Raw genomic sequence first — 56,896 nt, forward strand, 5'->3', positions numbered from 1 at the left:
TGGTCGACACCTGGGCGACGGTCGGAAGCTGCGCGCAGATCGGCAAGAATGTGCATCTGTCCGGCGGCGTCGGCATCGGCGGCGTGCTGGAGCCGCTCCAGGCCGATCCTGTCATCATCGGTGATGGCGCCTTTATCGGTGCCCGCTCGGAAGTTGCCGAAGGCGTGCGGGTCGGCGAGGGCGCCGTGCTTTCGATGGGCGTGTATCTGGGCGCATCGACAAAGATCATCGACCGCGCCACCGGTGAGACGTTCATGGGCGAGGTGCCACCCTATGCCGTGGTCGTGCCCGGCTCCACTGGCGGCGGCAATCTTGGCCTGTACTGCGCGGTGATCGTGAAGCGGGTGGACGAGCGCACCCGCTCAAAGACCAGCATCAACGAGCTGCTTCGCGACTGATCCGGCGTGCGATCGAAGCCGGACCTCCGTGTCCGGCTCGTTCGCTTACCTCCCGCAATTCCTTGCATCGGGCCATCGCGCTGCGACCGGCCGCGCGGATCCGATCCGGTTCTTTTCGCAACGGCGCCCTGGCAACCCTTTCCCTCGATGAACACGATGTTGTGTCAGGTTCATGCAACCCGCGTCAGTAGCGCACGTTACGGTCGCGTACCTGTTTCATGACGTCCGTAAGTTCAGAGGGAGTGTAAAATGCGTAAGATGATGCTGGCGCTCGGCGCCACCGCCATGGTTCTGCCCAGCGTGGTTGTCACCACGACCGACGCCGATGCGCAGCGCCGCTACAGCTATCGCGAATGGAAGGGCAAGGACGGCCGCTGGCGTTGCCGCAAGCCCGATGGCACCACTGGCCTGATCGTCGGCGGCGTTGCCGGCGCCCTGCTGGGCCGCACCATCGATACCCGGGGCGATCGTACGCTCGGCACCCTGGGCGGCGCCGCGGTGGGTGCGCTTGCCGGCCGCGAAGTGGAACGCAGCACGAGCAACCGCCGCTGCCGTTGATCGCCCCAATCACCATCTTTGATGACGAGGCGCGACCCTAAGCAGTCGCGCCTCGCGCGCGTGAGGAGAATAGGCATGCCGACACGCAGTGGCTCGGCCCGGTACGAAGGGCTCGGCAAAGAGGGCAAGGGCTGGATCTCGACCCAATCGGGCGTCCTGGCCGATCAACGCTATGGCTTTGGCACCCGGTTCGAAAATGAGCCTGGCACCAATCCGGAGGAGTTGATCGCCGCCGCTCATGCCAGCTGCTTCACCATGGCGCTCAGCTTCGCACTCGCAGGCGCCGGCTATAACGACGGAACGCTAGAAACCAGCGCGAAAGTCACGGTTGAAAAGGATGGTGAAGGATTCACCATCACCAAATCGGCGTTGGACCTGCGCGCCAAAGTTCCGGGTATCTCGGACAGCGAGTTCGAGAGGATTGCGGCAGACGCCAAGAAGAACTGCCCGGTTTCCAAAGTATTAAATGCAGAAATCACGCTTTCGCATACCTTGGAACAGTGACTTTCACGAATATGAACGAGATGTAGTTTTTCGTTCACGCAACTTACCAGGTGTTTTGCAGGTTGTTGCGGCATAATCAGCGAGGAGTTGTTCCATGCGTATCATTATTGCCGCTGCGATTGCCGCAACCACGGTCACCGCGCTCCCGGTGCAGGCGCAGGCCGGCCGCGAGTATCGCGAAGACATCCGTGACGCCCGCCGTGAGTATCGCGAGGACTTGCGCCGCGCCGATTCCCGCCGTGACGTGCGTCAGGCGCAGCGGGAATATCGCCGCGACGTGCGCGATGCCCGGAACGACTGGCGTCGTGATCGCCAGCAGTGGAGCAGGTTCGATTACAACCGCATGCCCCCGGGCCAGCGTGCTTACTACGCCGACAATTTCTATCGCGACGGCCGCTACTATCAGCAGCGCCGCCTCAGCCGGAACGACCGCATCTACCGCGGCTATAACGGCCGCTACTATTGCCGGCGCTCGGACGGCACCACCGGCCTGATTATCGGTGGCATCGGCGGCGGCGTCCTGGGCAGCCTGCTGGCCAATGGCGGCTCCAACACGCTGGGTGCCCTGATCGGTGCGGGTGCCGGTGCGCTGCTCGGTAACTCGGTCGATCGTGGCCAGGTGGTTTGCCGCTAAGTCTTTCTGCCGGATGTAACGGCGCGTACCATGGGCCCGGTGAGCGATCACCGGGCCCTTCGGCCGTTGGGAAGTTCGATCCGGAGTTTGATGTGGCAAAGGTTGCAGGCGTGGTCGGCGCCATCCTCGCTGGCGGCGCGGCCAGTCGCTTCGGGTCAGACAAGGCCCTGGCCTTGTTCGAAGGGGCGCCGCTGATCGACCATGTCGCCGCGGCGCTGGGGAGCGAAAGCGAGGCGCTGATTGTGGTCGGCCGGCAGCACGGCTCGCTGATCAGCGTCGCGGATCATCCCGCGCCGGGGCTTGGCCCCCTCGGCGCGATCGCCGGCGCGCTGCGATGGGCGCAGGCCAACGGTTATGCCTCGGTCCTCAGCGCGCCTTGCGACGCGCCGCTGCTGCCGGCCAATCTGGTGGAATCGCTCGCGGGTGAAGGGCCGGCCTATGTCGCTGGCCTCCCGGTGCTGGGGTGGTGGCCGGTGGCCTTGGCCGACCATATCGATGCATGGCTTGCATCCGGACAGCCACGGGCCGTGCGCCGCTGGGCGGCTGCGGCGGGCGCACGCAGTGTCGCACTCGGGGTCGTGCCCGCCAATGTGAACACGCAAGAGGATCTGGCGGCGCTCCGCCGCTGACTTGCGCGATCCCTCGGCTTGGAAGGTCAGACGATCCAGCGCCAGATGCCCGCCGGCCAACCCGCCAGCGGCATATGCGCCCAGGTCGCGGCGAGCCATACGACAAACCCGCCCGCCAGCGCATGCATGCCGATCTTGCCGACCCGCGCCCGCCCGGCGGCGATCGCGGCGAACGGCCAATAGCTGGTGCGCCGCTCCCATTCGTGCCAGAATTCAGGCTGCAGCACTTCCTTCTTTCGGTCCTGCAGATGGGCACCGAGCAGCGCGAGCACCATGATCGAGAGCGCCAGCACGATGTTGGACGGATCGGGAAAGACCAGGATGTGGACGAAGCCCCAGATGGCAAAGCTCCACATCATCGGATGGCGCGTAATCGCGAAGACGCCCTTCGCCTCCGGCACGCTTCCCGCCGCGGCTTGCGGCAGGGCAGGGTTGCGGACCAGCGATCCCATGAACAGGATCGCACCCGCCAGCATCAGCACCGTCCCGATGGCCCATAGCACGTCACCCACCGGCCAGAGGGGCGGGGCGGGCGGGGCGGCGCGATAGGCAAGCGCCAGCCAGCCGAGCGTAACTGCGGCGACGAGACTGTAGAGCCCCAGGAAGCCCTTCTCGCCAATGGCCTGCACCAGCGGCCTTCGGAGCGGATGAGACAATAGGAAGTGGGTGCCTACGAACGCCAACGCTGCCGCCACGACATTGCCCATCCTGCCTCTCCCGCCCCTATGAAATTACGTCACGATCTCCTTGCCGTCGCCCCGGCCGGAACAGGGGCGACGGATTGATTGGCTCGCGGGCGCGGTGTCAGCGCCGCGTTTCCCCGCTGGTGTTCATGCCGGCCGCCTTCGGCTCCGCCAGCTCCGCTTCGCCGGCCATGGCATGGTCGACGTCCCGCAACGTATCGAGATGCATCCAGCGGCGCACCAGCGGGCTCAGGGCCAGGACCACCGCGGCGATGCCGATCGTCCACCAGCCGATGGTCGAATAGATCGCGAGCGTGCCTTCCTTGGTCATCTCGCCGCTCTCGCCGCCGGTCGCCTCACCGATCTTGCCTGCGACGAAGTTGCCGACTGCCGTCATGTAGAACCACGCGCCCATGATCAGGCTGGCGAGGTGCTTCGGCGCCAGTCGGTTCATCGCGCTGAGGCCTACCGGGGAGAGGCAGAGCTCACCCGTGGTCTGCAGGAAATAGATGGCGAACACGAAGAACACCGGCGTTGCCAGTGCCAGGCCGACGCTTTGCGCACCCCACACGAACACAAGGAAGGAAAGGCCGACCTGCGCCAGGGCGAGGCCGAACTTTGCCGGTGCCGACGGTTCCAGGCCGCGCTTGCCCAGAAACACCCACAAAGCGGCGAAGATCGGGCCGAGCAACACGATGTAGATCGGGTTGATCGACTGGAACAGCGATGCCGGAACGCCGCCGCGATCCACGAAGCGATCGGTGTACAGGTTCAGGCTGCCGCCGGCCTGTTCGAACAGACCCCAGAATACCGGATTCAGCGCGATCAGGAACAGCACCGCGAACATCCGGTCGCGCGCGTGCGGCTCCAGCTTGAAGCTTTCAAACAGGACATAGCCGAGCATCGCCACGCCAGAGATGATCAGCAGCGTCTGGATAACGTCCTGATACTGCACCAGCGCCCAGATCACCGCGACCGAGGCGAGGCCGATGCCGTACAGCGACCACTCCGTGCGTGCCGTCAGCGGACGAGGCGCCTCGCCCTTGCCCAGCAGCAGCGGCTTGCCCAGGATGAACACCACCAGGCCCAGCAGCATGCCGACGCCGGCCGCGCCGAAGCCATAGGCCCAGCCATAAGTCTCGCCCAGCCAGCCGGCCATGATCGTGCCGATCGCCGCGCCGGTGTTAATGCCGATATAGAAGATGGTGTAAGCGCCATCGCGCCGAGTGTCGGTGAGCGGGTAGAGCTGGCCCACGATCACCGAGATATTGGCCTTCAGGAAGCCGGTGCCGACGATGATGAACGCGAGCGCCAGCCAGAAGATGTTGATCGCCGCAGAACCTTGTCCACCGTCGCCTTCCACCGCCATCAGCAGGTGGCCCAGCGTCAGCATCACCGCGCCGAACGTCACTGCCTTGCGCTGGCCCAGATAGCGGTCGGCCAAATAGCCGCCCAGCACCGGGGTGATGTACACCAGGCTCGTATAGGCGCCGTAGATCAGGTTCGACTTGCCGTCATCGAACAGCCAGTGCTTGGTCAGGTAGAAGATCAGTAGCGCGCGCATGCCGTAGTAGGAGAAACGTTCCCACATTTCGGCAAAGAACAGGACGTAAAGTCCCTTGGGATGGCCAAGAAATTCCGGGCCTTTCTTGACGACGCCGGCGACACCGCCGGCCAACAGGATCGCAAGGAAGCCGAATGCGATCGACGGAATGATGGGCAAGAATACGCTCCCCGATGATACGATGTTGGGGGAACGGGGCCCCCTTGACGGGCGAGCCTAGCGCGCAAATTCCCAAGACCAAAGCAGTTGTTGCGATTGCAACGAGATGCTCGGGCCGCAGCGCAGCGCGCTTCTTGCCTTATCGGCCGCGGAACAGCCCGCCCAGAACGCCGCGAACGATCGATCCCATCAGCCCGCCGCTCGCCTTTCCCCGGCCGGAGCCGAACACCTGCTTGCCGAGCTCATTCGCCACCTGCCGCCCGATCGAGGAGCCCGCAGCGCGCGTGGCCGAGGCGATCGCCTGGTTCCAGGGGGAGTTCGCCTGCTCCCGCTCGGCAGTGCGGGCGGCCTTGGCGCTTGCTTTGTCGCGCGCGTCCGCGGCCTTGTCGCTGGCTCCTTGCGCTCTTTCTTCGACCGCCGCTGCGGCCCGGGCAGCCAGTCGTTCCTCGGCAGATTCCCGATCCGCCACCGCGTCGTATTTGGTGCCGACCGCGTCGGTCATGACGAGGACGCGCCGCTCGTCCGCCGAAAGCGGTCCAACCCGGCTTGCGGGTGGGCGGACCAGGCACCGCGCCACCGGCGACGGTGCTCCGTCGGGCTGCAGCAGCGACACCAGCGCCTCACCGATCTTCAATTCGGTGATGGCGGCGGCAACATCCAGGCCGGGGCTGGCGCGGAACGTGGTGGCTGCGCTTCGCACCGCCGCCTGATCACGTGGCGTGAAGGCGTTGAGCTTGTGCTGGATGCGGTTGTTGAGCTGGCCGGCGACTTCGTCAGGGATGTCGATCGGGTTCTGCGTGATGAAGTAGACGCCGACGCCCTTGGACCGGATCAGGCGCACGACCTGCTCGATCTTGTCGACCAATGCCTTTGGCGCATCATCGAACAGCAAATGTGCCTCGTCGAAGAAGAAGCACAGCGTCGGGCGCTCGGGATCGCCGATTTCCGGCAAGGTTTCGAACAGCTCCGAAAGCAGCCACAGCAGGAAGGTGGCATACAGCTTCGGCGCCGCCATCAGCCGATCCGCGGCCAGGATGTTCACGACCCCGCGCCCGCGATCGTCGGTGCGCAGGAAATCGGCGAGGTCCAGCGCTGGCTCCCCGAAGAAGCGCTCGCCGCCCTGGCTACGCAATTGCATCAGCGCGCGCTGAATGGCGCCGATCGACTGCTTGGACACGTTGCCATAGGTGCTGGTGAGTTCGCTCGCCCGCTCCGCGCAATGCGCCAGCATCGCCTGCAGATCGTCCAGATCCAGCAGGAGCAGCCCGTCCTGGTCGGCGACATGGAAGGCGATCGTCAGAACGCCTTCCTGCACTTCGTTCAGGCCGAGCAGCCGGGCGAGCATCAGCGGGCCCATCTCCGATATCGTCGTGCGGATCGGGTGGCCCTGCTCTGCGTACAGGTCCCAGAACTGAACCGGCGCCTCGGCATAATGCCAGTCTGACAAGCCGACGATGCTCGCGCGGTCGGAGAAAGCGGCATGAGTCTTGGCGAGGGGAGAGCCAGGCATGGCAAGGCCGGCGAGATCACCCTTCACATCCGCGACGAAGCAGGGAACGCCGGCGGCGGAGAAATTCTCGATGATGCCCTGAACCGTCACGGTCTTGCCGGTGCCGGTTGCCCCGGCAATCAGCCCGTGGCGGTTGGCCAGCCGAAGGTTCAGGTGCTGCGGATTGGCCCCGTTTTCGTCCGCGCCGATGAAGATGGTATCGCTCACGTCACCCTCCGCTTCTGCGGCTTGTTCCTAATCTTCGAACCGCGGCGAAGTCGAGCGGCGTGCGGCTTGCCGTGCGCCCTAAAAGGAAAGGGCCCCGCACCGCCGTGCGAGGCCCCTGATCCCTCGGGTTCGCTGTCGCGCTTACTTGAGCTTGACCGCAATGAAGACGGCCGGGTTGCGACCGCGCACCACTGACAGAAGCACCTGCGGGCGCCCTGCGGCCTTGGCAGCCTGCACCCCGCGGGCCACGTCCGCTGCCGTACGGGTCGGTACCGAGTTCACGGAAACGATCACGTCGCCGCGGCGCAGCTTCTGGCCAGCGTCGCTTGCCGCATCGACGCCGCTGACAACAACGCCCTGAACCGTGGAGTCGACACCCACCTGGCGTGCGATCGCCGGGGTGAGCGGCTGAACGGTCAGGCCGATCCCGTTGGCGCCGCCCGATGCCGGCGCATCCGCGCCGTTTTCGTCGGAGAAGCTGTCGTCGGTGCCAAGCTGCTGGGCAAGCTGCTCTTCGGCCGGACGAACGGTGGTGGTGACGGTAACCGTCGTCGGCCGCCCGTCGCGGATCACGTCCAGTCGCGCCTGCTGGCCCGGCGGCACGTTGGCCACCAGATAGGACAGCGTGGTGTCCGGCGTAACGGCAGTGCCGTTAACGCGAGTCACGACGTCGCCCGCCCGCAGGCCAGCCTTGGCCGCCGGCCCGCCGGGCTCGGCACGGGCGATGATCTCGCCCGAATCCTTCGGCAGGTTCAGCGCAGCGGCGATGTCATCGGTCAGCCGCTGGATGCTAACACCGATATAGCCACGCTGGACCGGCTTGCCCTTCATCAGCGTGTCGATGATCGGCTTGGCGTCCTCCGCCGGAATGGCGAAGCCGATGCCGATGTTGCCGCCCGACTGCGAGAAGATCTGGCTGTTGATGCCAATCACTTCGCCATTCAGGTTGAACATCGGGCCGCCCGAATTGCCCTGGTTGATCGACGCATCGGTCTGGATGAACCGGTCGTTGGCGCCGCCCTGGCCTGTCACGCGGTGAACCGCGGACACGATGCCGGCCGTCACGGTACCGCCAAGGCCGAAGGGATTGCCGATGGCGACCACCCAGTCACCAACGCGCGCCCGCGCCGAATCGCCGAAACGCACATAGGGCAGCGGCCCCGGCGCATCGATCTTCAGCACCGCGAGGTCGGAAGCAGCATCGCGGCCGACCAGCTTCGCGACATATTCCTTGCGATCCGGCAGGGTGACGCGGATTGCCTCAACCGTTGCGCGGTTCGTGCCCGGTGCCACCACGTGATTGTTGGTGACGACATAGCCGTCGGGCGAAATGATGAAGCCGGAACCCAGCGACTGCGCCTCGCGGGTAATCGGAGCGCCATTCTGGCCACGACCGCCACCGAACTGCCCGAACAGGTCGGCGAAGGGTGTGCCAGCGAAGGGGTTGGCCGGCTGTGCCACCGTAACCTTCTGGTCGGTGGAGATGTTGACCACGGCCGGCTGCAGCTTCGCGACCATGTCGGCGAAGCTCATCGGGGCGCCGACGCGCGGCGCACTGGCCTGGATCGATCCCGGCTCGTTCTGCGCGCTCTGCGCGGTTGCCGGATTCTGCATCGCGAGCGAGGCGGCGGTGCCGCCGAGGAGTAAGGCACCAGTGAGGGCGTAAGCGTAACGCACGATCGTCATGTTCCTCTCGTTTGGCCGATTCCGGCCTAACCGTTGGATTTTGCCGTCCAGTCGATGAACGGCATTTGAATGTTCAACGAACCCGCCGCTTTCCCGTTGCGGTCCTATCGACCATTGAATTCCTTCAGATAGGCATTGTCACGGCTCATGATAATGCTGGTCGATCCTTCCGGACGCGGGCCGCCATCAACGCCGAACGTATGCCGGTACGACTGCATGGCGCGATAGAAATCGTAGAAGCTCGCATCCTTGCTGAACGATTCGGCATAGATGCGCGCGGCCGTCGCGTCGGCGTCCGCGCGAACGATCTGCGCCTGCTTCTGGCCTTGGGCGCGGATGGTGTTCGCTTCCTGCTGCCGCGCCGTGCGCATGCGCTGAAGCGCGCTGTCCAACGGGCTGCCATCGGGCAGGTCCGCGTGCTTGATGCGCACGTCGACGATGGTAGCGCCATATTGCTTGGCATCACGCTGCAGCGAGGCCTGGATCGCGTCCATCACCTTGCCGCGTTCCGGGCTCAGCAGCACGGAGAACGGCACCTTGCCCAGTTCGTTGCGGAGCGCAGTGCCAAGCAGCGGGCGAAGCTGATCGGCCACCCGCTCCTCGGTGTTCGAGGTGCTGCCAGTGGAGGTCACGGCGCGCAGCGGATCCACGATGCGGAAACGTGCAAAGGCATCGACGTTCAGGCGCAGCTGATCGGTCGACAGCACCAGCGTGTTGTCGAGGTCGGCGTCCAGCACGCGCTTGTCGACCCAGACGATCTTGTCGATGAACGGGATGCGCGCGATCAGGCCGGCGCCGGTTGCGCCGATCTGCTGACCAGGCTGATACTGGTTCACCGGCTGGCCCACCGGGTTGTTCAGCCGCAGGACGACCGCCTGCTTGGTTTCCGGCACGATCGCGAAGGTCGCGGCCGCCAGGATCACGGCGCCCAGCGCCGCAAAGCCAATCGCGACGGGATTGCGGGTGACAGCGCTCATCGTGCGCCTCCCTGCGGCTGGGCAACCTCGACCTGCGGCTCCTGCAGCTTGCGCGCACGGTCCAGCGGCAGCAGCGGGGCAACGCCCGGCGTTTCAACGATGGTCTTGTCGGTCTTGGCCAGCACGGCCTCCATGGTCTCGTAGTACATGCGGCGACGCGTCACTTCAGGCGCCAGGCGATACTGTTCATATACCTTGTCGAAGGACGCGGCCTCACCCTGTGCCCGGGCGATCACCTGCTGCGAATAGCTGCGCGCGTTGTTGAGGTTGGCCACTGCCTCCTGCTGGGCGGCGGTGACGGCATTGAAATCGTCGATCAGACTGGCCGGGGCCGCGGCCTGGCGGATCGAGACGCCCTGAACGCGGACGCCAGCGCGGTAATCGTTCAGGATCTGCTGCATCATCTGAGCGACGCGCGCCTCGATGTCGGTCCGGCCGGCGCCGATCGCCTGGTTCAGCGTGGTCGTCGCCAGCACGGCGCGCATCGCGCTCTCGGCCGTCGCGCGCACCGTCTCCACCGGGTCCTTGATCTCGAACACGAAGTCGCTCGGATTGTCGACGCGCCAGCGCACCGTGTAGGCGAGGTCGATGATGTTCTGATCCCCGGTCAGCACGTTTTCGCTGCCGTCGCGCGGGAATTCATCCACTCGCACAGCCTCGACGTCCACCTTCTGCACGGCAACGAGCGGCGCCGGCAGCGTCAGGCGGATGCCAGGTTCCAGCATGCCGGAGTAACGGCCAAGGAACGTCACGACCCCGCGCTGCTGCGGCCCGATCTGGTGCAGCGATGTGAAGATCAGCCACACGGCCACGATCAGCGCAAGGCCGATCAGCCACAGGCTGCGCGGGTTCGCGCCCAGCGGCAATTGTGGCCCGCCGCCACCGCCGGAGCCACCGCCCCGCGCCTTCTTCAGGAACTCGTCGAGGGCGGTCGGCTTGGGCGTTCCCTTGCGGCCGCCGGGTGGCACTGCCCACGGGTTTCGCGGCGTACCGCCATTGTCGTCACCACCGCCGCCCCAGGGCCCGTTGGAGGAGTCGTTCGTCAGGATCGAAGGTCGGCGCAGCCATTGTGGCAGGATGGTCATGTCAGTCTTTATAGGTGTCCTTCCTCCGAAAAACAGTGCCCAGCGGCGGCGAAGGGCGTAACGACTTGTTGCCATGGACGAGAATGACGTGAAGCAGGCGGTTGCCGCCGTTGCGGGCGCGCGCGCCACCGTAAGGATCGAAGGCGAGCGTGTCGGGGTGGTGCTTGATGCCACGGGATTGGACGCCAAGGCGCGCGACGCGATGGAAGCGGCCGTCCGCATGGCCGCGGGCCCCAACGCGCGCGTGGTCGTCACCGCGGAGCGCGCCAACCGGAAGCTCATTGCCGTGGCGAGCGGAAAGGGCGGGGTCGGAAAATCCACGCTCGCGGCGAACCTCGCCATCGCGCTTCGCCAGCAGGGACGAAGGGTCGGGTTGGTGGATGCCGACATCTACGGTCCGTCTCAGCCGCGCCTGATGGCGGCGGAAGGCCAGCGGCCGGAGGCGAAGGACAAGGTGCTGCTGCCCGTCTCCACCCCTTATGGCGTACCGATGCTGTCGATGGGGCAGCTGATCGAGCCGGGCAAGGCGATCGCCTGGCGCGGGCCAATGGCGGCTGGCGCCCTGGGTCAGCTTGTCGAGGCGGACTGGGGCGCGGCCGACACGCTGGTGCTGGATCTGCCGCCGGGCACCGGCGACGTGCAGTTGACCATGATCCAGAAATATCGGCCTGCCGGGGCAGTGATCGTTTCCACGCCGCAGGATCTCGCGCTGATCGACGCGACCCGAGCGATCGACCTGTTCAACAAGGCTGGCGTGCCGATCATCGGACTGGTCGAAAACATGGCTGGCTATGTCTGTCCGCATTGCGGCGAAACATCCGACCCGTTCGGGCAAGGCGGCGCTGAAGCAGCGGCGCGGGAACTGGGCGTGCCGTTTCTCGGGCGCGTGCCGCTCACCATTGCCATCCGCACCGCGTCCGACGCTGGGCGTCCGCCCGCCGCTGAACCGGGCGATACCGTGTTCGCCCCACTCGCCGGTGCGGTCGCGTCCTGGCTGGAAACCGGCGGAGGCGGCGCGCGTTAGCAATGGACCGGTCGTGCCGCATGCATTGGGGCTGCGGCACGAGCGGACCATAGTCGAAAGGCCGATCATGCCGCTGACCGCCGATGCCGATATCAAGGCTCTGCTAGAGGAAACCCGTACGATCGCACTGGTGGGCGCATCCGATCGCCCCGATCGGCCCAGCTATGGCGTGATGCGGCAACTGCAGGCGCACGGTTATCGCGTGATTCCGGTCAATCCGCAGATCACCGGCGAACATGTGCACGGCGAATATGTCTTTCGCGAGCTGTCGCAGATTGGCGAGCCGATCGACATGGTGGACATCTTCCGCCGCTCGGAGGCTGCCGCCGAGGCTGTTGATCAAGCGATCGCGGCCGGGGCGAAATCGGTCTGGATGCAATTGGGTGTCGTCAACCAGCAGGCGGCAGCACGCGCCGAAACGGCCGGGCTGAAGGTCGTGATGGATCGCTGCCCCGCCATCGACATTCCTCGCTTGGGTGTTGCGCGGATCGAGGAGTAGCCGGTCGCGGCCCGCTAGCGCCGCGTCGTTCCGTTTTGCCGCTGTGCTGCGTGCCCGCCAGATCGCGGGCCAGGGGGCCAGATGCGCCGCCCCGCTGTCCTACGTCAGCCGTTCATGGCACTGCGGCAACCGCAGCGGCGAGGGGCGTGAATGTCGAAAGATCCTTCGCGAGTGTCTCAACTTTCTCAACATTGGCGCCAACAACCGGCTTGGCGGCGGCAAGTGAATCCTCCTTGTCGGCCGGTTGGGCGTGCCGCATGGACGGTTGAGGATCGGTATCAAGCCGGCGCAAGAAACTAGGAGGGGGCAACATGGACGAAGCGGTTTCCCATGTTCACGGCCGTCCCGGGCAGCGGGATCTCACCACGGGTCCGATCGGCTCCGCGCTGTTGCTGTTCGCGCTCCCGACGCTTGCTTCCAACGTCCTTCAATCCCTGAACGGCTCGATCAACACGATCTGGGTGGGCCGCTTCCTGGGGGAGGGGGCGCTTGCCGCGACGTCCAACGCCAACATCATCATGTTCCTGATGTTCGGTGCCGTGTTCGGCTTCGGCATGGCGGCAACGATCATCGTCGGCCAGAGCTGGGGCCGCCGCGATGTGGAGGCTGCGCGTCGGGCGTTCGGCTCCGCCATCGGCCTCGTGCTCGCCGGATCGGTCGTGGTGGGAACGCTGGGCTGGATATTCGCGCCGGAGATCCTGGTCGCCCTCGCCACCCCGCCGGACGCCTTTGAGCCAGCGCTCGATTACCTGCGCGTCATTTTCCTGGCGCTGCCACCCTCCATGCTGCTCGTGCTGATGTTCATGGGGCTGAGGGGCACCGGAGACTCGGTCACCCCTTTGTGGTTCATGGGGCTTGCCGTTCTGGTGGACGCGGTGATGAACCCGCTGCTCATCGCCGGCATGGGTCCGTTCCCACGCATGGGCATCGCGGGCTCTGCCACCGCCACGCTGATTGCGAATATCGTCGCGCTCGGCGCGCTGGTCGCCTGGATCAGGTGGCGCGATCTGCCGCTGCGCCTGAAGGGCGCCGAGATCCGCTACATCCTTCCCGAACGCGAGCTGGTTCGAACCATCGTCAGCAAGGGGGTGCCAATCGGTGCGCAGATGCTGGTGCTGTCGGTATCCGCGTTGGCGATGGTCGGCCTCGTCAACCGCAGCGGTATCGATACGGTGGCCGCCTATGGCATCGTTCAGCAGCTGTGGGGCTATGTCCAGATGCCGGCCATGGCCATCGGCGCGGCGGTGTCGGCGATGGCCGCGCAAAACATTGGCGCCGGGCGATGGGACCGGGTGGCGCGCATCACCCGCGCGGGCATCGTCTACAATGTCCTCATTACCGGCGCGACGGTTGCGCTGGTGCTGTTGTTCGACTTCGCCATCATCGGCCTGTTCATCCCCGGCGCCAGCCCCGTGGTGCCGATCGCGCAGCACATCAACCTGCTGGCGACCTGGGGCTTCATCATGTTCGGTGCGACCATGGTGCTGTTCGGGGTGATCCGCGCCAACGGCGCCGTCTGGGGCCCGTTGCTGATCATGACCATCGCCATGTTCCCGGTCCGGCTGGGCGTGGCCTATGCGTTGCTTCCCGTGATCGGAGCGGACGCCCTGTGGTGGAGCTTCCCAGTGGGCTCGGGTGCCAACGCGCTGTTGGCAGCGCTCTATTACCGCTTCGGGCGCTGGCGGGAGGGCGGGCTACTCGTGCCGGAGGAGCATTGCGAAGAGCGCAGCCACGCCGATATCGAACCTGCCGGCACGCTAAAGCCGGCAGCCTGATCGCTGACTCTCAGCCAGATTCTTCGTCGGAGTCTCGCGGCACCATCACCTGAATGGCGCCAGGCGCGATTTTGGCGTGAACGGGCGTGTGTGCCAGCACCTCGCCGTCGATTGAAATCGGCAGGTTGGGGCGCGTGTCGATCTTCAGATTGCGGCCCGAAAAGGTGATCGTATCGTGGTGCCTCGCCGAAAGGCCCAGGATGTTGGCGAACCAGTTTTTCAGCAGCGTGCGCCGGTAACGCCCGGTAACGGCCTGAACGACGATCTGCCCCGAATCGATCTTCGCCTCATCCACCAGCCAGGTGCCGCCGTGATATGGCCCGTTGGAGATCCGCACTTCCACCACCCGCATCCGCTTCTCTTCCGTTCCGTCATCAACGGTCAGGATGAAGGGGCGGAAGCGCAGATATTGCAGCCCGGCCCAGCCGAGATAGCCGATCCGCCCCAATAGCTTCTTCAAATTATGCGGCACCGTCTCCGCGATTTGCGGCGACAGGCCCATGGCCGCGCAATTCGCGAAATAGTCTCCATCGATCATGCCCAGGTCGATCCGCTTGGGCACGCCTGTTGCCAGCACATCGATCGCCCCATCCACGTCAAGCGGCAGACCCAGGGTGCGCGCGAAACTGTTGGCCGTGCCAAGCGGGAGGACGCCCAGGATCACGTCCTTTCCGACAAGCAGGTCGACCAGGCCGCTCACCGTCCCGTCGCCGCCGCCCAGGATCACCAGATCGGGGTTCTTTGCCAGCGCGCGCTTCACCGTGCGCTCCAGATGCTCCGGCTTTTGCACCGCGTGCGCGTCGACCGAGAACGGCAGTTCATGCAGCCGCTCGCACGCGCGCTGGAATAGCTTTTGCCCTTTGCGTGACTTGGCGTTGACGATCAACGCGGCTGACCGGATCTCGCTCATGCCGCCCTAACGCACGGCAGGCCGATTCGCCCCCGTAACGCTTGCGCAGGCGTCGGGAGCGGCGCAAGGCAGGGCCATGCACGCTTCCTTTCCCGCCCTTCGCCTGCGTCGAACCCGTGCCGCTGACTGGAGCCGGCGCCTGCATCGGGAGACGACGCTCACCCCCGCCGATCTGATCTGGCCGCTGTTCATCGCCGAGGGCGAGAGCGTCGAGGAACCGATCGCCAGCCTTCCCGGCGTTTCGCGCTGGTCGGTCGACCTCATCGTCGCGCGGGCCAAGGAGGCGCATGCGCTCGGGATCCCGTGTCTTGCGCTTTTTCCGAACACGCCGGCGCATCTGCGCAGCGAAGATGGCCGTGAAGCGCTGAATCCCGACAATCTGATGTGCCGTGCCATTCGCGCCATCAAGGATTCGGTTCCCGACATTGGCATTCTGACCGACGTCGCGCTCGATCCTTATACTGCGCATGGCCATGACGGCCTCGTGGATGAGGCCGGCTATGTGCTGAACGATGCAACCGTGGAATTACTGGTTGGCCAATCGCTGAACCAGGCCGCCGCCGGCGCTGATATCGTCGCGCCATCCGACATGATGGACGGCCGTATCGGCACGATCCGCGCCGCTCTGGAGGCGGATGGCCGTCACAATGTGCAGATCATGGCTTATGCGGCCAAATACGCGAGTGCCTTCTACGGCCCGTTCCGCGACGCCGTGGGCAGCCGCGGGCTGCTGAAGGGCGACAAGAAGACGTACCAGATGGACTATGGGAATGGGGAGGAGGCTCTTCGCGAGGTTGCGCTCGATCTCGCCGAAGGCGCCGACAGCGTGATGGTGAAGCCCGGCCTGCCATACCTTGATATCGCCCGACGCGTGAAGGAGCGGTTCGAGGTGCCGGTGTTCGCATATCAGGTGTCCGGCGAATATGCGATGATCGAGACCGCGGTCGCTGCGGGCGCAGCCGATCGCGACGCCATGGTCCTCGAAACTCTCACCGCCTTTAAGCGCGCTGGCTGTTCGGGCGTCCTCACTTATCACGCGGTGCACGCAGCCCGCCTGCTTGGCCAATGACGGGCATGACGGCGCCCCCGTTGCCGATCGAGACGGAGCGGCTGGTGCTGCGCACGCCTCAGCCGCAGGACCGTGCGCCGCTTCATGCCATGTGGGCGGATCCCATCGTCATGGCCGATCTGGGACCGGTGAAGAACGCAGCGGAAAGCGACATGGCTCTCGCTCGCCACGCCTCCTACGCACCGCTCGGCTTCCGCGCCGTGGTGCTGCGGGCCGAGCAAGCGACGATCGGCTTTTGCGGGCTGAAGCCCGGCGCCCCCGATACGCCGATCGAGGGAATGCTGGAGATCGGCTGGATGCTGGCCGTCCCCTATTGGGGCGCCGGTTATGCGCGAGAGGCCGCTGCCGCCGCGATTGCATGGGGTTGGGAGAACCGAGACGACAACGCTATCGTCGCGATCACCGCGACCGACAATGCCAAGAGCCGGCTGCTGATGGAGCGCCTTGGCATGAGCTACGAGCCCGCCATGGACTTCGATCATCCCCTTTTTGCGGCTGACGATCCGCGTCGGCACACGGTGACCTATCGGATTGCGCGGCCGGCAGGGTTGTAAAGGCAATCGACAGCTGGGCGGCGTCACCGCCGCCCTCCTGGCATGGACGCGGCGATTACTCGCCGTTGCGCTCTACCGATTCAAGGATCCGCCCGCCGGCCATGAAAACCGCGATGGGGCAGACGGAGAAGAGCAGCCAGCCGCCGAGGCCGGGATAGTCCCGCAAGTAATGCACCCCGCGCTCGGTCGCGCCCAGTCCGAGGCCATAGATGACCATGAACGCCTCGAACTTCGTCTTGATCGTGAAGAGCCGGGCTATCTTGGTAAACATGGCGTTAACCAAGCAAGCTCCACGCCAGTGGCGGATTTCCGCCGCTTAGCCGCTCTACCTTCCTCTCAACTGTCAATAAGTTCGACAAGGTCGAGCGCTGCGTAGAGCGCTCGGCGTGCCCGGATGACCTGCGCCACTAGGTCGGCATCCCCGATTGCGTCGAACGCGATCGCCTCGGGCCAGTGTGTCGCAATCACGTCCGCAATCCGGTCCAGCTTCGCCGCATCGACGAGGAAACGGGGGTCAACCAGCGTCGGATCACATGCGACACGCAGCCGCAGGCACGCCGGACCGCCGCCATTCGCCATCGACTCGCGCACGTCTACCACGTCTACCGCGCGGATCGGCCCATTGCCTGCCAGATGGTCCTGCAGCCAGGACCAGACCGCCTGGTTCTCCCGCGCTTCCGCCGGCACGATGAGCGTCTGGGCGCCCGTACTCGCGGTCACGAGCTGCGCATTGAAGAGATAGGACCGAATGGCGTCGTCAAGGCTCACGCGCTCCGCCGGGACCTCCACGATCTCGACGTCCGGCATGATGCGGCGCAGATCGGCGAAGAAGTCGTGCCGATCCGCAAACGCCTGTTCGTGCGCGAACAGGATACGCTCATTGGCGACGGCAACCACGTCATTATGAAAAGCGCCCGCGGCGATCGCCTCGGGCGATTGCTTCACGAACAAGGTGTGGGCGGGGTCGAGGCGGTGCGCCCGCGCGATCGCCTCGGAGGCTTCGCGGTGTTGCCGCGCGGGGAATGGCCCACCCGTCTCGCCGTAGACGAACACCTCGACCCCGGGCGCGTCATGAGCGGCGCACAGCCGCATATGATTTGCCGCGCCCTCGTCGCCGAACGGGGCGGGGATGGGCGCGTGAACAGCAAAATGCTCATGCGCGAACGCAAGCCGAAGCTGCGCCAGCGTGGCCGGCCATTCGTGGCTGCGATGCGGCATCGTGACGAGGTTTGCGACGGTCAGGTGGCAACGCTCGTCGCCAGCATCGGGCGCCGGTGAAACGGTGGCGGCGTTGGCGGCCCACATCGGCGAGGCCGAGAACGCCCGAGCCTTCAGATGGGCAGGAGCGGCCAGGTAATGGGTGTGGAGCGAGGCAAGCCATGCGTCATCAGGCCGCGGGTGCGGCAGGAGGATGCCCTGGGTCAGCCCCAGCGCTAGATTGGCGCGCATTTTGGCCAGTCCCTGCAAGGCGGCGGCACGGGGATGCGCTGTCGCGCCGGCATTGCGAGTGGCGGCCAGGTTGCCGGGGCTGAGGCCAGCATAATTATGGCTGGGCCCGACGATGCCGTCGAAATTGATTTCCTGGATCATAAAGGCTCCCCGGCGCAGGCCATCGGTCAGCGTTGCAGTCAGATCCGCGCCACGTGCAGCACGCGGGAATCCTCGCGCGCCTGGATCGCCGCGGCGCAATCGGGGTCGATCACCACCTCGCTACCGACCTCGCGCACATTGCCGAAGGCGCAGCGGAAATCGGACAAGCGTCCCTGAGCGACCAGCGCCTCGGTGCCGCCGTCACGATCAATGGCGACGATCCGTGCCTCGCGCGCTTCGCGGATGGAGCGTACCGAGTCGATCCGCGCCGTCATCGTCGGCCCGCCATCGAAGATGTCGATATACTTCTCGAATGCGAAGCCCTCGTTCTCGAGCATCCGCATCGCCGCCCGGCCGGACGGGTGGGGCAGGCCGATGGCTGCACGGGCTGTCTCGGACAGCATCGCGGTATAGATCGGATGCTTGGGCATCAGGTCAGCGATAAACTGATGGCCGTTGATGGCGTTGAAGGCGTCGGCATCCTGGAAGTTCATGCCGAAGAAGCGTCCGGCCAGCCCGTCCCAGAACGGCGAGCCGCCCGCTTCGTCGATCACGCCGCGCAACTCGGCGAGGATCCGGTCGCCGAACCGCTGGCGATGCGCCTTGATGAACAGATAGCGGCTTCGCGCCAACAACAGGCCCAGGCCGCCCGCCCGTTCTCCGGGATGAAGGAATAGGCCGCCCACCTCGCTCGATCCTTCCAGGTCGGTGGTCAGCGACAGCATCTCGGCGCGAAAGGTGCGGTCCAGTTCGCGGCTGTGCTGGGTCAGCATGCTGATGCGGTAGCTGTAGAACGGGTGCCGTTGGCCGACCTGGGTGAAGATCTGGCACGTGCCACGTACTTCGCCGGTTGCGGTATTTTCCAGGATCAGCACGAACAGCTCGTCAGCGACGCTTTCCTCGTCGCGCGTGAAGGCGGCGTGGCTGCGATCCAGCTTGGCTTTCAGCGCGCGGCGATCGGGCGGCAGGTTGGTAAAGCCGCCACCGGTCAGCTTCGCCATCTCGTACAGATGCGCCAGATCCTCGTCGCGCGCCGCGCGAACCACGAAAGTCACAAGCCGTTCTCCGCCAGTCGCAGGATGGTCACCGCCGAAAGCGCCGCTCGTTCGGCTAGGCTTTCGACGATCAGAAATTCGTCCGCAGAATGAATTGCGCCGCCCCGCACACCCATGGTGTCGATCACCGGGGTGCCGGCGGCGGCTATATTATTGCCGTCGCACACGCCGCCGGTGTCCCGCCATGCGATGGGCAGGTCCAGATCGCCGCCCACCTGACGAACCAGATCGAACAGACGCGCCGCGCCCGCGTCGATCGGCTTGGGCGGCCGATTGAAAGTGCCATGCACGTCGATGCGAACGTCATGTGCTGCGGCGACCGCGGCGACGGTGGTATCGATCGTCGTCCGCGCCCGTGCGATCTCATCGGCATCGGCAGGACGGAAGTTGACCCGTAACACCGCCAGGTCCGGAACGACATTGTTCGGCCCGCCGCCATCGATCCGCGCCGGGTTGACGGACAAGCGTGGTCCCTTGGCGGCATCCAGGGCCAGGGCAAGCGCGGCGGCAGCGACGATGGCGTTGCGGCCGTCCTGTGGATTGCGCCCGGCGTGGGCCGCGCGTCCGCGCACGACGATGGAGAAATTGCCCGTGCCCCCACGTGCGCCGGCCAGGGTTCCATCGGGCAGGGCCGGTTCATAGGTGAGCGCCGCGAGCTTGCCGCGCGCCGCCTCTGCGATCAACGCGGCGGACGAAAAGGATCCGGTTTCCTCGTCGGAGTTGATGATCACGTCATAGCCGATCGGGCACCGCGCCGCCTCCACCGCTTCGAGCGCGGCGAGCATGACGGCAAGGCCGCCTTTCATGTCGGCAACACCGGGGCCGTTGATCGTCCCGTCCGCCCGGTCCGTGAGGGTCTGGAATGGATGATCCGCGGGGTAGACGGTATCCATATGCCCCGTCAGGAGCAGCCGGCGCGCGGCGTCGGGCCTGACCGACACGTGCAGGTGTTGGCCGTGCGCCACCGCGGCGACCGTGCCATCTGCCGCCACTCGCTCTGCGGCAGCCGGTTCGATCAGCCGCACGGTGCCGGGCAGCGCGGCGAACGCGTCCGCCAGCATGCCGGCCATCGCGTCCAGCCCGGCGATATTGCCGGTGCCGCTGTTCACCGCCGCCCACGCCCTTGTCCGCGCGAGCATTGGCGAGGCGCTTGTGCGCGCAACTGCCTGCTCTTCGATCCGGCTCAATGCTGTCATGCCGCCGGTTGCTAGCCGAAGCCCGAAATCCCGGCCACCCCAGGAAGTTGCGAGTGATTCTCACCGGCCCGATGCCTTGCCCCGTCCGTCCGGCGGGCCTAAAGCGCCCCCGTTCCGTTCGCCCGTGCGAGAAAAGCCCCGAAAGAGCGCCGATGGTTGACCTGTCGCAATATCTGCCGATCCTGATGTTCCTCGGCGTGGCACTCGTGCTGTCGTCGGCGTTCGTGTTTCTGCCCATGGCAGTTTCGCGGCTGACGGGTTCGTACAAGCCGTCCGTCGAAAAACTCAGCGAATATGAATGCGGCTTCCCCGCTTTCGAGGACAGCCGCGCGCAATTTGACGTGCGATTTTATCTAGTTGCGATCCTGTTCATCATCTTCGATCTCGAGGCCGCGTTCCTATATCCCTGGGCGGTCAGCGTGTTCGATCTCGGCTGGACCGCCTGGATCAGCATGATGATCTTTATCGGCGAGCTCGCGCTTGGCCTTGTATACGCCTGGAAAAAGGGCGCACTGGATTGGGAATGACCATGCACTCCGGCCCCGTCGAACTTCCGCGCGACGCGCGCGCGATCTCCAGTGGAACGGGCCTCGTTCAGCCCGATCCCGGCTTCTTCAACGACCTGAACGGTGAGCTGACCGACAAGGGCTTCCTCGTCACCTCGACGGAGGAGCTGTTCCAGTGGGCCCGCACGGGTTCGCTGTGGTGGATGACGTTCGGTCTCGCCTGCTGCGCGGTGGAGATGATCCACGTCAACATGCCGCGTTACGATCTGGAGCGGTTCGGCGCCGCGCCGCGCGCGTCACCGCGCCAGTCGGACGTGATGATCGTTGCCGGCACGCTCTGCAACAAGATGGCCCCGGCGCTGCGCCGCGTGTACGACCAGATGTCGGAGCCGAAATACGTCATCTCGATGGGCTCGTGCGCCAATGGCGGCGGCTATTATCACTATAGCTACAGCGTCGTGCGCGGCTGCGATCGCGTGGTGCCGGTCGACATCTATGTCCCGGGCTGCCCGCCGACCGCCGAGGCGCTGCTGTACGGCATCATGCAGCTGCAGCGGAAGATCCGCCGCTCGGGGAGCATCGAACGGTGAGGGCGCCTGCACCCCGCTGGGCCGCAGAGCTAAACGACGCGACGCTCGATGCGGCGCGCGCCGCCATCCCGAACGGGCTGGTCGATGCCTTCGCGCATGTTGGCGAGATCCAGCTGCACGTTCACCGCGATCACCTGATCGCGGCGTTGACCGCGCTGCGTGATACGCCGGGGCTGGAATACCAGCAGCTGATGGATATCGCCGGGGTGGACTATCCCGATCGTGGCGAGGAGCGGTTCGAGGTGGTCTATTGCCTCCTCTCGCTGACCCGTAACCATCGTCTGCACGTCCATGTTGCCGCGTCCGAAGACACCCCGGTGCCGACGGTGACTGAGCTGTGGCCGGTGGCTGGCTGGTATGAGCGTGAAGTGTACGACATGTATGGCGTGCTGTTCGCCGGCAATCGCGACCTGCGCCGCATCCTGACCGACTATGGCTTCCGCGGCCATCCACAGCGCAAGGACTTCCCGCTCAGCGGCTATGTCGAGATGCGCTACTCGGAAGAAGTAAAGCGCGTCGTGTACGAACCGGTAAAGCTCGCGCAGGATTTCCGTACCTTTGATTTCACCAGCCCGTGGGAAGGGGCGGAATACGTCCTGCCGGGCGATGAGAAGGGTTCGTTGCCAGAGGCCAAGGGTGCGCCGACACCGCTCAGCGCGGATCAGGTGCAGAAGGCCGGTGCGACTCAGTCGCCCGCCAAGCCCGCCGCGGCACCCAGCGAGTCCTATGCGAAAAAGGATGCGGACAGCACGGCCGAAACCGGCGCTGGCAAGCCCCATCCGCATATCGGCGAAAAGCCAGCCGACCGCGACGTCATTCCCGGCAAGGGAGGGCAGAACCAATGACCGATACCGTCCTTAACGATCGCATCGATCCCGCTACGGAGCGGCTGGCTGATGTGGCGGAAGGGGATCGCACCCATGATGAGGTGGCGATCCAGAATTACACGATCAACTTCGGCCCGCAGCATCCCGCGGCGCACGGCGTGCTTCGCCTCGTCATGGAGCTCGACGGCGAAATCGTCGAGCGCATCGATCCGCACGTCGGCCTGCTTCACCGCGGCACCGAGAAGCTGATCGAGTACAAGACCTATCAGCAGGCGATCCCCTATTTCGATCGCCTCGATTATTGCTCGCCGATGTGCATGGAGCACACCTTCGTGCTCGCGATCGAGAAGCTGCTTGATCTCGAAGTGCCGCTGCGTGCGCAATACCTGCGTGTGTTCTTCGCTGAACTGACGCGCATCAAGAACCACATGCTGAACCTCGGCAGCCATGTCATGGACGTTGGCGCGATGACGCCGAACTTGTGGCTGTTCGAGCTGCGCGAAGACTGCATGAACTTTTACGAGCGCGCGTCGGGCGCTCGTATGCATGCGAATTATTTCCGTGTCGGCGGCGTGCACGAGGATGTGCCGCTGAAGCTGCTGACGGATATCGCCGACTGGCTCGACAATCGCCTGCCGGTCCTGTTCGAGGACGCGATCAGCCTTGTCGCTGACAATCGCATCTTCAAACAGCGCAACGTCGATATTGGCATTGTCAGCCGCGACGACGCGATCCGCTGGGGCTTCTCGGGTCCGATGATCCGCGCGGCGGGCGTGCCCTGGGATCTGCGCAAGCAGCAGCCCTATGACGTCTACGCCAAGATGGACTTTGAAATCCCCGTTGGCACCCGTGGCGATTGCTATGATCGCTTCATGGTGCGCGTGGAGGAGGTCCGCCAGTCTGCGCGGATCATGAAGCAGTGCCTGGCCGAAATGCCGGAGGGGCCGATCGCCAGCCTCGATCGCAAGGTCGTTCCGCCCAAGCGCGGCGAGATGAAGCAGTCGATGGAAGCGCTCATCCACCACTTCAAGCTCTATACCGAGGGCTTCCACGTGCCCGCTGGCGAGGTTTACGTCGCCACGGAGAGCCCGAAGGGTGAGTTTGGCGTGTATCTGGTGTCCGACGGCACCAACAAGCCGTACCGCTGCAAGATCAGGCCGACGGCCTTCTCGCACCTGCAGGCAATGGACTTCATGAGCCGCGGCCACATGCTCGCGGACACCACCGCCATTCTCGGCGCGATGGATATCGTTTTTGGTGAATGTGACCGCTGATGGCTGACGCTCCCCAGATCCCCGACGAGGCCGAAGTCCGCGCGCGCTGGAGCGGTTTCCAGTGGTCCGACGAAAATATTGCCAAGCGCAACGCGATTCTCGCGCGTTACCCTGCTGGCCGCGAACAGTCCGCGTCGATTCCGCTGCTCGATCTGGCACAGCGCCAGGTGGGGGCGGAAACGAACACGCAGGGTTGGTTGCCGGTGCCGGTGATCGAGTTCGTCGCGCGCGAGATCGGCGTGCCGTACATCCGCGTGTTCGAGGTCGCGACCTTCTACACGATGTTCAATCTGGCGCCGGTCGGCCGTTTTCACGTGCAGGTCTGTGGCACCACCCCGTGCATGCTGCGTGGCTCTGACGACGTGCTGGCGGCGTGCAAGAACCGTGGCCTTACCAAGGGCAAGACGACGCCGGACGGCCTGTTCACGCTGACCGAGGTCGAGTGCATGGGCAATTGCGCCTCGGCACCGATGGTCCAGATCAACGACGACAATTTTGAGGATCTCGACTACGATCGCACGCTGGCGATCCTCGATGCGCTGGCGCGCGGCGAGCAGCCCAAGGCGGGCACGCAGGAGCCCGGCCGCCACACGGTCGAGCCGCTCGGCGGCCCGACCACGCTGACCGCGATGGTGAACGAGAACCACGATTACCGTTCCGAATGGAACAATCCTGCCGTGGGAGCGAGCGCATGAGCGTCATCACGTCCCTGACGGACAAGGACCGCATCTTCACGAACCTCTACGGCTATCAGCCGTGGACGTTGCAGGCCGCACGCCAGCGCGGTGATTGGGACAATACCAAGGCGCTGCTGGAGCTTGGCCAGGACAAGATCATCGACGTGATCAAGGCCTCGGGCCTGCGCGGTCGCGGCGGTGCGGGCTTCCCGACCGGCACGAAATGGTCGTTCATGCCCAAGACGCCGAGCCCCGAGCGGCCGAGCTTCCTGGTCATCAATGCCGACGAATCCGAGCCCGGTTCGTGCAAGGACCGCGAGATCATCCGCCACGATCCGCACAAGCTGATCGAGGGCGCGCTGGTCGCCGGCTTCGCGATGCGGGCGCGGGCGGCGTACATCTACATCCGCGGCGAATATATCCGCGAGGCCGAGACGCTCTTCGCGGCCGTGCAGGAGGCGTATGACGCCGGCCTTGTGGGCAAGAACGCCTGCGGCTCGGGCTATGACTTCGACGTCTTCGTCCACCGCGGCGCTGGCGCGTACATCTGCGGCGAAGAGACCGCGATGATCGAAAGCCTGGAAGGCAAAAAGGGCCAGCCGCGCCTCAAGCCGCCATTCCCGGCCGGCGCCGGCCTCTACGGCTGCCCCACGACGGTGAACAACGTCGAGAGCATCGCGGTTGCGCCGACGATCCTGCGGCGCGGTGCCGAGTGGTTCTCGAGCTTCGGCGCGGAGAACAACAAGGGCACCAAGCTCTTCCAGATCAGCGGCCATGTCGAAAAGCCCTGCGTGGTCGAGGAAGCGATGAGCATCCCGTTCCGCGAGCTGATCGAAAAGCATTGCGGCGGCATCCGCGGCGGCTGGGACAATCTCCTCGCGGTGATCCCGGGCGGCTCGTCCGTGCCGCTCGTCCCGGCGAAGGAGATCATGGACGCGCCGATGGACTTTGACGGCCTGAAGGCGGTCGGCTCGGGCCTCGGCACCGCGGCGATCATCGTCATGGACAAGTCCACGGACGTGGTCCGCGCGATCAGCCGCATCTCGTATTTCTACAAGCACGAGAGCTGCGGCCAGTGCACGCCGTGCCGTGAAGGCACCGGCTGGATGTGGCGCGTGATGGAGCGGCTGCGCACTGGCGACGCCGAAATCGGCGAGATCGACATGCTTCAGCAAGTGACGAAGCAGGTCGAGGGCCATTCGATCTGCGCACTGGGCGACGCGGCGGCCTGGCCGATCCAGGGCCTGATCAAGCATTTCCGCCCCGAGCTGGAACGCCGCATCACCGAACGTAAGGGTGGCGGTCTCGCCCCCATGCAGGAAGCTGCAGAATAATGCCCAAGCTGAAGGTAGACGGGATCGAGGTTGAGGTGCCGCAGGGAGCCACCGTGCTCCAGGCGTGCGAAGCGGCCGGCAAGGAAATCCCGCGTTTCTGTTATCACGAGCGGCTGAGCATCGCCGGCAACTGCCGCATGTGCCTGGTCGAGGTGAAGCCCGGACCGCCCAAGCCGCAGGCGTCGTGCGCGCTGCCCGCGGCGGACAATCAGGAAGTGTTCACTACTTCGCCGATGGTGAAGCATGCCCGCGAGGGCATCATGGAATTCCTGTTGATCAACCACCCGCTGGATTGCCCGATCTGCGATCAGGGTGGCGAGTGCGATCTTCAGGATCAGGCGGTTGCCTATGGCCGCGGCCACAGCCGCTTCCAGGAAAACAAGCGCGCGGTCACCGAGAAGTACATGGGCCCGATCGTCAAGACGATCATGACCCGCTGCATCCAGTGCACGCGCTGCGTCCGCTTCGCGGAAGAAGTGTCGGGCGTGGAGGAAATCGGCGCGATCTATCGCGGCGAGAACATGCAGATCACCTCCTACCTCGAAAAGGCGGTGACCAGCGAACTGTCCGGTAACGTCGTTGATCTGTGTCCGGTAGGCGCGCTCACCTCGAAGCCATATTCGTTCGAGGCGCGCCCGTGGGAGCTCAAGAAGACGCTGACAATCGACGTGATGGACGCGGTGGGCACGAACATCCGCCTCGACAGCCGCGGTCGTCAGGTGCTGCGTTCGCTGCCGCGCGTGAACGAGGACGTGAACGAGGAGTGGGCGACCGATAAGACGCGCCACGCCGTCGACGGTCTCGTTCGCCGCCGTCTCGACCGCCCCTATGTGCGTCGCGACGGCAAGCTGGTTCCGGCAAGCTGGGACGAGGCGTTCGCCGTGATCGCAGAGGTGGCGAAGGGGGCCGGTGACAGCGTTGCTGCCGTGGCTGGCGATCTCGTCGATTGCGAAACGATGTTCGCGGCCAAGGCGCTGCTGAAGGACATGGGCTCGTCGCTGCTCGAAGGGCGGCAGACCGGCATGGACTATGATACGTCCAGCCTGGCCGCGGTGAACTTCAACACCACCATCGCCGGTATCGAACGGGCGGACGCGATCCTGCTGGTCGGCACCAATCTTCGTTGGGAAGCCAGCCTCGTCAACACGCGCATTCGCAAAGCGATCAAGCGCGGTGCCAAGGTCTGGGCGATCGGCCCGGAGACGGAGTTGACCTACAAGGTCGAGTGGCTCGGCAACGACCTGGCAGTGCTCGGCAATCTGCCGGAAGCGCTCACCGAGGCGTTCGGAAAGGCGGAGCGTCCGGCGGTCATCGTCGGCGGTGGCGCACTGAAGGGCGCCCACGGCGCAGCGCTCGGGCTGGTCGAGAAGCTTGGCCTCATCAAGGATGGCTGGAACGGGTTCAACGTCCTGCACATGGCGGCCAGCCGCATGGGCGGGCTGATGCTCGGCTTTGCGCAGAAGGCCGGCGTTTCCGCGCTGTACGACGCAAAGCTCACCTTCTTCCTGGGCGCGGACGAGTGCGATTTCACCCGTTTCGCCGGCTTCAAGGTTTATGTCGGCCACCATGGCGACAAGGGTGCGGCGGCCGCGGACGTGGTGCTGCCTGGCGCCAGCTATGCGGAAAAGTCGGGCACCTATGTGAACCTCGAAGGCCGGGTACAGCGCGGCAATCGTGCCGTTTTCGCGCCTGGCGATGCGCGTGAGGACTGGACCATTTTCCGCGCGCTGTCGGAAACGCTCGGTCGGCCGCTCCCCTTCGACACCATGGACGAATTGCGCGCTGCCATGGCGCTCGATTGCCCGGAACTGGCGAACGAAGGCCTGCTGACCTTTGCCTGGAACCCGCCGTCGCTCGACACGAAGGCTGAGGGCGTGATGGAAGGCTATCCGATCAAGGACTTCTATCTCACCAATGCGATCTGCCGCGCCTCGCCGACGATGCAGCGTTGCTCGGCTGAACTGGTGCACGGCGAAATCGTCGCGGAGGCCGCGGAATGACCGCCTTTTTCAACGAAACTCTTGGCCTGCCTTATGGCTGGGCGTGGTTCCTGGCCACACTCGTCGGCATTCTCGTCATTGCGCTGCCGCTGATGCTGGCGGTGGCGATGATCATTTATGCCGATCGCAAGATCTGGGCGGCGATGGCGCTGCGTCGCGGCCCGAACGTCGTTGGCCCGTTCGGCCTCATGCAGTCCTTCGCGGACGGCCTGAAGGTGTTCCTGCAGGAAACGATCGTTCCCGCGGCGGCGAACCGCGGCCTCTTCCTGCTGGCACCGATCATCACCTTCACCGTGGCGCTGATCGTCTGGGCGGTGGTGCCGTTCGACATTGGCGTCGTGCTCGCCGACATCAACGTCGGTCTGCTCTACATCCTCGCGGCCTCGTCGCTGGGCGTGTACGGCATCATCCTCGCCGGCTGGTCGTCGAACTCAAAATATCCGTTCTTCTCGGCCATTCGTGCCGCGGCGCAGATGGTCAGCTATGAAGTGGCAATTGGCTTCATCCTGATCTCGATCGTGATGTGGGCCGGCTCGTTCAATCTCACCTCGATCGTCGAAGCGCAGCGCAGCGTGCTGAACACGCCCGTCAACGGGTTCTTCCTGAACCCGCTGTTGTTCCCGATGGCGGTGATGTTCTTCATCTCGTCGCTGGCCGAAACCCAGCGCGCGCCCTTCGATCTGACCGAGGCAGAGTCGGAGCTCGTTGCCGGCTATCAGACCGAATATTCGTCGATGAGCTTCGCGCTCTACTGGCTTGGCGAATATGCCAACGTCATCCTGATGTGCACGCTGAACGCGACGCTGTTCTGGGGTGGCTATCTGCCGCCGTTCGACTGGGCGCCGCTGTACTACGTGCCCGGGATTGTCTGGCTGTTCGCCAAGATCCTGTTCTTCTTCTTCTGCTTCAGCTGGGTGAAGGCAACGGTGCCGAGGTACCGTTACGATCAGCTGATGCGTCTCGGCTGGAAGGTGTTCCTGCCGGTGTCGCTATTCTGGGTATTCCTCGTGTCCGGCGTGCTGATGCTCGACCGAGTTGGGATCTGACGCATGGGTATCGCTTCGACGATCAAGGCCTTCACCCTCTGGGAGTTCGTGAAGGCCCACGCTTTGACCTTGAAGTATTTCTTCAAGCCCAAGGCGACGATCAACTATCCGTTCGAGCGTAACCCGGTGTCGCCGCGGTTCCGTGGCGAGCATGCGCTGCGTCGTTACCCCAATGGCGAGGAACGCTGCATCGCATGCAAGCTGTGCGAAGCGGTGTGCCCGGCGCTGGCGATCACGATCGAGGCCGAGCCGCGCGAGGACGGCAGCCGCCGCACCACGCGCTACGACATCGACATGACGAAGTGCATCTATTGCGGCCTGTGCCAGGAAGCCTGCCCGGTGGATGCGATTGTCGAGGGGCCGAACCTCGAATTCTCGACCGAGACCCGCGAGGAGCTGATCTACGACAAGGCCAAGCTGCTCGATAACGGTGATCGCTGGGAAAGCGCGATCGCGGCAAACATTGCCGCAGACGCGGCATATCGATAGGCGGCGCGCGATGATTCAACGGTTAGCAGGGGTGGCGGCATGATCCAGGCCATCGCCTTTTATCTCTTCGCCATCGTTGTGCTCGTATCGGGCGCGATGACGATTGCCTCGCGCAATCCGGTGCACAGCGTCCTGTGGCTGATCCTGGCGTTCTTCAACGCCGCTGGCCTGATGGTGCTGGCGGGTGCCGAGTTCATCGCGATGCTGCTCGTCATCGTCTATGTCGGGGCGGTCGCGGTGCTGTTCCTGTTCGTCGTGATGATGCTGGATATCGACTTTGCCGAGCTTCGCGCTGGTTTCGTTCGGTATTTCGGGATCGGTCTGGTTCTGGCGGTGGCGCTGGTGGCCGAGATCGTGATCGCGGTTGGTGCGTGGAGCGCCGGCGGCGTCGATCTGGCACGCCGCGGCGCACCGGTTGATCCCACCATCCCCAACATTCAGGCGATCGGCAACCTGCTCTACACCCGCTACCTCTTCGTCTTCGAAGGTGCAGGGCTGGTGCTGCTGGTCGCCATGATCGGGGCGATCGTGCTGACCCATCGTCAGCGCCAGGGCGTGCGCCCGCAAAATATCGCGCAGCAGATCGCGCGCCGTCCGCAGGATGCGACGCGCAACATGCGGCCGGAGATCGGACAGGGGGTGCAGCTGTGAGCGCCATGAATGCGGCCGGGGGGATTGGCCTGATCCATTATCTCGTCGTGGCAGCGTTGCTGTTCACGATGGGTGTGCTTGGTATCTTCCTCAACCGGAAGAACATCATCGTCATCTTGATGGCGATCGAGTTGATCCTGCTCGCGGTGAACATCAACCTCGTCGCTTTCTCTTCGGCGCTGGGCGATCTCGTGGGCCAGGTGTTCGCGATGTTCGTGCTCACCGTGGCGGCGGGCGAGGCGGCGATCGGCCTTGCGATCCTCGTTATCTTCTTCCGTGGCCGGGGCTCGATCTCGGTTGACGATCCCAGCCGGATGAAGGGCTGAACGACCCGTGACCTCGATCCTCTTCATCGTGTTCCTGCCGCTGCTCGCGGCGATCGTCGCTGGCTTCGGCAACAAGTCGGTTCCCGGCGTCGTCGCCAAGGGCGTGACTACCGGTGCGCTGTTCGTGTCGTGCGCGTTGTCGTGGCCGATCTTCCTCGGCTTCATGTCGGGAAGCCTCTCTGCGACCGTCACGCCGGTGCTGCACTTCATTACCTCGGGCACGTTTGACGCGTCCTGGTCGCTGCGGGTTGATGCCCTGACCAGCGTGATGCTGGTCGTGATCACCAGCGTCTCGGCGCTCGTCCATCTCTATAGCTGGGGCTATATGAGCGAGGACCCGGATCAGCCGCGGTTCTTCGCATACCTGTCGCTGTTCACCTTTGCGATGCTGATGCTGGTGACGGCCGACAACCTCATCCAGATGTTCTTCGGCTGGGAAGGCGTTGGTCTCGCCAGCTATCTGCTGATCGGTTTCTGGTTCAAGAAACCGAGCGCGCAGGCTGCCGCAATCAAGGCGTTTGTCGTCAACCGCGTCGGTGACCTGGGCTTCATGCTCGGCATCTTCGGCACCTATCTGGTGTTCGATACCGTCTCGATCCCCGCGATCCTTGAGGCCGCGCCTGGCATGGCCGGCTCGACCATCGGCTTCCTTGGCTATCGCTTCGATACGATGACGGTGCTCTGCCTGCTGCTGTTCGTGGGGGCGATGGGCAAGTCGGCGCAGCTTGGTCTTCACACCTGGCTGCCGGACGCGATGGAAGGCCCAACCCCGGTGTCGGCGCTGATCCATGCGGCGACGATGGTCACCGCGGGCGTCTTCATGGTCTGCCGCCTGTCGCCGATGTTCGAAGCGTCGCCCACCGCGCTGATGGTGGTGACCGGCATTGGGGCCGCAACCTGCATCTTCGCCGCGACGATCGGCACGACACAGACCGACATCAAGCGTGTGATCGCCTATTCGACCTGTTCGCAGCTCGGCTACATGTTCTTCGCCGCGGGCGTCGGCGCTTATGGCGCGGCGATGTTCCACCTGTTCACGCACGCCTTCTTCAAGGCGCTGCTGTTCCTGGGCGCAGGCTCGGTGATCCACGCGATGCACCATGAGCAGGACATGCGCTTCTATGGCGGCTTGCGTAAGCACATCCCGATCACCTTCTGGGCGATGATGCTGGGTACGCTGGCGATCACCGGCGTCGGTATCTACGGCTTCGGCGGTTTCGCCGGCTATCACTCGAAGGACGCGATCCTCGAGGTGGCATGGGCCTCGGGCCGCGGGCAGGGTGCCTTCTGGGTCGGCACGTTCGCCGCATTGCTGACGAGCTTCTACTCGTGGCGCCTCATGTTCCTCACCTTCTGGGGCAAGCCGCGCTGGGCCGGGTCGGAGCATATCCAGCACGCCGTGCACGACGCCCATGGCCATGGCCATGATGCGCACGGCCATGATGCACACGCCCATGACGATCCCGCCGCGGAGGATGCCGGTCACTCGCCGCACGCCCATGGTCATGATGCTCATGAGCTTCCGACGGGAACCGCTGGCTATCATCCGCATGAGAGCCCGCTCGTCATGCTGATCCCGCTGATCGTGCTGTCACTAGGCGCGGTGTTCGCTGGCTTCGTGTTCCATCACTGGTTCATCGAACCGGAGGCGGGCGAGACGTTCTGGCGCGGCAGCCTGTTCTTCAACGAACACCTCATGCACGAAATGCATCAGGTGCCGCTGCTGGTGAAGCTTGCCGCCACGATCGTGATGATCATCGGCCTGGTCGTTGCCTGGATGGCGTACATCTGGCGCACCGACATTCCGAAGCGGTTCACCGCGACGTTCGACGTGCTGTACGATTTCATCGCGCATAAATGGTATTTCGACGAGCTCTATCACCTGCTCTTCGTTCGCCCGTCCTTCGCCATTGGCCGCTTCTTCTGGCACAAGGGCGACGAGGGCACGATCGACCGCTTCGGCCCGAACGGTTCGGCATGGGTGGTCGCCCTGTCCAGCCGCGTGGCCGGACGGATCCAGACGGGTTACGTCTATACCTATGCATTCGTGATGCTGCTCGGGCTGACAGCCGCGGCCACCTGGGTGATCGCGGGATGATGGCCAGCACTTCACCATTGTTCGGGCGTCGCTCCGGGGCGCCCGTCCTTCCTTCGCGGGCGCCACGCCCTTCGACTAGCTCAGGGCGAACGGACGTTAAGTCGTGACATCCTTCCCGATCCTTTCCGTGATGCTCGCGATCCCGGCCATTGCCGCGGTCGCCTGCCTCTTCCTGTCCGCGCAAAGCGCGCGCTGGCTCGCGCTGGCTGCGACGCTTGTCGATCTCGCGCTCGGCGTGATCCTGTGGCTCAGCTTCGACATCGGCGGGGCGCAGTGGCAGTTCGTCGAATATGCGCCGGTGTTCGGCCGCTTTGCCTGGGCACTCGGCATCGACGGTTATGCGCTGCTGCTGATCGCGCTCAGCGTGTTCCTGATGCCGATCTGCATCGGCGCGTCGTGGCAGGCGATCGAGAAGCGCGTGCCGGAATATATGGCGGCGTTCCTGCTGACCGAAGTGCTAATGATCGGCACCTTCGCGGCGCAGGATATCTTCCTGTTCTACATCTTCTTCGAAGCCGGCCTGATCCCGATGTTCCTGATCATCGGCATTTGGGGTGGCGCGAACCGCATCTACGCGTCGTACAAGTTCTTCCTGTACACGCTGCTCGGCTCGCTGCTGATGTTCATCGCGATGCTCTACATGAGCATCACGGCCGACACGACGTCCATCCCGGCGCTGATGAACTATGACTTCCCGCCGGAAGTGCAAACCTGGCTGTGGCTGGCGTTCTTCGCCTCGTTCGCGGTGAAGATGCCGATGTGGCCGGTCCACACCTGGCTGCCCGACGCGCACGTTCAGGCGCCGACCGCCGGTTCGGTGATCCTGGCTGGCGTGCTCCTGAAGCTCGGCGGCTACGGCTTCCTGCGCTTCAGCATCCCGATGTTCCCGGAGGCTTCCTCGCAGCTCGTGTGGCTCGTGTTCGGTCTCAGCGCGGTGGCGGTGATCTACACCAGCCTCGTTGCGCTGGTGCAGTCCGACATGAAGAAGCTGATCGCTTATTCGTCGGTCGCGCACATGGCGATCGTCACCATCGGCCTGTTCGCGTTCAACGCGCAGGGCATCGAGGGTGCGATGCTGGTGATGCTCGGCCACGGGCTGGTGTCGGGCGCGCTGTTCCTGTGCGTCGGCGTCATCTATGATCGCCTGCACACCCGTGAGATCGCGCGCTACGGTGGCCTTGCCAACAACATGCCGCGCTACGCGATCCTGTTCCTGTTGTTCACCATGGCCTCGATCGGCCTGCCGGGCACCAGCAACTTCCCGGGCGAGCTGCTCTCGCTCATGGGAACGTACAAGGTCTCGACGACCGTCGCGCTGCTCTGCACGACCGGCATCATCCTTGGCGCGGCCTACATGCTGTACCTGTATCGCCGTGTGGTCTGGGGTGAGATCAAGTCGGACGAGGTCCGCGCCATGCCCGACCTGTCCAGCCGCGAAATGTGGCTGCTGGCGCCGATCGCCGCGGTGGTGCTGTGGATGGGTGTCTATCCCGAAAGCTTCATCGCGCCGATGCGTGCCGATACCGAGCGCCTGCTGGCCCGGATCGAGCGTGCGCAGCCCGCGGGTGACTCGCGGCCGACGCCGGGCACGGGAGTTATCCCGGCCGCCCACGCCGAAGGACATTCCGCGCCCAAATCTGACGCCCATGGGGAGGCGCACTGATGGATTACGCATCGCAGGTCGCGATGACCCTTCCCGAAATCGTGCTGGCGCTCGGCGCGCTGGCATTGATGATGGTTTCCGCCTGGGCGCAGCCTTCCGCGACGCGCGCCATTTCCTGGGCCGCGGTTGCCGTCCTCCTCGGCGCATGTCTCGCGCTGATCGGTCCGGCCACCGCTGGCGGCAGCGCGTTCGACGGCATGTACCGGGCGGACGCCTTTGCCGGTTTCAGCAAGGTGCTGATCTATATCGCGGCGGCCGTCGCGATCCTGCTCGCCCCGACCTTCTTTGAGCGCACGGCGGGCGATGATCTGCGGCCGGAATATCCGGTGCTGATCCTGCTTTCGGCGATCGGCATGGGCATCATGGTGTCCGCCGGCGACCTGCTGACCCTCTATATTGGCCTCGAGCTGCAGAGCCTTGCGGCGTATGTGCTGGCCAGCTTCATGCGCCAGGATCAGCGTTCGGCAGAGGCGGGCCTGAAGTATTTCGTGCTCGGCGCGCTGGCCAGCGGCATCCTGCTGTACGGCATCAGCCTGGTGTACGGCTTCACTGGCTCCACCATGTTCTACGAGGTTGCGGGCGCCTATGCCGCGTCGCCGCTCACTGGTGAGGCAAAGTCGATCGGCCTGATGTTCGGCCTGGTCTTCGTCTTCGCCGGCATCGCCTTCAAGATCAGCGCCGTGCCGTTCCACATGTGGACGCCGGACGTGTACGAAGGCGCGCCGACGCCGGTCACTGCCTTCTTCGCCTCCGCCCCGAAGGTCGCGGCAATGGGGCTCGCCGCCCGCGTCGCCATCGAGGCGATGGGCCCGGCCGATGTGCAGTGGCGTCAGATCGTGATCTTTGCCGCCCTGGCGTCGATCATCTTCGGTGCAGTGGCCGCGATCGGCCAGAGCAACATCAAGCGCCTGCTCGCTTACTCCTCGATCAACAACGTCGGCTTCGCGCTGATCGGTCTCGCCGCCGGTACACCCGAAGGCGTCGCTGCGGTGCTGACCTATATGGCGATCTATGTCGCCATGACGCTCGGCTCTTTCCTGGTCGTGCTGCAGATGCGCGACGTGACGGGACGGTCGATCGAAACGATCGCGTCGCTGTCCGGCCTGTCGCGCACGCGCCCTGGCCTCGCCGCCGCACTGGCGATCTTCATGTTCAGCCTCGCCGGCATTCCGCCGCTGTTCGGTTTCTGGGCGAAGTTCGCGGTATTCGATGCGGCGGTTCGTGCTGGCCTGTTCCCGCTGGCGGTCGTCGGCATCGCGGCCAGCGTGATCGGTGCGTATTATTACCTGCGCGTCGTCAAGACCATGTACTTCGACGAGCCGGCGGAATCCTTCGGTGAGGGCGACAAGCTCGAAGGCGGGCTGATCGCCGTGGCGGCGGTTGCCGTCTCGCCGCTCGGCTATCTCGCCATTCCGCTGCTGGGCAGCTGGACGATGGCGGCCGCGCAAGCCCTGTTCTGAGTGCAGCCGTTCTGACCCGTATTCTGACGGTCGCCGAAACGGGCTCTACCAACGCCGACCTCCTCGCCCTGGCCGCCCGGGGCGAGGCGGAAGGCGTTTGGCTCCGTGCGGAGCGGCAGACGGCTGGACGTGGTCGTCAGGGGCGTGACTGGTCCTCGCCGACCGGCAATCTTTACGCCAGCACGCTGGTGCAGGCCCGACCGGACGATCCGCCCGCACCCTCGCTCGCGCTGGTCAGCGCCGTGGCGCTTGCCGAAACGATTTCGGTGCTCGGCTGTCCCGCCGTCACCATCAAATGGCCGAATGACCTGCTGCTGGATGGCGCAAAGCTTGCCGGCATTCTGCTGGAACGCAGCGGTAATGCGATCGTGATCGGCTTCGGGGTGAACCTCGCCTCGCATCCCTCCATCGACGGTCGTCGCACCGCGAGCCTCGCCGGCCGATTGTGGATCCACTCCGTCGCTGAGCTCTATGATCATCTGACGGTCGAATTCGCCCGCTGGCTCGGCATCTGGCGTGCTCAGGGGCTGGCTCCCGTCGTCGCTCGATGGCAGGCGCAGGCACATGCGCCCGGAACGCCGCTCAACGCCAATCTGGCGGATGGGACGACCATCACCGGCACATATGATGGTCTTGCGCCTGACGGGGCGCTACGGCTGCGCTTGGCGGATGGCAGCGTGCATGTCATCCATGCCGGCGACGTGTTCCTGGTATAGGGGGAGGGGTTTATGCTGCTCGCGATCGATGCGGGGAACACCAACATCGTCTTTGCGCTGGTCGACGGGCGCGAGATCAAGACGCGCTGGCGCATCGCCACCGACCCGCGCCGCACGGCGGACGAATATGCGGTCTGGCTCAGCCAGCTGCTGACCCTGGAGGGTTACCAGCGCTCCGATGTGGAAGGTGTGATCATTTCCACGGTGGTGCCGCGCGCGCTCCACAATCTGGAAGTGCTCTCCACCAAATACTTCGATCACCAGCCGCTGATCGCCGGTCGCCCGCCGGTCGAATGGGGCGTGGCGCTGGACGTTGACGAGCCGCAGAATTTGGGCGCCGACCGCGCGGTGAACACCATCGCCGCGCACGCGCTTCATCACGGCGATCTCATCGTCATCGACTTTGGCACCGCCACCACCCTCGACGTGTCGGACTTCAACGGTGCGTACAAGGGCGGGATCATCGCGCCGGGCATCAACCTGTCGCTCGACGCGCTGGTCAATGCCGCGGCCAAGCTGCCGCGCATCGCGATCGAGGCGCCCAAGGGCAATGTCGGCGTGATTGGCCGTAACACCGTGGATCAGATGAACATCGGGATCTACTGGGGCTATATCGCCATGATCGAGGGGCTGGTCGCACGGATGAAGGCGGAGATCGGCCGCCCGGCAAAGGTGGTGGCGACCGGCGGGCTCGCCACGCTGTTCGAGCAGCATACCGACGTGTTCGATGCGATCGAGCCAGACCTGACGATCCAGGGACTGGCGATCATGTGGGAACGTGCCCATATCAGCAGGTGAGTTTCATGGCCTTTGCGCTCGGCAGCGCGCGGGTCGGCGGTTTCGCCGATCGGTGCCTCGGGTGTTTGGCCTGGCCCGGATCGCACCGGGCAATGACGGAATTGGGGAACGCCTCGCCCAGCAATCATGAGGCCGGCAATGCACGGGCGCCCGAAGTGGCGCCTGCACCTTCGGTATGCGCCAAAGGTGTGGATTAAGGACAAAGACAATTTCCAAGAACGACGAACTGCTCTTCTGCGCCCTTGGTGGCTCCGGCGAGATCGGAATGAACGTAAACCTGTACGGCTGCCGCGGCCGCTGGGTGATGGTGGACTGCGGCGTGACCTTTGCCGATCACAGCTATCCCGGCATCGATCTGGTGCTGCCGGATCTTTCGTTCATCGAGGATCGGCTGGAGGAGCTTGGCGGCATCGTCCTCACCCACGGGCATGAGGATCATATCGGGGCGCTGCCCTACCTCGCCGATGATCTTGGCGTGCCTCTTTATGCTACGCCGTTCACGGCAGGCCTCATCCGCCACAAGCTGGAAGAGGAACGCATCGCCGATCGCATCGACCTGCGCGTCATCACGCCGGGCGAACGCTTCAAGGTCGGCCCGTTCGACTTCCAGTTCGTGCCGATGTCGCATTCCATTCCGGAAGCGAATGCGCTGATTATCGACACGCCGGCCGGCCGGGTCTTCCACACCGGCGATTGGAAGCTGGATGCGGCGCCGGTGATCGGCACCCCTGCCACCGCGGCCGAACTGACCGCGATCGGCGACCAGGGCATCGACGTGCTGGTCTGCGATTCGACCAACGTGTTCAATGCCGAGGCGTCCGGATCGGAAAGCGAGGTTCGTGTCGGGCTCTCCGAAACGATCGCCAAGGCGCGCGGCCGCGTGCTGGTGACGACCTTTGCCTCCAACGCTGCGCGCCTTCAGACGCTCGGCGAGGTGGCGAAGGAAAGCGGCCGTGCGCTTTGCGTCGCTGGTCGCTCGCTGGATCGGATCATCAAGGTTGCCCGTTCCTGCGGCTATCTCCGGAACTTCCCGGACACGATCACGCCTGATGAAGCGATGCGCATGCCGCGCGATCAGGTGCTGATCGTCGCGACCGGCGGCCAGGGGGAGGCGCGCGCTGCCCTCTCGCGGATCGCCGAGGGGTCGCACCCGATCAAGCTGGACGCCGGCGATACGGTGATCTTCTCGTCCAAGCAGATCCCCGGCAACGAGGTGGCGATCGGCCGTATTCAGAACATCCTGGCCGGTCGCGGCGTGGCGATGGTCACCGAAAAGCAGGCTCACGTCCATGTGTCGGGCCATCCGGGACGTCCGGAGCTGGCGCAGATCTACGGATGGTTGCGCCCGCGCGTGCTGGTGCCGGTCCATGGTGAAATGCGCCACCTGATGGAACAGGCGCGGTTCGGCCTTGCGCAGGGAATCCCGCAGACGATCGTTCAGACGGACGGTGATCTCGTCCGGCTGGCGCCGGGCGCTCCGGAGAAGATCGGCCACGCGCCGGTCGGGCGTCTGGTGCTGGACGGGGACGTGATCCTGCCGGCGGACGGCGCGACCATCAACGAGCGGCGCCGGATCGGTCTTCATGGCCAGGTTTCCGTTGCCGTGGCGGTAACGGATCGTGGCCGCCTGGCCGGATCTCCGCAGGTTCGGCTTCAGGGCATCCCGGTCGAGGAGGAACGCGCGGCCTTCATCGCGGAGGCGGAGGACGCCGCGGCGGAAGCGGTGCAGGGCGGTTCGCGCGATCGTGACCGGCTGCGCGAGGAGGTCCGTCTGGCGGTACGCCGCTGTGCCACGCGCTGGACCGGCAAGAAGCCGATCGTCGATGTTCTGTTGCTGGAGGTGTGACGCACCATGAAGTGGACGTCGGCGCTCGCGATCTACATTCTCTTCTGGACCTTTTCCGTCTTTCTGGTGCTGCCCTTCGGGGTTCGCACCAGCGAGGAGGCCGGCGTTGAGCGGGTGGCGGGGCAGGCGGACAGCGCGCCCCATGAATTCGCGCCGGGCAAGATCGCGCTGCGGGTGACGATCGTCGCCACCGTACTGTTCGCGCTGTTCTACGCCAATTACATCTACGGCTGGATCACGCCCGACATGGTGGACATGACCAAATATTGATCCTGCAAGCGACGTGTGGCAGCCTGCGGCCTGCTCCTATGCGGACCGGGCCGGGGTGGCAGCCTGCGGCCTGCTCCTATGCGGACCGGGCCGGGGGAGCGCGGCGTGACCGCCGCGCTTTCCTGATCCACGCTGCGCCGGCTGCAGCAGCGCCGGGAAAGTGGAGTCTGCCGCGCACGGCCTGCCGCAGCAAAATCGGCCAGCCGCACCGCCGCCGATCGATCCTCCAGTGTCGATTTCGCCCTTGCCCCGACGTCGCCGTGCGGCACGCGGGCACCGGCGACCGCGCCCGGCGGCGCGCCACCGGCTCAGTAACCCCGGTAACGCGCCTGAACCCGGTTCGCTCAGCGCAGTCGTTCGATCGCCTGCGCCAGTGCCACGTACAGCTTGCCCATGTCCGACGACAGCAACGTCACGCCCAGCGGCGATCCGTCGCGCTGGGTCAGGATCACGCGAAGCATCGCTTCGAAATCGTGGATGTAGCGGTTTACCTGGTCCCGGAACTCGGCATCGTCGTCGTAGAAAGACGCGATCTGCCGCTGGTCCACGTCCTCCAGCAGGCGGACGGCGCGGCGGGTAAACACGCCCCGGTCGCCCTTCAGATACGCTGCCCAGGCGCTGTCCGCGACATCGGACGAGAAGCTGCGCGTGATATCGATTGACGCGGAGTTCAGCGCCTCGATCAGCTGCGAGGCACGCCGCGCGAAGCTTTCCAGCTCCTGCTCCTCGCGCTCCGTACGGGCACGCTCGATCTGCGAATCGACGGTGGCCGACAGCGATTCGATCTCCTTCAGCCGCTCGTCGAGGCGATCCGCTGCCTGCGACGCTGCCTTGACGGCGACTTCGGCGGTGGCGGCGATCTGGTGGATCTGCGTGTCGAGGCCGGCATTCACCGCCCGGCGCAGCGCGTCCGCGCCCGATTTGCCGAGCGCATCGGCCGCTTCGGGAATGACGCGGGCCAGCACTTCGCGGGCATGTTCCGCCGCCTGGCTGGCCGTGTCGCGCACCCGCAGCAGCATCTCGATGAGCCGGGGCGCGGCTTCCTCGGCGAAACGATTGGCGCGATCGGCGGCTTCGTCCACCATCTGGCCCATCGCATCGGCCTTCGCCCGGCCGGTCGCCAGCGTCTCGAGCAGGTTGCCGGTCAGCATGTCGACGTTGCCGCGCTGATCCGCGATGACCTGCGCAATCGCTTCGATGGCCGAGTGGGTGCTTTCCGCCGCCGTCACCAGCGCGAGCAGTTCCGGCTTGGCCGCAGCCACCGCCGCCTTGGCGGCGACCACGCGCGAATCGAGCCGGTCGACTGCCGCCGGCAGCGTCTCGTCGATTTCCCGAGCTGCTGCATCGAGGGCGATCAGCAGCGCTTCGGTGGTGGAGATCGCCTTGTTCGCCATAGCGTCGCCGGCCGCGAGTGCCTCCGTCATCGCATCCGCCGATCCGCCCAGCGCGCTGATCGAAGCGGCCAATAGCTGGGAACGCTCCACGCCCTGATGATGCAGCCGCTGCAGCCGGTCCTCGACCCGCGCGATGCCGCCTTCGAGATCGCCGACCAGCCCGTCGCCGGCCGCACGCTGGCTGTCGAGCCGCTCGGCGATGCGCTCGATCACCGCTTCGATCCGGCCGACCCGTTCGGCCAGCGCCTCGGCGCTCTCGCGCGCCGCCGTGTCAAGCGCGGCCTGGTTGGTGCTGACCATCGCCAGCATCGCATCAGCCTGCGCAGCGATGCCCTTGCGCGATTCCTCGACCGCGTCGGCAGTCCGGTTCAGCAACGCGTCGACCGCCGCCGACATCTCGCCGGTCACTGCCTCCAGACGGGCGCCGGCGCTCTCGCTGGTGCTCTCCATCCGGCTCAGGTGAGCGGCAAGCTTCTGCGCGGCGCTGTCTGCCGCCGCCTCTGCCTCGCGGCTACGCTCCGTCAAAGCGACGATCTTCGCCTCGAGCGCTGCTGCCTGTTCGCCGGCCGTGGCGGCAGCGCCTTCGATCCGGCCGATCAGCGACTCGGCATCCGCCTGCGCCTTGGGCATGGTCTCCAGCAGCGCGGCCAGGCTGTTCTGAGCGTTGCCGGCCGCCTCGGCCAGCGATCGGGCATGAACGTCCGCCTGGTCGATCTCTTCCGATAGGCCGCGGCCGATCGTGGCGAGGCGAGCCGTCGCTTCGTTGCCGATCGTCCCGATCTCCCGGGCCTGTTCGGCCAGCCGGTGGCGGTTGTCCTGCAAGGTGTCGGAGAGCGACGAAACCAGCCATTCCAGCGCCGCGGCTTCTTCGCGCATCGCGTGGGCAGTGGCCGCGAAACGCCGCGCCTCCGCCCAGCTTGTGCGCAGCAGGATCAGCCAGACGATGCCGGCGAGCGCTGGCCCGACGACCAGGGCCGCGGCAAACTGCGCCCGGTCGAGCGCATCCATCTTGGCGAACTGATCGCTGGCCAGCCACAGCAGCACACCGATCCAGATCAAGGAAATGGCGACGAGCGCGATCGGCACGGCCATCTCGCCGCGCGACGACGGCGCCGTCACCTCGGGCGGAGCGTGATAGTCCTGCTCCGCCGGGCTGGGATGCTCAACCGCTTCTGCCGGCACGTCCGGTGCGCTGGTTTCGTTCATCTCGCTTGCGTCGCGCGTACGGATGTCGATTATCGTCTGCCCCCCAGTCATGGGGCGAGATGTACCATGAAATCCCTCTGCTGAAAGCGAATAGCGGAAACTTGCGATTAAGCGTTTCGTGGTAGCGTCGTGCGAATGGCGATCGATCCGGGGGCAATCGATGCCGCATTGGCGGCGGCAGTGGGGGATGATCCCGCTCTGATCGCCGAACTGCGCGCCGCGTTCGTGGACAGCGCGCATCGCGGCCTCGCCGCGATCGAAAATGCCGCTGACGAGGAATCATGGCGCGCTGCCGCCTGGCGATTGAAAGGGCTCGCGGCCAGTTTCGGTGCGGTGCGGCTCGTTGCGCTCGCGACGGAGGCGACACGGCGGCCGGTCGGCGATCGCGCCATGATCAAGCGCTTGCGTCAGGCGATTGCGCGGCTGTAGCGCCGCCGTCGCATGGGGGCGAATTTCCGCTGCCGATGCATCCGCTTGATGATTGCTCAGCGTACGGACAGACCGTAACAGCGCGCGATGCTCGCAGGGCTGATCTTTGCCGTTCAGGATGCGGACGACCAAATGGGGGCGCTCGCCGCCACGCTGCCGTTCGCCGGAATGACGGTGATCGAATATCAGGCGCGCCTGCTCATTTCCGCGGGCGTGTCGCAGATCGTGGTGGTTGTCTCGCGCTTGCCACCGGAATTGCTTGGCGCGGTTGCGCGCATCGGGCGGCGCGGGGTGACGGTGGATACCGTGCGCAGCGCCGGCGAGGCAGCGGCCCGGTTGCACCCGCTGTCACGGCTCCTGGTCCTCGCCGATGGCCTGATTACCACCGAAAGCGTGCTGGTCCCGCTGGCGCGCGAGCAGGGCGACGCATTGCTGGTGGTGCCGGAAGGGGAGGCTGACGCCGGTTATGAGCTGATCGGTGGCGGTGATGCCTGGGCGGGGATCGCGCGCCTCGACAGCAAGCGTCTGGCGGAAGTCGCCGCCATGCCGCGCGATTATGATGTTCAGTCCTCGCTGCTCCATGTTGCGGCACAGGCGGGCGCGCTCCGGCTGGTGCTTCCGGAGGGGGAGCCCAGGATCGGCCACGGCATCGAAACTCGCCGCGAAACACTGGAAATGCGTAGCCGCGCCGTTGTTGGCGCCACCCTCGCGGCTCGGCCGGGCTGGTTCAACCGTTGGCTGGTTCGCCCGCTCGCTCGCGTCGCCATGCCGTGGCTGATGCGCCGGCATGTGCCGACGACCGTGTTGGCCGGCGCCACCGCGGCCATCGGGCTCACCAGCCTTGTCGCGCTGTGGGGCGGGCAACTCACCCTGGGCTTGCTGTTGGGCGTTTTCGGGGTGGCCGTGGGCGCGCTTGCGGCGAGCTTCGCCTGGCTGCGCGACGAAGATGTCCTTGCACGCGCCATGGCGGCGGCCGTGCTGGGCGTGCCGGCGCTGGCGGCATTGCTGCTCGGCCATGCCCTTGATGCCGAAACGGGGGAGCTTACCGGCCGTGTGCTCGCGCTGGCGCTCGTCGCAGCAGGGGCGCTGGGCTATCGTGCGATCCGGGCTCAGCGGCCGGATTGGTGGGGCGATGCACCCGCCTATCTCGTCACACTGGCGGTCAGCACGATGCTCGGCATGCCGTTCCTGGGCCTTGTCTGCGCCGCGCTTTACGCCACCGTCACGTTGGCGCTCGCAATCGAGGCGCTTCGCGCGCCAGTTTAGCAGCCCTTTAACGTGACCGGCGCTAGGTGCGCTCTCATGTCGGTCGATCAAAGCGACGCCTCACAGGCCTGCAAGCCGCAAACAGCACCGCTATTGGCGCGTGCCGCGGCTGCCGCCGTGCGGTCTGACGTCCATCTGGCCTCTGCCATTCAGGACTTTTTTCTGGCTGAGGGCGATCGGCTGGATGATCGAACCCGCGCCGCGACGGCGGCAACGCTGCGTGCCATCCTTAACTCCATTGCGCATGATCTGACCGGTCATGCGGCGGAGCAATTGGCCGGCCATGCCGTTGAACCCTGCACGGCGGCGCTGCCGCGCCATGCCGCGGCGGGCGCGCTGGTGCACCGCCTGTATGCATCGGGATTGTTGCGGGACCACGGCTTGATGGAGGAACTGTTTGCGCAGGCCCGACAGGATATTCTGAGTGATGCGCTCCTCGTCAATCGCGCGCCGGGTGCGACGCCGTCATTCTTGCCGGCGCTGTCCGCCGGCAGCGATGAGGGGCTGGCGGATGCGGCCATCGCCTATCTGCACGCGGAGAACGCCCGGCGAGCCGGCGGCCGATCGGATGTGCCCGGCCCGCTTCGGGAACGCCTGACCTGGTGGGCCGCGGCTGTGCTTCGTGAGAAATGGTCTGGGGGCTCGTCGGGCCGAATCGCCATCGACCGTGCGATCGCTGGTGCGGCACAGCACAGCATCTCGGCGTACCGCGATGATGATCGTCTTGAGGCGATTGCAGATCGGCTCGCCGCCTTGCTTCGTCCCGGCGCCGCCGAACTGTCGGAGCGATTGGCCCAGTCGCTCGAGGAGGGGCATCTCGCGCTCTTTGTTGCGCTTCTGGCGCAGGTGCTAGCGGTCGATGCCCGCGAGATCCGGGCTTTGCTGCTCGATCCCGCCGGGGAGCAGCTGTCGCTTGCCCTTCGGGCGGCGGGCCTTGATCGTGCGGCCATTGCCCGCGTCGGATTTCTGCTCACCGAAGCCGATCCCCGCCGCGATATCGAGGCGTTCGCAGACACGCTGGACGTCGTCGCCATGATTGCGCCGGAGGAAGCCCTGGAAGGGCTGGCCCTGCTCACCTTGCCGACGGATTTTCGCGCGGCGGTGCGTGCGCTGGATCGTGCGGTGGCGCGGTGATCGACGTTCCCGCCTTTACCGCGCGTCTGGATGGCAGTGACCGGCTGATCGAGGCCGATGCCCGCTTTGCCGCGCTCAACGAGCGTGCTGGCGGCGCTGTTGGCCGGCCGCTCGCCGCGCCGCCGCTTGCCGCGCTGGGCCGGCTGGCGCGCCGGCTCGGCATTCCGGTCGCGCGGGCAGTGACGATCGCGGATGCCGATCAGGATCTCGACTGTTGGGTTCACGCGTCACCGGCCGCGGAAGACGTCGTCCTCGCCATCTCGCTGATTCGTGAGCGCCCGGCCTGGCAGCCGTCCCCCTTCAGTGGCGCAGTGCCGCCGCCCCCTGACGGCGACTGGACGTGGGAGGTCGATGCCCACTTGCGTATCCAGCAGCTGCTGATCGCGGCCGGGGTCTGCCACGGTGTCGATCCGGTTACCGCCCTGGGCCAGCCGCTGACCAAGCTGCTGTCGCTGCAAAGCAACCCGGATGGGGTCGTGCCCTTGCTGGAAGCGGTGGCGTCGCTTGATGACTTTTCGGACCAGCCTGCGGTTCTGAACGGCAGCGGCGTTCAGGTGATGCTCGCCGGCCATGTCCGGCTGGATCGTGGCGGCGGCTTCGGCGGGTTCGTCGGCGCCGCCTATCACCAGAAGCTGTCCTCCTTGCCGGATCCCCGCATCGGCGGTCTGTTCAATCACCGGCTCGACACCATCTTGCGGCGCCCGCTGGGGCAGATCGTTGCGAATGCCGACAGCATCAATGCGGGCGTGGATGGCGACATCGACCTGCAATATGCCGACTATGCTGCCGATATCGCCAGCGCCGGCCGGCACCTCATGGGCTTGATCGACGATCTTTCGGACATTGAGGCGATTGAACGCGAGGATTTCACCGTCGAGGATGAGGGCATCGATCTGGCGGACGTGACCCGCCGTGCCGCCGGCCTGTTGTCGGTACGGGCGGCCAATGCCGGCGTGACGATCGACCGCGGCGATCTGGACAGCGCCATGCCGGCGCACGGGGAGTTTCGCCGCACCCTGCAGATCCTGGTCAATCTGATCGGCAATGCGGTGCGCTATTCGCCCCGCGACGCCATCGTCTGGCTGCGGCTCCAGCGCGACAGCGACCGCGTCTACGCGATCGTCGCCGATCAGGGGAAAGGCATCGCGCTCGACGATCAGGAACGCATCTTTGCCAAATTCGAGCGGGTCGATCCCGGCGAGCCCGGCGGAAGCGGACTCGGCCTTTACATCGCCCGCCGTCTCGCCCGCGCGATGGGCGGCGATCTGACGGTCGATAGCGCGCCCGGCGAAGGCGCCCGATTCGTGCTGAGCTTGCCCGCCGCCTGACCGCTCTACGCGAATGCTTGAACCTTGTGGCCGCGATCCGAAAGAATGCGGCCGAATGGACGCCGCAGGGCGGCCGCCAGCGGGCTGGAACAGGCCAAACTTCTCCGGATCACGCCCGCCCCTGAGGAGCTTGGCGCTATTTCGAGGCTTGCTCGATCCGGAACAACCGCAATGGCGAACGCTTGGGCAGCGGCACCGGCGTCAACCAGTCGAACGTCTCGCCATGCGCCAGCCGGTCGTAGAAGCCGCCAGGCGAGCGATCCCGGTAAACCGTTGATTCCGCCATGTTCGGGCAAACCAGCATCAGCGTCGCGCCATGTTTCGTCATGATGGCGCGCGCCTGCTCTGGCGATCCCTTGAAGGCATGGTGGACATCAAGAATGGCGTCCCCGTTGCGGTGATACGGTCCCGCGACCGCATCATGATGGGTCAGCGTGATCAGCCGCGGCCCCAGATCGACAAAGGTGAAGACCGTCGTGCGGGGCAGCTGGTTCAGCGGCTCCATGGCAGGCACCGTCACGCACAGCCCCGTGGCACGATTGACCCTCTGAACATAGGGTTTGGGCCGGTCGATCGGCAGCGTGCGCAGCATAACCGTCGAAAAAGAGCCGGAAATCACCAAGAACACCGCGGCGCCGGCAAAGACCCGGACGAAGATCGACCGTTGCGCCAACAGCCAGGGCAAAAGGATGAAGGCGAGAGCCGTCACGCCCGGCACCGCCATGAGCTGCGCCGCGGCGCCGGCCCTGACCTGCCACAGCAGCATGGCCGCAGAGAATAGCGCAAACAGGCTGACACAGGCCCATCCCGCAAAGCTGTCGCCGCGTCGCGCGCGCCACGTCGCTACTCCCGCCCCGATCAGCCCCATCACCGGCAACGCGGCGAGCGGAAAAGCGGTGCGGAACGGATGCCGGTAAATCGGCTTCGCCTCGCGCACGTTGCTCAGCCAGCTGGTGTAAAGCTCGTCCGAAACCTGCTCCGGTCGTGCGAGGCACTGCGGAAACATCCCCGCGAATGCGCCGGCGATGGCGCCGCCGACAATCACGGCGAGCAACAGCCGGACCCTGCGATCAGCAGGCGACAGCATTGCGAGCAGCGCGAGGCCCGCCCCCGCCGCGACAAAGACGCTCAGCCAGATCGGCGTGAGCGCATCGCACCGCATCACCCGGTTAGCTTCCGAGGCGAAGGCCAAGTACCCCGCCGCACATCCGCCGCCCAGCGCCAGCGCATAGCTCATCAGGCGCGGCCGCTGCGCTGCATCTCCAATCCAGCGCAGGGCAATGATCGCGCCCGCCATCGCGCAATAAGGCAACATCTCAAGCCCGATCGCTAGCGACACCGCGCTCGCCAACCCGACGATCGCACCGCCGCGCGCGCCTTTGGGATCGCACAGCCCGGCTACCGTCAGGCTAAGCATCGCCAGCTGCCAGCCATGATGGTCGATACGGTCGGGCATGAACATCGTCAGGGCGACCGTGGAGCTCATCATGAAGATGATCGCGAGCGGCCATGCGAGGGGCGCCACCAATCTGCGTACGGTGGCACCCAGCGAAACCAGCACGATGCCGAGCGGCAGGAGCGGCGCGATGCCGCAAGCGAGCTTCTCTGCCTCCGCAACGCCGACGAACGGGCGCAGGAGCAGGATCAGTCCGGCGATGGGAAGATCGACGATGCGCGACCAGTGAATGTCGAAACCGTGTGGCGGATTGAGCCGGTAGTTGCGCAGGTCATACCAGCCCTGACCGTCGAGCAGCGCACGCACCTGCATCAAGCGCATGTTATCGTCGGTATCCCCCAGCGAGAGCCAGTGGATCGCCGCCCAGCGCTTCCAGACGTAGAAGATCGCGATCACCACCCAGGCTATGGTGGTCAATTTGATCCAGTGCCGGTCCAGCTCGTTGGCAAGCGGTTTTAGTCGGTTGTTCACGGGGCTTCCCTCGCCGGCGTCGGGGCACTAGACGCCCGCCACATTCAATTGCTCGCTCTGGCTAGTTGAAAGGCACCACTTCTCTTCGGCCACGGAAAAGGGCAGGGCTTTGACAGGCTCAGCCTGAGCGGGCTGTTCGTGGCGCTCGCCTCTAGCTGAGGCGGCACAAAGGGCAAGGCGTGGACGCAATCCGCAAAAGACATGCATCCGGAATGCAGGATACCTTCTGGCAGCTGGTCCGCTTCGGCATAGCGGGGGGGCTCGCCACGGTGTGCTATGCCGCCGTCTACTCGCCGCTCGCTGCGCTCGAGATCACGTCCGAGCAAGTGGCGAATATTTGCGGCTATCTGGTCGCGATGTCGTCCGGCTACGTGCTCCACAGCAGGTGGAGCTTCCGCGGCCATGGCGCATCCGCCACCAGTTCGATGCCCAAGTTTTTTGCCGTGTCGCTGGTCAGCTATGCCGTGAACACCTTCTGGGTGTGGCTACTGACTGATGATGCGATGTTCGCCGGCGCCTGGTGGTGGCCGCTCATCCCGATCGTTCTGGTGACGCCCCTTGTCACCTTTGCACTCAATCGTTTGTGGGTATTCGCCTGATGGATCGTCGCGTCTATGACCGCATGGCTGAGCACGATTCCACCCACTGGTGGTACCGTGCGCGCCGTGACATTCTGTCCGACTATCTGAGCCGCGAAGCACGCCTCCCGGCCCAAGCGCGCATCCTCGAGATTGGCTGCGGTACTGGCCATAATTTGCCGATGCTTGCGCAGTTCGGCACCGTGGACGCCATTGAAATCGATCCCGCCGCCCGGGATGTGGCCGGAAAGCGCCTGGGGAAGCCGGTCGGCGACGCCCCGTTGCCCGCGCTGCCCGGTGTTCCGCACGGCCAATATGATCTGATCGCCGTGCTCGATGTGGTGGAGCATATCGAAGACGATGTGGCCGCACTTCGTGCTATGCGGGAACGGCTGGCCCCCGGGGGCAAGATCCTCATCACCGTGCCCGCGCATCAGTGGATGTGGAGCGCCCATGACGTGGTGAACCATCACCACCGGCGCTATTCGAAAAGCAGTCTTCGCCAGGCGATCCTGGCCGCAGGCCTTCTTCCGCGCAAGCTTGGCTATTTCAACTCATTGCTGTTCCCGCTTGCGGCGGGCGCGCGGCTTGCGGGCCGAGTGACGGGGCGGGACGACAGCGATGATACGCCGCCTCCAGGCCCCGTGAACGCGCTGTTCGAGACCATCTTCCGCATCGAACGCCATCTGGTCGGACGAGTGCCCATGCCTCCTGGCGTGTCGATCCTGACCTTAGCGGAGCCCGTCTGACGAACGGAGGTGGTCGCGATGGACGCGGGGCGCGCTTATGCGCGGTCTTCGTCCACCACTTCACTGTGCGGAATGCGCGTGCGTGCGGCCTGGAAGCCCAGTGTCGACCGGCGATGGACGGTGCCAGCGATGTCCGCCACGAGATAAAGCGGCCGGCGCTTCGACTCGATGTACAGGCGCCCGATATACTCGCCGATCATGCCGAGCACGAACATCTGAACCGCGCTGAGCACCGTCACGACCAACATGGTGGACGTCCAGCCCTGCACCGGGCTGCCGTCGAAATAACCCCACAGAATATAGACCAGCAGCAGAACCGACGCGCCCGCCAGTGCGACGGAGGCGTGGCTGGCGAAGCGCAGCGGCGCGGTTGAGAAGCCGGTCACGGCGTCAAAGGCCAGCCGCAGCATGCGCGACAGGGGGTAGTTGGTTTCCCCTGCGTGCCGCTCCGCGCGATCATAGGGGAACGGCACTTGGCGAAAGCCGATCCACGCCACCATGCCCCGAATGAACCGCGCCTGTTCAGGCAGCGCGAGCAGGGCGTCCAGCGCGCGGCGCGTCATCAGGCGGAAATCGCCCGTGTCCAGCGGGATGGGGGTATCGGTGAGCCGATCAAGAACCCGGTAGAAAGCCGCTGCCGTCGCTTTCTTGAACAGGGTTTCGCCGGCGCGCTTGCGCCGCACTGCATAGACGACGTCCGCGCCTTCCCGCTCCATGGTTTCCCGCATGGCTGTCACCAGCTCGGGCGGATCCTGAAGATCGGCGTCAATGATGAGGATCTGCTCGCCCGAACACAGGTCCAGCCCGGCGGTGAGTGCCAGTTGATGGCCATGGTTGCGGGACAGGTTGATCGCCGCAAGCCTTGGGTCTGCTGCGGCGAGTTGCTGCATGATCGGCCAGCTCGCATCGCGAGAGCCGTCGTTGATGAGGATGATCTCGTGATCCTCGCCCACGGCGGCCATGGCGGCCGCGGAAATCCGCTGGTGGAGCAGGGGCAGGGTGGCTGCTTCATTGTAGCAGGGTACGACGATCGAGAGTGCGGGACGGTGCATGATCGCCGCGATCTACAGACCGCCCCGCACGAAATCACGTGGAAGTTGCGCCTCAGGCGCGCGCTTGTTCCTCCACCAGCCGTTCGAGGATCGTCAGCGGCACCGCGCCATACTGAAGCACCTCATGGAATTGCTTCAGGTCGAAGCGATCGCCGCGGATCTGTTGTGCACGTTCGCGTGCGCGCACCCAGGCGGCGTGTCCCACCTTGTAGCTGCACGCCTGTCCCGGCTGGGTGCAGTAACGCTCAACCTCGCGCTGGGAACGCGGCTGCGCGAAGCCGACGGTCTGGACCATGTAGTCGGTTGCCTGTTCGCGGGTCCACCGCTTGGTATGAAGGCCCGTGTCCACCACCAGCCGCGCGGCGCGGAACAGATAGCTCTGCAGGAAGCCGGCGCGCTCCAGATCGTCGGCATAGCCGCCAAGCTCGTCGGCCACGCTCTCGGCGTAAAGCGCCCAGCCTTCCGAATAGGCGCTGAAGAAGCTGAGGTTACGCAGCAGTGGCTGCGGCGCCTTCTGCGCAATCGAGATCTGCAAGTGGTGTCCCGGCACGCCTTCATGATAAGTGAGGCTGGGCAGCGAATACTTCGGCCAGTCTCCAACGCTCTTCAGGTTGATCCAGTAGATCGCCGGACGCGAACCATCGAGCGCGGCGCGGCTGTAATAGCCATTAGAGGCGCCGTCCTGGATTTCGACGGGCACAGCGCGGATGTCCAGCGGCTCGCTTGGTGGGTTGATAAAGGCTTGGCCCAGCTTTGCCGTCAGCGCCGCATTCCCCTCGTTGAGGCTCTTGATCAACGCCACCCGCCCTTCGGGCGTGTCGGGGTAAAGCTGGTCGGCCCGCACGTTCAGCTCGTTGAGCCGTGCACCGACATTGCCCTTGATTAGACCCTGCTTCTTCAGGATTGCGTCCAGCTGGGCAGAGATCTCTGCCACCTGGTCGAGGCCCATCTTGTGGACCTCGTCGGGCGTGAACTTGGTAGTGGTGGCCTGTTCCAGCGCGGCTGCGTAAATCGCGCCGCCCTGCGGGATGTCCCAAATTCCTGCAGAGCTGCGCGCCTTCGGTCGAAGCGATTTGATGAGCGCGATCTGCCGATCCAGCGCTGGATAGATGTCGGCTTCGACGATCCGGGCTGCGCGCGCCTGCCAGTCGCCCGGGATGTTTTTGGCGGCAGCGCGCTTTGCGACGGATTGGGCCAGGCCGCTTTCGGCCGCAGCGGGGGAGCGCAGCTTCGCCATCTGGACGAGCGTCAGATCGAGCGAGAAATCGGGGGCAAGGTAGCCGCGCGCTGCCTCTTCCTTCTGATCGGCGGTCTCCTGATCCAGCCGCTTGGCGAAGGCGCCCAGCCGATCAAGATAAGCCTCGCAATCCTCAGCGTTGTTGATCGTGTGAGCCGAGTTTAGAAAGTCGGGTGTCGAGAAATAGCTGCCGCCTTGCTGAAAGATGGTGAAGGGGCGCTGCACGCCATCCAGCTTGAACCGGTCATAGGGAATGGCCCGGGTTTCCAGCGAATACAGAACGACCTCGCGATCCAGCTTTGACCGGGGCGATAGGGGCGCGGGATCAACCGCCCGAACTGCCGCGATAGCCTGCTTGAGCTCCGCTCGTGCTGCGGCCTTGCCGGCTGGAGAGCTATCCGAGAGCCGCCGCTTGAGGGCAGCATTGGCGCCCTTGTCCATGCCCAACGACGTTGCGAGCTCGGGCGAACGCTGGAGCGTTTGTGCGAACACCTTGTCGAACAGCGTGTTCAGCTTCGCATCGGCGGGGTTCGCCGGCGTGGCGGCACTACGCTGAGCACGAAGGGCTTCGGGAACCAGGGCGAAAGCGGACGCTGCGCTGGCGGACGCGAGGAAGGTACGGCGATCCAAGGGCTTGTGCCTTTCACTGAGGTAGCGACACAATCCTAGTCATGGCAGTCATGATGCCGCAAGTGAGCGCGGCAGCTTTCTCCACCATCGGCGGCGACGCGATAAGAGCGCCCCTTTGCCGCCGCCTTTGTGGCAGGCGCCTGCAAGCAGCCGTGTGTCGTAGCCTTGATCAGACCCGTTCGACAGAGTTCACCGCGTCCGCAGCCCGCAATGCTGCCAGGAGGCGCATCAACTGATGGGCGTCATGAACCTCGACGTCGATCATATTGGTGTGGAACTGGGTGTCCCGCGTATCGAGACGCAGGTTGATGATGTTCGCCTTGTGCTGCCCGATGATCGTGGCCAGCACACCCAGAGCGCCGGGTTCGTTCTTCACCTCAACCGAGATGCGCGCCGTGGCCCCCTCGGTCTTGGTGCCCCATTTCACGTCCAGCCAGTCGGTTTCCTCCTCCGACCGATCTGCGAGTTCGGCAAGGGTCGGGCAGTCGATCCGGTGCACCTCGATGGACGCGTCGGGGCGGCGCAAGCCGACGATGCGGTCGCCGGGAACAGGATGGCAGCACTCGCCCAGTTCATACGCGACGCCTGGCGCAAGGCCGTCGATCGAGATCGCTGAGGATTGCGGCGGCGCATGAGCGACATCGGCGCCGGCCGACCCCGGCATCAGCGCCTCCATCACCTGGGCATCGGTCAGAGTGCGCCGGGCGATCGCTTGCATGAGCGCTGCGTCATCGGCCAGTTTCAGGCGCTTGAGCGCGTGAGAGAGCGCATCGCTTCCCAATGGCGCGGGCAGGCGTGCAACAATGTCGTCGTAAAGCTTGCGGCCGAGCGCAATTGTCTGGTCGCGTTCGACCTGCCGCAAGTGGCGGCGGATCGCAGCGAGGGCCTTGCCGGTGATCGCAAAGTTCATCCAGTTCGGCTGCGGCGTTTGCGCCTTGGAACGAAGCACCTGCACCTGGTCGCCATTCTCGATCACGGTGCGCAGCGGAACGACCCGGCCGTTGATCTTCGCGCCGACCGCTTGATCTCCAAGATCAGTGTGAACGGCGTAAGCGAAGTCGATCGGTGTGGCACCCTTGGGTAATTGGATCAGTTCGCCCTTCGGCGTGAAGGCGAAGATGCGGTCCTGGTACATCGCCATGCGGGTGTGTTCGAGCAGCTCCTCGGGGCTGCCGGCGGTGTCCAGGATCTCCACCAGATCGGCGATCCAGCTATGCTGGGTCTGCGGGCTGACCCGGGCGCCCTGCTTGTAGGCCCAGTGTGCCGCTAGGCCGAACTCGGCCTCGGCATGCATTTCCTCCGTGCGGATCTGGATTTCAACGCGCTGATTCTCGGCGTGGATCACTGACGTGTGAAGCGAGCGATAGCCGTTGCGCTTGGGCGTGGAGATGTAATCCTTGAACCGGCCGGGCACCATCGGCCAGCGGCGATGGATATGGCCCAGTGCCGCGTAGCAATCATTCTCCGTTTTCACGATCGCCCGAAAGGCCATGATGTCGGACAGCTGCTCAAAGCTGATGTGCCGCTCCTGCATCTTGCGCCAGATGCTGTACGGGTGCTTCTCGCGACCGGTCACTTCTACTTCGATCCCGTGTCGCGAAAGAAGCATCTTTAGGCCTGATGCGATTTTCGCGATCCGATCGCCCCCGCCGGATTTCAGCTGTTCCAGACGGCGGGTAATCGACTGATAGGCTTCGGGTTCGAGCTGCTGGAAGGCGAGCGTCTGCATCTCCTTCATGAACTCATACATGCCGATCCGCTCGGCCAGCGGCGCATAGATCTCCATCGTCTCGCGCGCGATGCGGCGACGTTTCTCTTCGGACTTGATGAAGTGAAGCGTCCGCATGTTGTGTAGCCGATCGGCCAGCTTCACCAGCAGGACCCGGATGTCGCCTGACATGGCGAGCAGGAACTTGCGCAGGTTCTCTGCTGCGCGCTCGCTTTCTGTCTGCGCCTCGATCTTGCTCAGCTTGGTGACGCCCTCGACCAAACGGGCAACATTATCCCCGAACAACTGCTGGATCTGGTCGCTGGTCGCGACCGTATCCTCAACGGTGTCGTGCAGGATCGCGGTTGCGATCGTTTCATCGTCCAGATGAAGTTCGGTCAGGATGCCGGCGACCTCGATCGGATGGCTAAAATAGGGATCGCCGCTGGCGCGCTTCTGCGTCCCATGAGCGTTCACGGAGAAGACGTAGGCGCGATTAAGCAGCGCCTCGTCGGCGTCCGGGTCATATTCGAGGACCCGATCTACAAGTTCATATTGCCGCAGCACGGTTAGGATCTGAGCAGGCGGAAGATTCTTTGCAACAAAAAAGGGCTAGGCAGAAAAAAGGGGCCCGCATCCAGCGATGCAGACCCCATCCGTTTATCGGCGGGAGTGCCGATCAGTTGGTCGGTGCCTGAGCGGTCTCCGTCCTCACGGCCACCGCCTTGCCGCCCTTCGCCTTGGCGTTGCAGGTGTCGAGCTCTGCACCGTCAAATGCCTCTCCGTTCACGGAAAACCCGGTGAGCGCACCAGCGCTGCGCGCCACAAGCTGGCACGCGATCATCTCGCGGATGGGTGCGTTGGTCGCCACATAGGCGCCGTCACGAACCTGCCACGACGTATCCCGGGTAATCAGGAAGCTCTTGGTGGGCGCAGCCGCGGGCGTCGCGACATAGGTGTCGCGCGGACCCGCGGAAACACCGGCGGCAGCAAGGATCGCCGCGGAGGCGAGAACCGACTTTGCAAGGATGCGAATCATCGAAACCACTCCCCAAAAACCTAATGCGTTCCACCTAATTGCTGCACAAGCGAGTTTCAATAGACAACTCGCATATGCGAGTTGCTTATCGAAACTTTTATTTTCTATTCGGCGTAGACTTGTGGATGGGCTAGCGTCGCCGCGAGAGGAGCATTGATGGACAAGTTGCGGGAACCCTTGGGAGAATGCAGCCTCCCCGCCGCACTGGAGACAATGGGCGAGCGTTGGGCGTTCCTGATCCTGCGGGCGGCGTTCAACGGATTGCGCCACTTCGAGGAATTTCAGTCCGAGTTGGGGATTGCGCGCAACATCCTTGCCAGCAGGCTGGGGCGCTTTGTCGATCATGGGATCATGGAGCGTCAGTCCCTCGTCGAGGACCGTCGCAAGATCGCTTACTGCCTGACGGACAAGGGTTATGCGCTACTGCCGACCATGGTCGCGTTGCGGCAATGGGGCGAGCGCTGGGAAACGGGCTGCCCTGCCTTTCCGATCTTGGTTGACGCGCGCGACAATCGGCCGATCCAGCAGGTTGCCGTCCTGAGCCATGACGGCCGTGTGCTCGGGAAAGATGATCTTCACTGGGCGCAGCCCGGCGAGGTCGGCCATGAAGATCGTGACGCGGCGGAATAGGCGGGCTTAAACCACGCCGGCATGGCGAAAGCGGCGGCGGACGGATCCGCCGCCACGACAGGTTAGATGAACAATTCGGCGAGAAAGTCGCTCATCGCCTTCCAGCTGCGGCGATCCGCGCGTTCTTCATAGGCAACGCCGGGAGCGGCTGGCTTGACCAGTTCTGCATCGGTGAATGCGTGGCCTGCATTACCATAGGCGTGGATCTGCCAGTCAGCCTTCGCTTCGGTGAGCTCACGACCCAAGGCGACCATCTGATCCGGTGTTGCTAAAGGATCTTCCCAGCCGTGGCAGACGAGCAGCTTTGCCGTGATTGAGGATACGTTGGCATAGTCGGGTCGATCATAGACGCCGTGAAAGCTTACCCCACCCAAGATAGGCAGCCCACTGCGCGCCATATCCAGCACGCACTTGCCCCCGAAGCAGAAGCCGATTGCGGCGACTTTGGTGGGGTCCACCGCGGAAAAACCCCGCAACGCCTCGAGCGACGCAGATAGACGATCGCGCAGCAACGCGCGGTCGGCGTTCAGCATGTCCATATACTCGGGAACGTTCTCGCTCTCGCGTGTCTTGCGCTTCCCCTGGCCGTAAACATCACAGGCGAGGGCGACGTAGCCGAGTTTCGCAAGATCCTCAGCCTTCCTGTTGTCCGACTCCTTCTGGCCCAGGATGTTGGGGCACACGAGCACGCCCGGACGCGGTGTTTCCACCTCGTCTTCCCAGGCGATAACGCCTTCGAACGGGCCGCCCGGACCGTCATAAACCAGGGTCTGCCGGACGATCGCCATTGCACTCTCCTCTCAAAGGTTGCCCTTCAGCTTGTCGAAGGGCTCTCCTTCTCTCTATCAGCGCGGCAACAATGGAAAAGCCAGCGCGTCGTGAACAAAGGCGCGAACGGGAGAAATGAGACACATGCCCAAGCTCGTCCTGATCCGCCACGGCCAGTCCGCATGGAACCTTGAGAACCGCTTCACCGGCTGGTGGGACGTGGATGTGACGGAGAAAGGCGCCGCCGAAGCCAAAGCGGCGGGCGAGCTGATGGCAGCAAAGGGCCTCGACTTTGACCTGACCTTTACCTCGCTTCAGACGCGGGCGATCAAGACGTTGAACATTGCGCTGGAGGCAATGGGCCGTCTTTGGCTGCCGACGGAAAAGCACTGGCGCCTCAACGAGCGCCATTATGGCGGTCTCACTGGTCTCGACAAAGCGGAGACAGCGGCCAAGCATGGCGACGAGCAGGTGCATATCTGGCGCCGCAGCTTTGACATCCCGCCGCCGGCGGCCGAAGCGGGCAGTGCCTATGACCTGACCAACGATCGCCGCTACGCCGGCATCGACATTCCGGCGACGGAAAGCCTCAAGGACACCATCGCGCGGGTTTTACCCTATTGGGAGGAGCGGATCGCACCTGCGCTGAAGGACGGGCAGCGGGTGCTGATCTCCGCCCATGGCAATTCGCTACGTGCGCTCGTGAAGCATCTGTCGAACATTCCGGACGACGAGATCACCAGCCTGGAGATCCCGACCGGGCAGCCGATCGTCTATGAGCTCGACGATCAGCTGGCAGCCACCGATCGCTACTACCTCAGCGAACGCTAATCGACAGAAGGGTCGCCGCATTGACTGAAAACGCCGCGCGCGGCGGTCTGCTGCTGGGCCTTGGTGCCTATGCGATGTGGGGCGTCTTGCCGCTCTATTTCCGCCTGCTTGCGTCGGTTCCAGCGATCGAGGTGCTGGCGCACCGGGTGATCT

General features: G+C 65.0%; 55 protein-coding genes (2 of these 55 cut by a window edge). 37 read left to right on the forward strand and 18 right to left on the reverse strand.

The window, feature by feature from the left end; translation table 11 throughout:
* The 5 genes from dapD to LK535_RS07250 all read left to right on the forward strand — a co-directional run.
* Positions 1 to 398: the 3' portion of a 2,3,4,5-tetrahydropyridine-2,6-dicarboxylate N-succinyltransferase gene (dapD, locus tag LK535_RS07230; RefSeq protein WP_227771236.1), read on the forward strand. 421 nt of this gene lie to the left of the window's left edge; 398 of the gene's 819 nt are visible here — the last part of the coding sequence; its start codon lies off the left edge, out of view; its stop codon occupies positions 396 to 398.
* Positions 399 to 647: 249 nt separating this feature from the next.
* Entirely contained in the window at positions 648 to 956 is a 309-nt protein-coding gene (locus LK535_RS07235) for a glycine zipper 2TM domain-containing protein (protein ID WP_227771237.1), read from the forward strand.
* A gap of 75 nt (positions 957 to 1,031) precedes the next feature.
* A complete protein-coding gene (locus LK535_RS07240) occupies positions 1,032 to 1,460 on the forward strand; it encodes an OsmC family protein (RefSeq protein ID WP_227771238.1) in 429 nt (142 codons plus the stop codon).
* 94 nt (positions 1,461 to 1,554) lie between these two features.
* Positions 1,555 to 2,094, forward strand: a complete 540-nt coding sequence (locus LK535_RS07245) for a glycine zipper 2TM domain-containing protein (protein WP_227771239.1) — start codon at positions 1,555 to 1,557, stop codon at positions 2,092 to 2,094.
* 92 nt (positions 2,095 to 2,186) lie between these two features.
* Entirely contained in the window at positions 2,187 to 2,723 is a 537-nt protein-coding gene (locus LK535_RS07250) for a molybdenum cofactor guanylyltransferase (RefSeq protein WP_227771240.1), read from the forward strand.
* A gap of 26 nt (positions 2,724 to 2,749) precedes the next feature.
* On the opposite strand, the gene LK535_RS07255 is transcribed toward LK535_RS07250, so the two are convergent.
* The 6 genes from LK535_RS07255 to hflK form a co-directional block, all read right to left on the reverse strand.
* Entirely contained in the window at positions 2,750 to 3,430 is a 681-nt protein-coding gene (locus LK535_RS07255; RefSeq protein ID WP_227771241.1) for an NnrU family protein, read from the reverse strand.
* 97 nt (positions 3,431 to 3,527) lie between these two features.
* The gene (locus LK535_RS07260; RefSeq protein WP_415837109.1) at positions 3,528 to 5,129 is read right to left on the reverse strand and encodes a peptide MFS transporter; all 1,602 of its coding nucleotides are present in this window, start codon (positions 5,127 to 5,129) and stop codon (positions 3,528 to 3,530) included.
* A 139-nt stretch (positions 5,130 to 5,268) separates the two neighbouring features.
* On the reverse strand, positions 5,269 to 6,846 hold the full coding sequence (locus LK535_RS07265; RefSeq protein WP_227771242.1) for a helicase HerA-like domain-containing protein: 1,578 nt from the start codon (positions 6,844 to 6,846) through the stop codon (positions 5,269 to 5,271).
* Positions 6,847 to 6,987: 141 nt separating this feature from the next.
* Positions 6,988 to 8,523 (reverse strand): Do family serine endopeptidase, encoded by a 1,536-nt coding sequence (locus LK535_RS07270; RefSeq protein ID WP_227771562.1) that lies wholly within the window; start codon positions 8,521 to 8,523, stop codon positions 6,988 to 6,990.
* Positions 8,524 to 8,636: 113 nt separating this feature from the next.
* Positions 8,637 to 9,509 (reverse strand): protease modulator HflC, encoded by an 873-nt coding sequence (hflC, locus tag LK535_RS07275; RefSeq protein ID WP_227771243.1) that lies wholly within the window; start codon positions 9,507 to 9,509, stop codon positions 8,637 to 8,639.
* Positions 9,506 to 10,594 carry a protease modulator HflK gene (hflK, locus tag LK535_RS07280; protein WP_227771244.1) on the reverse strand — a complete coding sequence of 363 codons (1,089 nt, stop codon included), beginning with the start codon at positions 10,592 to 10,594 and terminating at the stop codon, positions 9,506 to 9,508. Before hflK ends, hflC begins: the two co-directional genes overlap by 4 nt.
* A 73-nt stretch (positions 10,595 to 10,667) precedes the next feature.
* Between hflK and LK535_RS07285 the strand changes: the two genes are divergently transcribed.
* From LK535_RS07285 to LK535_RS07295, 3 genes are all read left to right on the forward strand, one after another.
* On the forward strand, positions 10,668 to 11,618 hold the full coding sequence (locus LK535_RS07285; RefSeq protein WP_321576545.1) for an Mrp/NBP35 family ATP-binding protein: 951 nt from the start codon (positions 10,668 to 10,670) through the stop codon (positions 11,616 to 11,618).
* A gap of 67 nt (positions 11,619 to 11,685) precedes the next feature.
* Entirely contained in the window at positions 11,686 to 12,117 is a 432-nt protein-coding gene (locus LK535_RS07290; RefSeq protein ID WP_227771564.1) for a CoA-binding protein, read from the forward strand.
* A gap of 311 nt (positions 12,118 to 12,428) precedes the next feature.
* Positions 12,429 to 13,892 carry an MATE family efflux transporter gene (locus LK535_RS07295; RefSeq protein ID WP_227771245.1) on the forward strand — a complete coding sequence of 488 codons (1,464 nt, stop codon included), beginning with the start codon at positions 12,429 to 12,431 and terminating at the stop codon, positions 13,890 to 13,892.
* A 10-nt stretch (positions 13,893 to 13,902) separates the two neighbouring features.
* Here LK535_RS07295 and LK535_RS07300 read toward each other — a convergent pair whose 3' ends face one another.
* On the reverse strand, positions 13,903 to 14,802 hold the full coding sequence (locus LK535_RS07300; protein ID WP_227771246.1) for a diacylglycerol/lipid kinase family protein: 900 nt from the start codon (positions 14,800 to 14,802) through the stop codon (positions 13,903 to 13,905).
* Positions 14,803 to 14,878: 76 nt separating this feature from the next.
* Here LK535_RS07300 and hemB point away from each other — a divergent pair, with 76 nt between their 5' ends.
* Together hemB and LK535_RS07310 are read left to right on the forward strand one after the other, a co-directional pair.
* Entirely contained in the window at positions 14,879 to 15,871 is a 993-nt protein-coding gene (gene hemB, locus LK535_RS07305) for a porphobilinogen synthase (protein WP_227771247.1), read from the forward strand.
* A gap of 5 nt (positions 15,872 to 15,876) precedes the next feature.
* A complete protein-coding gene (locus LK535_RS07310) occupies positions 15,877 to 16,425 on the forward strand; it encodes a GNAT family N-acetyltransferase (protein ID WP_227771248.1) in 549 nt (182 codons plus the stop codon).
* A 55-nt stretch (positions 16,426 to 16,480) separates the two neighbouring features.
* Here the strand turns inward: LK535_RS07310 and LK535_RS07315 are convergent, their stop codons facing one another.
* The 4 genes from LK535_RS07315 to LK535_RS07330 form a co-directional block, all read right to left on the reverse strand.
* Positions 16,481 to 16,696, reverse strand: a complete 216-nt coding sequence (locus LK535_RS07315) for a hypothetical protein (protein WP_227771249.1) — start codon at positions 16,694 to 16,696, stop codon at positions 16,481 to 16,483.
* A gap of 65 nt (positions 16,697 to 16,761) precedes the next feature.
* Positions 16,762 to 18,015 (reverse strand): N-succinylarginine dihydrolase, encoded by a 1,254-nt coding sequence (locus LK535_RS07320; RefSeq protein WP_227771250.1) that lies wholly within the window; start codon positions 18,013 to 18,015, stop codon positions 16,762 to 16,764.
* Positions 18,016 to 18,053: 38 nt separating this feature from the next.
* A complete protein-coding gene (locus LK535_RS07325) occupies positions 18,054 to 19,070 on the reverse strand; it encodes an arginine N-succinyltransferase (RefSeq protein ID WP_227771251.1) in 1,017 nt (338 codons plus the stop codon).
* Positions 19,067 to 20,266, reverse strand: coding sequence for a hydrolase (locus LK535_RS07330; RefSeq protein WP_227771252.1), 1,200 nt, complete (start codon positions 20,264 to 20,266; stop codon positions 19,067 to 19,069). The genes LK535_RS07325 and LK535_RS07330 overlap by 4 nt, the downstream gene beginning before the upstream one ends.
* Positions 20,267 to 20,418: 152 nt before the next feature.
* On the opposite strand from LK535_RS07330, the gene ndhC reads away from it, so the two are divergent.
* The 18 genes from ndhC to LK535_RS07420 all read left to right on the forward strand — a co-directional run bounded on the left by ndhC (position 20,419) and on the right by LK535_RS07420 (position 38,837).
* The gene (gene ndhC, locus LK535_RS07335; RefSeq protein WP_227771253.1) at positions 20,419 to 20,793 is read left to right on the forward strand and encodes an NADH-quinone oxidoreductase subunit A; all 375 of its coding nucleotides are present in this window, start codon (positions 20,419 to 20,421) and stop codon (positions 20,791 to 20,793) included.
* A gap of 2 nt (positions 20,794 to 20,795) precedes the next feature.
* Entirely contained in the window at positions 20,796 to 21,362 is a 567-nt protein-coding gene (locus LK535_RS07340; protein WP_046410043.1) for a NuoB/complex I 20 kDa subunit family protein, read from the forward strand.
* Positions 21,359 to 22,207, forward strand: coding sequence for an NADH-quinone oxidoreductase subunit C (locus LK535_RS07345; protein ID WP_227771254.1), 849 nt, complete (start codon positions 21,359 to 21,361; stop codon positions 22,205 to 22,207). Before LK535_RS07340 ends, LK535_RS07345 begins: the two co-directional genes overlap by 4 nt.
* On the forward strand, positions 22,204 to 23,463 hold the full coding sequence (locus tag LK535_RS07350) for an NADH-quinone oxidoreductase subunit D (protein WP_227771255.1): 1,260 nt from the start codon (positions 22,204 to 22,206) through the stop codon (positions 23,461 to 23,463). The genes LK535_RS07345 and LK535_RS07350 overlap by 4 nt, the downstream gene beginning before the upstream one ends.
* Positions 23,463 to 24,158, forward strand: a complete 696-nt coding sequence (locus LK535_RS07355) for a complex I 24 kDa subunit family protein (RefSeq protein ID WP_227771256.1) — start codon at positions 23,463 to 23,465, stop codon at positions 24,156 to 24,158. The genes LK535_RS07350 and LK535_RS07355 overlap by 1 nt, the downstream gene beginning before the upstream one ends.
* A complete protein-coding gene (nuoF, locus tag LK535_RS07360) occupies positions 24,155 to 25,474 on the forward strand; it encodes an NADH-quinone oxidoreductase subunit NuoF (RefSeq protein WP_227771257.1) in 1,320 nt (439 codons plus the stop codon). Before LK535_RS07355 ends, nuoF begins: the two co-directional genes overlap by 4 nt.
* Complete coding sequence (gene nuoG / locus LK535_RS07365) at positions 25,474 to 27,474, forward strand: NADH-quinone oxidoreductase subunit NuoG (protein ID WP_227771258.1); 2,001 nt, start codon at positions 25,474 to 25,476, stop codon at positions 27,472 to 27,474. The genes nuoF and nuoG overlap by 1 nt, the downstream gene beginning before the upstream one ends.
* Positions 27,471 to 28,520 carry an NADH-quinone oxidoreductase subunit NuoH gene (gene nuoH, locus LK535_RS07370; RefSeq protein WP_227771259.1) on the forward strand — a complete coding sequence of 350 codons (1,050 nt, stop codon included), beginning with the start codon at positions 27,471 to 27,473 and terminating at the stop codon, positions 28,518 to 28,520. The genes nuoG and nuoH overlap by 4 nt, the downstream gene beginning before the upstream one ends.
* 3 nt (positions 28,521 to 28,523) lie before the next feature.
* The gene (nuoI, locus tag LK535_RS07375; protein WP_227771260.1) at positions 28,524 to 29,009 is read left to right on the forward strand and encodes an NADH-quinone oxidoreductase subunit NuoI; all 486 of its coding nucleotides are present in this window, start codon (positions 28,524 to 28,526) and stop codon (positions 29,007 to 29,009) included.
* A 39-nt stretch (positions 29,010 to 29,048) separates the two neighbouring features.
* Positions 29,049 to 29,660, forward strand: coding sequence for an NADH-quinone oxidoreductase subunit J (locus LK535_RS07380; RefSeq protein WP_227771261.1), 612 nt, complete (start codon positions 29,049 to 29,051; stop codon positions 29,658 to 29,660).
* Positions 29,661 to 29,665: 5 nt separating this feature from the next.
* The gene (gene nuoK / locus LK535_RS07385) at positions 29,666 to 29,986 is read left to right on the forward strand and encodes an NADH-quinone oxidoreductase subunit NuoK (RefSeq protein WP_227771565.1); all 321 of its coding nucleotides are present in this window, start codon (positions 29,666 to 29,668) and stop codon (positions 29,984 to 29,986) included.
* 7 nt (positions 29,987 to 29,993) lie between these two features.
* A complete protein-coding gene (gene nuoL, locus LK535_RS07390; RefSeq protein WP_227771262.1) occupies positions 29,994 to 32,084 on the forward strand; it encodes an NADH-quinone oxidoreductase subunit L in 2,091 nt (696 codons plus the stop codon).
* A gap of 103 nt (positions 32,085 to 32,187) precedes the next feature.
* The gene (locus LK535_RS07395; RefSeq protein WP_227771263.1) at positions 32,188 to 33,747 is read left to right on the forward strand and encodes an NADH-quinone oxidoreductase subunit M; all 1,560 of its coding nucleotides are present in this window, start codon (positions 32,188 to 32,190) and stop codon (positions 33,745 to 33,747) included.
* Positions 33,747 to 35,207, forward strand: coding sequence for an NADH-quinone oxidoreductase subunit NuoN (gene nuoN, locus LK535_RS07400; protein WP_227771264.1), 1,461 nt, complete (start codon positions 33,747 to 33,749; stop codon positions 35,205 to 35,207). The genes LK535_RS07395 and nuoN overlap by 1 nt, the downstream gene beginning before the upstream one ends.
* A 23-nt stretch (positions 35,208 to 35,230) precedes the next feature.
* Positions 35,231 to 35,923: a biotin--[acetyl-CoA-carboxylase] ligase gene (locus LK535_RS07405; protein WP_321576549.1), complete on the forward strand. Its 693-nt coding sequence runs from the start codon at positions 35,231 to 35,233 to the stop codon at positions 35,921 to 35,923.
* A 12-nt stretch (positions 35,924 to 35,935) separates the two neighbouring features.
* Complete coding sequence (locus tag LK535_RS07410) at positions 35,936 to 36,721, forward strand: type III pantothenate kinase (RefSeq protein WP_227771265.1); 786 nt, start codon at positions 35,936 to 35,938, stop codon at positions 36,719 to 36,721.
* A gap of 208 nt (positions 36,722 to 36,929) precedes the next feature.
* Positions 36,930 to 38,567, forward strand: coding sequence for a ribonuclease J (locus LK535_RS07415; RefSeq protein ID WP_227771567.1), 1,638 nt, complete (start codon positions 36,930 to 36,932; stop codon positions 38,565 to 38,567).
* Between the two features lie 6 nt (positions 38,568 to 38,573).
* A complete protein-coding gene (locus LK535_RS07420) occupies positions 38,574 to 38,837 on the forward strand; it encodes a DUF1467 family protein (protein WP_227771266.1) in 264 nt (87 codons plus the stop codon).
* A gap of 344 nt (positions 38,838 to 39,181) precedes the next feature.
* Here the strand turns inward: LK535_RS07420 and LK535_RS07425 are convergent, their stop codons facing one another.
* Complete coding sequence (locus LK535_RS07425; RefSeq protein ID WP_227771267.1) at positions 39,182 to 41,488, reverse strand: hypothetical protein; 2,307 nt, start codon at positions 41,486 to 41,488, stop codon at positions 39,182 to 39,184.
* Between the two features lie 84 nt (positions 41,489 to 41,572).
* On the opposite strand from LK535_RS07425, the gene LK535_RS07430 reads away from it, so the two are divergent.
* The 4 genes from LK535_RS07430 (at position 41,573) to LK535_RS07445 (ending at position 45,594) form a co-directional block, all read left to right on the forward strand.
* Positions 41,573 to 41,866: an Hpt domain-containing protein gene (locus LK535_RS07430; protein WP_227771268.1), complete on the forward strand. Its 294-nt coding sequence runs from the start codon at positions 41,573 to 41,575 to the stop codon at positions 41,864 to 41,866.
* Positions 41,867 to 41,953: 87 nt separating this feature from the next.
* Positions 41,954 to 43,132, forward strand: coding sequence for a hypothetical protein (locus LK535_RS07435; RefSeq protein ID WP_227771269.1), 1,179 nt, complete (start codon positions 41,954 to 41,956; stop codon positions 43,130 to 43,132).
* Positions 43,133 to 43,168: 36 nt separating this feature from the next.
* Entirely contained in the window at positions 43,169 to 44,266 is a 1,098-nt protein-coding gene (locus tag LK535_RS07440) for a DUF2336 domain-containing protein (protein WP_227771270.1), read from the forward strand.
* Positions 44,263 to 45,594, forward strand: a complete 1,332-nt coding sequence (locus LK535_RS07445) for a sensor histidine kinase (protein WP_227771271.1) — start codon at positions 44,263 to 44,265, stop codon at positions 45,592 to 45,594. The genes LK535_RS07440 and LK535_RS07445 overlap by 4 nt, the downstream gene beginning before the upstream one ends.
* Before the next feature lie 136 nt (positions 45,595 to 45,730).
* On the opposite strand, the gene LK535_RS07450 is transcribed toward LK535_RS07445, so the two are convergent.
* Positions 45,731 to 47,521: an AcrB/AcrD/AcrF family protein gene (locus tag LK535_RS07450; RefSeq protein WP_227771272.1), complete on the reverse strand. Its 1,791-nt coding sequence runs from the start codon at positions 47,519 to 47,521 to the stop codon at positions 45,731 to 45,733.
* 212 nt (positions 47,522 to 47,733) lie between these two features.
* Here LK535_RS07450 and LK535_RS07455 point away from each other — a divergent pair, with 212 nt between their 5' ends.
* Together LK535_RS07455 and LK535_RS07460 are read left to right on the forward strand one after the other, a co-directional pair.
* Complete coding sequence (locus tag LK535_RS07455; protein WP_227771273.1) at positions 47,734 to 48,120, forward strand: GtrA family protein; 387 nt, start codon at positions 47,734 to 47,736, stop codon at positions 48,118 to 48,120.
* A complete protein-coding gene (locus LK535_RS07460; RefSeq protein ID WP_227771274.1) occupies positions 48,120 to 48,848 on the forward strand; it encodes a class I SAM-dependent methyltransferase in 729 nt (242 codons plus the stop codon). The genes LK535_RS07455 and LK535_RS07460 overlap by 1 nt, the downstream gene beginning before the upstream one ends.
* A gap of 35 nt (positions 48,849 to 48,883) precedes the next feature.
* Here the strand turns inward: LK535_RS07460 and LK535_RS07465 are convergent, their stop codons facing one another.
* The 4 genes from LK535_RS07465 to LK535_RS07480 form a co-directional block, all read right to left on the reverse strand.
* Positions 48,884 to 49,900 (reverse strand): glycosyltransferase family 2 protein, encoded by a 1,017-nt coding sequence (locus tag LK535_RS07465; RefSeq protein ID WP_227771275.1) that lies wholly within the window; start codon positions 49,898 to 49,900, stop codon positions 48,884 to 48,886.
* A gap of 52 nt (positions 49,901 to 49,952) precedes the next feature.
* Positions 49,953 to 51,767, reverse strand: a complete 1,815-nt coding sequence (locus LK535_RS07470; RefSeq protein WP_227771276.1) for a DUF885 domain-containing protein — start codon at positions 51,765 to 51,767, stop codon at positions 49,953 to 49,955.
* A gap of 169 nt (positions 51,768 to 51,936) precedes the next feature.
* Positions 51,937 to 54,042 carry a RelA/SpoT family protein gene (locus LK535_RS07475; protein ID WP_227771277.1) on the reverse strand — a complete coding sequence of 702 codons (2,106 nt, stop codon included), beginning with the start codon at positions 54,040 to 54,042 and terminating at the stop codon, positions 51,937 to 51,939.
* Positions 54,043 to 54,154: 112 nt separating this feature from the next.
* Positions 54,155 to 54,514, reverse strand: coding sequence for a CC_3452 family protein (locus LK535_RS07480; protein WP_227771278.1), 360 nt, complete (start codon positions 54,512 to 54,514; stop codon positions 54,155 to 54,157).
* A gap of 156 nt (positions 54,515 to 54,670) precedes the next feature.
* Here LK535_RS07480 and LK535_RS07485 point away from each other — a divergent pair, with 156 nt between their 5' ends.
* Positions 54,671 to 55,144 carry a winged helix-turn-helix transcriptional regulator gene (locus LK535_RS07485; protein WP_227771279.1) on the forward strand — a complete coding sequence of 158 codons (474 nt, stop codon included), beginning with the start codon at positions 54,671 to 54,673 and terminating at the stop codon, positions 55,142 to 55,144.
* A 62-nt stretch (positions 55,145 to 55,206) separates the two neighbouring features.
* On the opposite strand, the gene LK535_RS07490 is transcribed toward LK535_RS07485, so the two are convergent.
* Positions 55,207 to 55,932: a dienelactone hydrolase family protein gene (locus LK535_RS07490; protein ID WP_227771280.1), complete on the reverse strand. Its 726-nt coding sequence runs from the start codon at positions 55,930 to 55,932 to the stop codon at positions 55,207 to 55,209.
* Positions 55,933 to 56,056: 124 nt separating this feature from the next.
* Here LK535_RS07490 and gpmA point away from each other — a divergent pair, with 124 nt between their 5' ends.
* On the forward strand, positions 56,057 to 56,743 hold the full coding sequence (gpmA, locus tag LK535_RS07495; protein ID WP_227771281.1) for a 2,3-diphosphoglycerate-dependent phosphoglycerate mutase: 687 nt from the start codon (positions 56,057 to 56,059) through the stop codon (positions 56,741 to 56,743).
* A 20-nt stretch (positions 56,744 to 56,763) separates the two neighbouring features.
* On the forward strand, positions 56,764 to 56,896 hold the start of the coding sequence (gene rarD, locus LK535_RS07500; protein WP_227771282.1) for an EamA family transporter RarD. The gene runs 764 nt beyond the window's last position; only the first 133 of its 897 coding nucleotides appear in the window; the start codon lies at positions 56,764 to 56,766; its stop codon lies beyond the right edge, outside the window.

This window comes from Sphingomonas sp. IC4-52, assembly GCF_020707225.1.
Lineage (GTDB): Bacteria > Pseudomonadota > Alphaproteobacteria > Sphingomonadales > Sphingomonadaceae > Sphingomonas.

Excerpts from the sequence above, each read along its gene's own strand:
- LK535_RS07235 (WP_227771237.1), top strand. The coding sequence starts at position 648 with ATGCGTAAGATGATGCTGGCGCTCGGCGCCACCGCCATGGTTCTGCCC.
- LK535_RS07240 (WP_227771238.1), top strand. The coding sequence starts at position 1,032 with ATGCCGACACGCAGTGGCTCGGCCCGGTACGAAGGGCTCGGCAAAGAG.
- LK535_RS07245 (WP_227771239.1), top strand. The coding sequence starts at position 1,555 with ATGCGTATCATTATTGCCGCTGCGATTGCCGCAACCACGGTCACCGCG.
- LK535_RS07255 (WP_227771241.1), bottom strand. The coding sequence starts at position 3,430 with ATGGGCAATGTCGTGGCGGCAGCGTTGGCGTTCGTAGGCACCCACTTC.
- hflC (WP_227771243.1), bottom strand. The coding sequence starts at position 9,509 with ATGAGCGCTGTCACCCGCAATCCCGTCGCGATTGGCTTTGCGGCGCTG.
- hflK (WP_227771244.1), bottom strand. The coding sequence starts at position 10,594 with ATGACCATCCTGCCACAATGGCTGCGCCGACCTTCGATCCTGACGAAC.
- LK535_RS07285 (WP_321576545.1), top strand. The coding sequence starts at position 10,668 with ATGGACGAGAATGACGTGAAGCAGGCGGTTGCCGCCGTTGCGGGCGCG.
- LK535_RS07290 (WP_227771564.1), top strand. The coding sequence starts at position 11,686 with ATGCCGCTGACCGCCGATGCCGATATCAAGGCTCTGCTAGAGGAAACC.
- LK535_RS07295 (WP_227771245.1), top strand. The coding sequence starts at position 12,429 with ATGGACGAAGCGGTTTCCCATGTTCACGGCCGTCCCGGGCAGCGGGAT.
- LK535_RS07300 (WP_227771246.1), bottom strand. The coding sequence starts at position 14,802 with ATGAGCGAGATCCGGTCAGCCGCGTTGATCGTCAACGCCAAGTCACGC.
- hemB (WP_227771247.1), top strand. The coding sequence starts at position 14,879 with ATGCACGCTTCCTTTCCCGCCCTTCGCCTGCGTCGAACCCGTGCCGCT.
- LK535_RS07310 (WP_227771248.1), top strand. The coding sequence starts at position 15,877 with ATGACGGCGCCCCCGTTGCCGATCGAGACGGAGCGGCTGGTGCTGCGC.
- LK535_RS07315 (WP_227771249.1), bottom strand. The coding sequence starts at position 16,696 with ATGTTTACCAAGATAGCCCGGCTCTTCACGATCAAGACGAAGTTCGAG.
- LK535_RS07320 (WP_227771250.1), bottom strand. The coding sequence starts at position 18,015 with ATGATCCAGGAAATCAATTTCGACGGCATCGTCGGGCCCAGCCATAAT.
- LK535_RS07330 (WP_227771252.1), bottom strand. The coding sequence starts at position 20,266 with ATGACAGCATTGAGCCGGATCGAAGAGCAGGCAGTTGCGCGCACAAGC.
- ndhC (WP_227771253.1), top strand. The coding sequence starts at position 20,419 with ATGGTTGACCTGTCGCAATATCTGCCGATCCTGATGTTCCTCGGCGTG.
- LK535_RS07340 (WP_046410043.1), top strand. The coding sequence starts at position 20,796 with ATGCACTCCGGCCCCGTCGAACTTCCGCGCGACGCGCGCGCGATCTCC.
- LK535_RS07350 (WP_227771255.1), top strand. The coding sequence starts at position 22,204 with ATGACCGATACCGTCCTTAACGATCGCATCGATCCCGCTACGGAGCGG.
- LK535_RS07355 (WP_227771256.1), top strand. The coding sequence starts at position 23,463 with ATGGCTGACGCTCCCCAGATCCCCGACGAGGCCGAAGTCCGCGCGCGC.
- nuoF (WP_227771257.1), top strand. The coding sequence starts at position 24,155 with ATGAGCGTCATCACGTCCCTGACGGACAAGGACCGCATCTTCACGAAC.
- nuoG (WP_227771258.1), top strand. The coding sequence starts at position 25,474 with ATGCCCAAGCTGAAGGTAGACGGGATCGAGGTTGAGGTGCCGCAGGGA.
- nuoH (WP_227771259.1), top strand. The coding sequence starts at position 27,471 with ATGACCGCCTTTTTCAACGAAACTCTTGGCCTGCCTTATGGCTGGGCG.
- nuoI (WP_227771260.1), top strand. The coding sequence starts at position 28,524 with ATGGGTATCGCTTCGACGATCAAGGCCTTCACCCTCTGGGAGTTCGTG.
- LK535_RS07380 (WP_227771261.1), top strand. The coding sequence starts at position 29,049 with ATGATCCAGGCCATCGCCTTTTATCTCTTCGCCATCGTTGTGCTCGTA.
- nuoK (WP_227771565.1), top strand. The coding sequence starts at position 29,666 with ATGAATGCGGCCGGGGGGATTGGCCTGATCCATTATCTCGTCGTGGCA.
- nuoN (WP_227771264.1), top strand. The coding sequence starts at position 33,747 with ATGGATTACGCATCGCAGGTCGCGATGACCCTTCCCGAAATCGTGCTG.
- LK535_RS07410 (WP_227771265.1), top strand. The coding sequence starts at position 35,936 with ATGCTGCTCGCGATCGATGCGGGGAACACCAACATCGTCTTTGCGCTG.
- LK535_RS07420 (WP_227771266.1), top strand. The coding sequence starts at position 38,574 with ATGAAGTGGACGTCGGCGCTCGCGATCTACATTCTCTTCTGGACCTTT.
- LK535_RS07425 (WP_227771267.1), bottom strand. The coding sequence starts at position 41,488 with ATGACTGGGGGGCAGACGATAATCGACATCCGTACGCGCGACGCAAGC.
- LK535_RS07430 (WP_227771268.1), top strand. The coding sequence starts at position 41,573 with ATGGCGATCGATCCGGGGGCAATCGATGCCGCATTGGCGGCGGCAGTG.
- LK535_RS07435 (WP_227771269.1), top strand. The coding sequence starts at position 41,954 with ATGCTCGCAGGGCTGATCTTTGCCGTTCAGGATGCGGACGACCAAATG.
- LK535_RS07440 (WP_227771270.1), top strand. The coding sequence starts at position 43,169 with ATGTCGGTCGATCAAAGCGACGCCTCACAGGCCTGCAAGCCGCAAACA.
- LK535_RS07455 (WP_227771273.1), top strand. The coding sequence starts at position 47,734 with ATGCAGGATACCTTCTGGCAGCTGGTCCGCTTCGGCATAGCGGGGGGG.
- LK535_RS07460 (WP_227771274.1), top strand. The coding sequence starts at position 48,120 with ATGGATCGTCGCGTCTATGACCGCATGGCTGAGCACGATTCCACCCAC.
- LK535_RS07465 (WP_227771275.1), bottom strand. The coding sequence starts at position 49,900 with ATGCACCGTCCCGCACTCTCGATCGTCGTACCCTGCTACAATGAAGCA.
- LK535_RS07480 (WP_227771278.1), bottom strand. The coding sequence starts at position 54,514 with ATGATTCGCATCCTTGCAAAGTCGGTTCTCGCCTCCGCGGCGATCCTT.
- LK535_RS07485 (WP_227771279.1), top strand. The coding sequence starts at position 54,671 with ATGGACAAGTTGCGGGAACCCTTGGGAGAATGCAGCCTCCCCGCCGCA.
- LK535_RS07490 (WP_227771280.1), bottom strand. The coding sequence starts at position 55,932 with ATGGCGATCGTCCGGCAGACCCTGGTTTATGACGGTCCGGGCGGCCCG.
- gpmA (WP_227771281.1), top strand. The coding sequence starts at position 56,057 with ATGCCCAAGCTCGTCCTGATCCGCCACGGCCAGTCCGCATGGAACCTT.